At 62.9% G+C, this 49,308-nt stretch carries 47 protein-coding genes and 1 pseudogene; 26 read left to right on the forward strand and 22 right to left on the reverse strand.

Annotated features, from left to right (window positions below):
• Both NKJ46_RS28610 and NKJ46_RS28615 read right to left on the reverse strand, forming a co-directional pair.
• A partial coding sequence (locus NKJ46_RS28610; protein WP_352669600.1) for a hypothetical protein occupies window positions 1-289 on the reverse strand: 289 nt, incomplete at its 3' end.
• A gap of 53 nt (window positions 290-342) precedes the next feature.
• Window positions 343-555 (reverse strand): cold-shock protein, encoded by a 213-nt coding sequence (locus NKJ46_RS28615; RefSeq protein WP_023678332.1) that lies wholly within the window; start codon window positions 553-555, stop codon window positions 343-345.
• A gap of 300 nt (window positions 556-855) precedes the next feature.
• Here NKJ46_RS28615 and NKJ46_RS28620 point away from each other — a divergent pair, with 300 nt between their 5' ends.
• Window positions 856-1,182 (forward strand): hypothetical protein, encoded by a 327-nt coding sequence (locus NKJ46_RS28620; RefSeq protein ID WP_352669603.1) that lies wholly within the window; start codon window positions 856-858, stop codon window positions 1,180-1,182.
• A 51-nt stretch (window positions 1,183-1,233) separates the two neighbouring features.
• Here NKJ46_RS28620 and NKJ46_RS28625 read toward each other — a convergent pair whose 3' ends face one another.
• Entirely contained in the window at window positions 1,234-1,803 is a 570-nt protein-coding gene (locus tag NKJ46_RS28625; RefSeq protein WP_352669605.1) for a methylated-DNA--[protein]-cysteine S-methyltransferase, read from the reverse strand.
• A 207-nt stretch (window positions 1,804-2,010) separates the two neighbouring features.
• Between NKJ46_RS28625 and NKJ46_RS28630 the strand changes: the two genes are divergently transcribed.
• The 4 genes from NKJ46_RS28630 (at window position 2,011) to NKJ46_RS28645 (ending at window position 4,460) form a co-directional block, all read left to right on the forward strand.
• Entirely contained in the window at window positions 2,011-2,787 is a 777-nt protein-coding gene (locus tag NKJ46_RS28630) for a transglycosylase SLT domain-containing protein (protein WP_352669607.1), read from the forward strand.
• Window positions 2,780-3,268 (forward strand): GNAT family N-acetyltransferase, encoded by a 489-nt coding sequence (locus tag NKJ46_RS28635; RefSeq protein WP_352669610.1) that lies wholly within the window; start codon window positions 2,780-2,782, stop codon window positions 3,266-3,268. Before NKJ46_RS28630 ends, NKJ46_RS28635 begins: the two co-directional genes overlap by 8 nt.
• A gap of 343 nt (window positions 3,269-3,611) precedes the next feature.
• Window positions 3,612-3,995, forward strand: coding sequence for a DUF6152 family protein (locus NKJ46_RS28640; protein WP_352669612.1), 384 nt, complete (start codon window positions 3,612-3,614; stop codon window positions 3,993-3,995).
• Entirely contained in the window at window positions 3,996-4,460 is a 465-nt protein-coding gene (locus tag NKJ46_RS28645) for a DUF6644 family protein (protein WP_352669615.1), read from the forward strand. It begins immediately after the preceding gene.
• A gap of 189 nt (window positions 4,461-4,649) precedes the next feature.
• Here NKJ46_RS28645 and NKJ46_RS28655 read toward each other — a convergent pair whose 3' ends face one another.
• The 3 genes from NKJ46_RS28655 to NKJ46_RS28665 all read right to left on the reverse strand — a co-directional run bounded on the left by NKJ46_RS28655 (window position 4,650) and on the right by NKJ46_RS28665 (window position 10,830).
• On the reverse strand, window positions 4,650-6,065 hold the full coding sequence (locus NKJ46_RS28655) for an AAA family ATPase (protein WP_352669681.1): 1,416 nt from the start codon (window positions 6,063-6,065) through the stop codon (window positions 4,650-4,652).
• Between the two features lie 129 nt (window positions 6,066-6,194).
• Window positions 6,195-9,698 carry a carbamoyl-phosphate synthase large subunit gene (gene carB, locus NKJ46_RS28660; RefSeq protein ID WP_352669618.1) on the reverse strand — a complete coding sequence of 1,168 codons (3,504 nt, stop codon included), beginning with the start codon at window positions 9,696-9,698 and terminating at the stop codon, window positions 6,195-6,197.
• A gap of 250 nt (window positions 9,699-9,948) precedes the next feature.
• Window positions 9,949-10,830: an SH3 domain-containing protein gene (locus tag NKJ46_RS28665; RefSeq protein ID WP_352669620.1), complete on the reverse strand. Its 882-nt coding sequence runs from the start codon at window positions 10,828-10,830 to the stop codon at window positions 9,949-9,951.
• A gap of 263 nt (window positions 10,831-11,093) precedes the next feature.
• Between NKJ46_RS28665 and NKJ46_RS28670 the strand changes: the two genes are divergently transcribed.
• Window positions 11,094-13,520, forward strand: a complete 2,427-nt coding sequence (locus NKJ46_RS28670; protein WP_352669622.1) for a DNA/RNA non-specific endonuclease — start codon at window positions 11,094-11,096, stop codon at window positions 13,518-13,520.
• 62 nt (window positions 13,521-13,582) lie between these two features.
• Here the strand turns inward: NKJ46_RS28670 and NKJ46_RS28675 are convergent, their stop codons facing one another.
• Both NKJ46_RS28675 and NKJ46_RS28680 read right to left on the reverse strand, forming a co-directional pair.
• Window positions 13,583-14,329 (reverse strand): metallophosphoesterase family protein, encoded by a 747-nt coding sequence (locus tag NKJ46_RS28675; RefSeq protein ID WP_352669623.1) that lies wholly within the window; start codon window positions 14,327-14,329, stop codon window positions 13,583-13,585.
• A gap of 251 nt (window positions 14,330-14,580) precedes the next feature.
• Complete coding sequence (locus NKJ46_RS28680; protein WP_352669625.1) at window positions 14,581-14,937, reverse strand: ArsR/SmtB family transcription factor; 357 nt, start codon at window positions 14,935-14,937, stop codon at window positions 14,581-14,583.
• A 193-nt stretch (window positions 14,938-15,130) separates the two neighbouring features.
• Here NKJ46_RS28680 and NKJ46_RS28685 point away from each other — a divergent pair, with 193 nt between their 5' ends.
• Window positions 15,131-16,309, forward strand: coding sequence for an MFS transporter (locus tag NKJ46_RS28685; protein WP_352669627.1), 1,179 nt, complete (start codon window positions 15,131-15,133; stop codon window positions 16,307-16,309).
• Between the two features lie 37 nt (window positions 16,310-16,346).
• Here the strand turns inward: NKJ46_RS28685 and NKJ46_RS28690 are convergent, their stop codons facing one another.
• A complete protein-coding gene (locus NKJ46_RS28690; protein WP_352669629.1) occupies window positions 16,347-16,805 on the reverse strand; it encodes a MarR family winged helix-turn-helix transcriptional regulator in 459 nt (152 codons plus the stop codon).
• 196 nt (window positions 16,806-17,001) lie between these two features.
• Here NKJ46_RS28690 and NKJ46_RS28695 point away from each other — a divergent pair, with 196 nt between their 5' ends.
• Window positions 17,002-17,793 carry an SDR family NAD(P)-dependent oxidoreductase gene (locus NKJ46_RS28695; protein WP_352669631.1) on the forward strand — a complete coding sequence of 264 codons (792 nt, stop codon included), beginning with the start codon at window positions 17,002-17,004 and terminating at the stop codon, window positions 17,791-17,793.
• Between the two features lie 11 nt (window positions 17,794-17,804).
• Here the strand turns inward: NKJ46_RS28695 and NKJ46_RS28700 are convergent, their stop codons facing one another.
• Window positions 17,805-18,404 (reverse strand): LysE family translocator, encoded by a 600-nt coding sequence (locus NKJ46_RS28700; RefSeq protein WP_352669634.1) that lies wholly within the window; start codon window positions 18,402-18,404, stop codon window positions 17,805-17,807.
• A 92-nt stretch (window positions 18,405-18,496) separates the two neighbouring features.
• Here NKJ46_RS28700 and NKJ46_RS28705 point away from each other — a divergent pair, with 92 nt between their 5' ends.
• On the forward strand, window positions 18,497-19,366 hold the full coding sequence (locus tag NKJ46_RS28705; protein ID WP_352669637.1) for a LysR substrate-binding domain-containing protein: 870 nt from the start codon (window positions 18,497-18,499) through the stop codon (window positions 19,364-19,366).
• A 53-nt stretch (window positions 19,367-19,419) separates the two neighbouring features.
• Here NKJ46_RS28705 and NKJ46_RS28710 read toward each other — a convergent pair whose 3' ends face one another.
• Together NKJ46_RS28710 and NKJ46_RS28715 are read right to left on the reverse strand one after the other, a co-directional pair.
• Complete coding sequence (locus NKJ46_RS28710; protein ID WP_352669638.1) at window positions 19,420-20,073, reverse strand: dihydrofolate reductase family protein; 654 nt, start codon at window positions 20,071-20,073, stop codon at window positions 19,420-19,422.
• 153 nt (window positions 20,074-20,226) lie between these two features.
• Complete coding sequence (locus NKJ46_RS28715; RefSeq protein WP_352669684.1) at window positions 20,227-21,594, reverse strand: Nramp family divalent metal transporter; 1,368 nt, start codon at window positions 21,592-21,594, stop codon at window positions 20,227-20,229.
• 236 nt (window positions 21,595-21,830) lie between these two features.
• Here NKJ46_RS28715 and mntR point away from each other — a divergent pair, with 236 nt between their 5' ends.
• The 3 genes from mntR (at window position 21,831) to NKJ46_RS28730 (ending at window position 24,845) form a co-directional block, all read left to right on the forward strand.
• Window positions 21,831-22,286, forward strand: a complete 456-nt coding sequence (gene mntR, locus NKJ46_RS28720) for a manganese-binding transcriptional regulator MntR (RefSeq protein ID WP_352669641.1) — start codon at window positions 21,831-21,833, stop codon at window positions 22,284-22,286.
• A gap of 223 nt (window positions 22,287-22,509) precedes the next feature.
• Entirely contained in the window at window positions 22,510-23,427 is a 918-nt protein-coding gene (ypfJ, locus tag NKJ46_RS28725; RefSeq protein WP_352669643.1) for a KPN_02809 family neutral zinc metallopeptidase, read from the forward strand.
• A 149-nt stretch (window positions 23,428-23,576) separates the two neighbouring features.
• The gene (locus tag NKJ46_RS28730; RefSeq protein WP_352669646.1) at window positions 23,577-24,845 is read left to right on the forward strand and encodes a TCR/Tet family MFS transporter; all 1,269 of its coding nucleotides are present in this window, start codon (window positions 23,577-23,579) and stop codon (window positions 24,843-24,845) included.
• Window positions 24,846-24,900: 55 nt separating this feature from the next.
• Here the strand turns inward: NKJ46_RS28730 and carA are convergent, their stop codons facing one another.
• The gene (carA, locus tag NKJ46_RS28735) at window positions 24,901-26,118 is read right to left on the reverse strand and encodes a glutamine-hydrolyzing carbamoyl-phosphate synthase small subunit (RefSeq protein ID WP_352669649.1); all 1,218 of its coding nucleotides are present in this window, start codon (window positions 26,116-26,118) and stop codon (window positions 24,901-24,903) included.
• A gap of 320 nt (window positions 26,119-26,438) precedes the next feature.
• On the opposite strand from carA, the gene NKJ46_RS28740 reads away from it, so the two are divergent.
• Complete coding sequence (locus tag NKJ46_RS28740) at window positions 26,439-26,888, forward strand: GatB/YqeY domain-containing protein (RefSeq protein WP_023678304.1); 450 nt, start codon at window positions 26,439-26,441, stop codon at window positions 26,886-26,888.
• Between the two features lie 52 nt (window positions 26,889-26,940).
• Complete coding sequence (locus NKJ46_RS28745; RefSeq protein ID WP_352669652.1) at window positions 26,941-27,498, forward strand: GNAT family N-acetyltransferase; 558 nt, start codon at window positions 26,941-26,943, stop codon at window positions 27,496-27,498.
• Between the two features lie 2 nt (window positions 27,499-27,500).
• Here NKJ46_RS28745 and NKJ46_RS28750 read toward each other — a convergent pair whose 3' ends face one another.
• The 3 genes from NKJ46_RS28750 to NKJ46_RS28760 all read right to left on the reverse strand — a co-directional run bounded on the left by NKJ46_RS28750 (window position 27,501) and on the right by NKJ46_RS28760 (window position 30,820).
• Window positions 27,501-28,682, reverse strand: coding sequence for an MFS transporter (locus NKJ46_RS28750; RefSeq protein WP_352669654.1), 1,182 nt, complete (start codon window positions 28,680-28,682; stop codon window positions 27,501-27,503).
• A gap of 128 nt (window positions 28,683-28,810) precedes the next feature.
• Window positions 28,811-29,020, reverse strand: a complete 210-nt coding sequence (locus tag NKJ46_RS28755; protein WP_292658743.1) for a DUF2061 domain-containing protein — start codon at window positions 29,018-29,020, stop codon at window positions 28,811-28,813.
• A gap of 135 nt (window positions 29,021-29,155) precedes the next feature.
• The gene (locus NKJ46_RS28760; RefSeq protein WP_352669657.1) at window positions 29,156-30,820 is read right to left on the reverse strand and encodes a Na/Pi cotransporter family protein; all 1,665 of its coding nucleotides are present in this window, start codon (window positions 30,818-30,820) and stop codon (window positions 29,156-29,158) included.
• A gap of 378 nt (window positions 30,821-31,198) precedes the next feature.
• Here NKJ46_RS28760 and NKJ46_RS28765 point away from each other — a divergent pair, with 378 nt between their 5' ends.
• The 5 genes from NKJ46_RS28765 to NKJ46_RS28785 all read left to right on the forward strand — a co-directional run bounded on the left by NKJ46_RS28765 (window position 31,199) and on the right by NKJ46_RS28785 (window position 37,071).
• Complete coding sequence (locus NKJ46_RS28765) at window positions 31,199-31,588, forward strand: RcnB family protein (RefSeq protein WP_352669659.1); 390 nt, start codon at window positions 31,199-31,201, stop codon at window positions 31,586-31,588.
• Between the two features lie 158 nt (window positions 31,589-31,746).
• Entirely contained in the window at window positions 31,747-33,693 is a 1,947-nt protein-coding gene (gene dnaG / locus NKJ46_RS28770) for a DNA primase (protein ID WP_352669661.1), read from the forward strand.
• Between the two features lie 374 nt (window positions 33,694-34,067).
• Entirely contained in the window at window positions 34,068-36,089 is a 2,022-nt protein-coding gene (gene rpoD / locus NKJ46_RS28775; protein ID WP_352466688.1) for an RNA polymerase sigma factor RpoD, read from the forward strand.
• Window positions 36,090-36,295: 206 nt separating this feature from the next.
• Window positions 36,296-36,589 carry a GYD domain-containing protein gene (locus NKJ46_RS28780; RefSeq protein ID WP_352669663.1) on the forward strand — a complete coding sequence of 98 codons (294 nt, stop codon included), beginning with the start codon at window positions 36,296-36,298 and terminating at the stop codon, window positions 36,587-36,589.
• 101 nt (window positions 36,590-36,690) lie between these two features.
• The gene (locus NKJ46_RS28785) at window positions 36,691-37,071 is read left to right on the forward strand and encodes a thiol-disulfide oxidoreductase DCC family protein (RefSeq protein WP_352669666.1); all 381 of its coding nucleotides are present in this window, start codon (window positions 36,691-36,693) and stop codon (window positions 37,069-37,071) included.
• Window positions 37,072-37,129: 58 nt separating this feature from the next.
• On the opposite strand, the gene NKJ46_RS28790 is transcribed toward NKJ46_RS28785, so the two are convergent.
• Window positions 37,130-37,360 carry a DUF2798 domain-containing protein gene (locus tag NKJ46_RS28790; protein ID WP_352669686.1) on the reverse strand — a complete coding sequence of 77 codons (231 nt, stop codon included), beginning with the start codon at window positions 37,358-37,360 and terminating at the stop codon, window positions 37,130-37,132.
• A gap of 301 nt (window positions 37,361-37,661) precedes the next feature.
• Between NKJ46_RS28790 and NKJ46_RS28795 the strand changes: the two genes are divergently transcribed.
• Together NKJ46_RS28795 and NKJ46_RS28800 are read left to right on the forward strand one after the other, a co-directional pair.
• On the forward strand, window positions 37,662-38,342 hold the full coding sequence (locus NKJ46_RS28795; protein WP_352669669.1) for a PadR family transcriptional regulator: 681 nt from the start codon (window positions 37,662-37,664) through the stop codon (window positions 38,340-38,342).
• A gap of 113 nt (window positions 38,343-38,455) precedes the next feature.
• A complete protein-coding gene (locus NKJ46_RS28800) occupies window positions 38,456-38,746 on the forward strand; it encodes an HlyU family transcriptional regulator (protein WP_023678291.1) in 291 nt (96 codons plus the stop codon).
• A gap of 8 nt (window positions 38,747-38,754) precedes the next feature.
• Here NKJ46_RS28800 and NKJ46_RS28805 read toward each other — a convergent pair whose 3' ends face one another.
• The 3 genes from NKJ46_RS28805 to NKJ46_RS28815 all read right to left on the reverse strand — a co-directional run bounded on the left by NKJ46_RS28805 (window position 38,755) and on the right by NKJ46_RS28815 (window position 43,485).
• Window positions 38,755-41,331: a polynucleotide kinase-phosphatase gene (locus tag NKJ46_RS28805; RefSeq protein WP_352669672.1), complete on the reverse strand. Its 2,577-nt coding sequence runs from the start codon at window positions 41,329-41,331 to the stop codon at window positions 38,755-38,757.
• A complete protein-coding gene (locus NKJ46_RS28810; RefSeq protein WP_352669689.1) occupies window positions 41,328-42,710 on the reverse strand; it encodes a 3' terminal RNA ribose 2'-O-methyltransferase Hen1 in 1,383 nt (460 codons plus the stop codon). Before NKJ46_RS28810 ends, NKJ46_RS28805 begins: the two co-directional genes overlap by 4 nt.
• A 130-nt stretch (window positions 42,711-42,840) precedes the next feature.
• On the reverse strand, window positions 42,841-43,485 hold the full coding sequence (locus NKJ46_RS28815) for an FMN-dependent NADH-azoreductase (RefSeq protein ID WP_352669673.1): 645 nt from the start codon (window positions 43,483-43,485) through the stop codon (window positions 42,841-42,843).
• Window positions 43,486-43,595: 110 nt separating this feature from the next.
• On the opposite strand from NKJ46_RS28815, the pseudogene NKJ46_RS28820 reads away from it, so the two are divergent.
• Window positions 43,596-44,551 (forward strand): annotated as a pseudogene (locus NKJ46_RS28820) (LysR family transcriptional regulator).
• On the opposite strand, the gene NKJ46_RS28825 reads toward NKJ46_RS28820, so the two are convergent.
• The gene (locus NKJ46_RS28825) at window positions 44,484-45,110 is read right to left on the reverse strand and encodes a TetR/AcrR family transcriptional regulator (protein WP_352669674.1); all 627 of its coding nucleotides are present in this window, start codon (window positions 45,108-45,110) and stop codon (window positions 44,484-44,486) included. The pseudogene NKJ46_RS28820 and the gene NKJ46_RS28825 sit on opposite strands and share 68 nt — an antisense overlap.
• A gap of 66 nt (window positions 45,111-45,176) precedes the next feature.
• Between NKJ46_RS28825 and NKJ46_RS28830 the strand changes: the two genes are divergently transcribed.
• Entirely contained in the window at window positions 45,177-45,602 is a 426-nt protein-coding gene (locus tag NKJ46_RS28830) for a VOC family protein (RefSeq protein WP_352669675.1), read from the forward strand.
• Here NKJ46_RS28830 and NKJ46_RS28835 read toward each other — a convergent pair.
• Entirely contained in the window at window positions 45,599-46,549 is a 951-nt protein-coding gene (locus tag NKJ46_RS28835; protein ID WP_352669676.1) for a S1C family serine protease, read from the reverse strand. The two genes, NKJ46_RS28830 and NKJ46_RS28835, sit on opposite strands and share 4 nt — an antisense overlap.
• A 169-nt stretch (window positions 46,550-46,718) precedes the next feature.
• Here NKJ46_RS28835 and NKJ46_RS28840 point away from each other — a divergent pair, with 169 nt between their 5' ends.
• The 3 genes from NKJ46_RS28840 (at window position 46,719) to NKJ46_RS28850 (ending at window position 49,214) form a co-directional block, all read left to right on the forward strand.
• Complete coding sequence (locus NKJ46_RS28840) at window positions 46,719-47,588, forward strand: S1C family serine protease (RefSeq protein ID WP_292658775.1); 870 nt, start codon at window positions 46,719-46,721, stop codon at window positions 47,586-47,588.
• 7 nt (window positions 47,589-47,595) lie between these two features.
• On the forward strand, window positions 47,596-48,231 hold the full coding sequence (locus NKJ46_RS28845) for a helix-turn-helix transcriptional regulator (protein ID WP_352669677.1): 636 nt from the start codon (window positions 47,596-47,598) through the stop codon (window positions 48,229-48,231).
• Between the two features lie 116 nt (window positions 48,232-48,347).
• Entirely contained in the window at window positions 48,348-49,214 is an 867-nt protein-coding gene (locus NKJ46_RS28850; protein ID WP_352669678.1) for an SDR family oxidoreductase, read from the forward strand.
• Window positions 49,215-49,308: the final 94 nt, after the last annotated feature.

The following is a 49,308-nucleotide window of genomic DNA, read 5'->3' on the forward strand; positions in this document are numbered from 1 at the left end:
CATTCAACCCTCCTTCGGCTTTTCCGGCCGAAATAGAATCGAGCTTCGCCGCAAAGCGCAACCCAGATGTGTGAATGCGATAGGTATAGAGACGGGGAGAAGGACGCTGTATCTGCGGTTTCGCCAATCGTCGGTCAAAATCCAGACAGCAAAAAGGCGGGACAAAATCCCGCCTTCCCATGCTTGGTAGCCTGATCGGGAGCGCTTTGGCCGGGCCGGCAGCAATCTGCTGCTTCGGCTTGTCGGGGTCTTCCGCTCCGGCGCGCTTCTCGCGCGACCGCCAGTACATCCGTGACTTGCCGCGCGCCCCGGGCTATAGCCCGGCGCGCGCCATTCGCAAAATCAGGCTGCCTTGCTCAGAGATCCAGCGGACGACTTGCCAGTGCGGCGGTCCTGCTCGATCTCGAAGTTGATCTTCTGGCCTTCGACCAGGGTCGACAGTCCAGCACGCTCGACTGCGGAGATGTGGACGAAAACGTCCGCGCCGCCGCTGTCAGGCTGAATGAAGCCGAAACCCTTGGTGGAATTAAACCACTTGACCGTACCTGTTGCCATTTCGATAGTCCTTTACGTTTGCTTTAGTTTGACTGGACCGAAACCCAGCCGGTTTGTATCGAGATTTTGGAGATAGAACGTCAGCAAACGCGAATATCGCGAGGCCCGGATCGATCGGCCGAAATATCAATGGACGGCATATAATATGCTTTCGTGCAAAAAACAAGACAGGGCGGAAAATGGCGCGGCGGCAACGCTGCCCAACGGCCGCCCCAATCGCGTGAGAGCGTCGTTGTTGCGCGCCTGACGCGGGAGGACCGCGCCGGCTTCGGGCGCGACCGGGTTTTGGGGAGAGGGGCCATGAGAATCGTTCTGCTTGCCGCTTGCCTGACGCTGGTGGCCGCCGAGGCGCAGGCGGTCTCGCGCTACGACCCGACCCGCATGAGCTGCGGCAAGGTGCAGGCGACGATTGCGCGCGAGGGTGCGGTCATCCTGCGCTACAGATCGGCGCGCGTGCCGGGGCTGGCGCTCTACGACCGCTACGTGCGGAGCCAGCAATTCTGCGACATTGGCGAAGTCAGGGCGCGGGCCTCGGTGCCGAGCGCCGATACGAATTCCTGCACCGTCTACAAATGCAAGCGGGTGGAGATCGACCGCCGCTTCCGCCGGCGCCTGCTTCCGGATTAGGAGTTGAGACGACGGGCCGGGATGTCGGCATCACCTGAACATCGATAAACCCTAGAACCCGAACGACACCTGCGCCGGCGGCGGCGGGCCGACGCGCACGCCTTCCATGGCCAGCATCTTTTCCTTGGTAGCCGAGCCGCCGGGGGCGGAAAAGCCGCCGATCTTGCCGCCGGCGGCAAGGATGCGGTGACAGGGGATGACCAGCGGCACCGGGTTGGCGCCGAGTGCGGCGCCCGTCTCACGCGCCAGCCCGGCATGGCCGGCGCGTTTGGCCAGTTCGCCATAGGTGGTGGTTTCGCCGAAGCCGAGCTTTCGCGCCGCGTCATAGATCGCCAGGCGGAACTCGTCGACGCCGCTGAGATCGACCGGTACGTTGGAGAAATCGATGTCCTCGCCGGCGGCATAGGCCTTGATCGAGGTGGTCAGCTCGGTAACCCATTGCGGCTCGGGCTGTGCTGCCTGGTCGGCGGCGGCATGGCGCAACAGCCGGCGCTCCACCGCGTCGCGATTGCGCTGCGGCAGGCAGAGCCGGGTCAGTCCGGCATCACTCCAGGCGATGCCCATGAAGCCGAGCACGGTTTCGAAGACCGCGTGGCCGGTGGTGGCATGAGAGGCGTCCATGGCGTGCTCCTTTCCGGAATCCTTCGAAGTACAAATCCAGAACAATATCGCATTTCCCGGCCCGGCTCGCCACCCGAAAACCACCGTCTACCGCGGATTGCCCGGGGAAAGATGCTGGTGTAAGGACTTCTTAACACCCGACGAACCGGACCCGAGCGCCGCTTGCCAGCAAAATTCCTCTTTCCCGTCCTAGCGGCGGTGTTGGCCGTGGCTGCTCTCAGTGGTTGCACCTCGACTTCGCCGGTGACCCCGGCGCCGGCCTTCACCGAAAACACGGCCAACACCGATGCCGGCTTCACGCTGGCGCTGCCCGACACGGTTTCGGTGCTGCCGGAGCCGTCCGGCGTCGCCCAGGTGGCGGCGCTGCCGATCGAGCCGGCCGCCGCCTTTGCCGGGCCGACGCCGCTGGCGGCAACTACCCCCGCCGTCATGACCGCCAATGCCCAGCCAGTCGCCCCGACACCCGCTGTCGCCATGCCGGTCACCGAACAGACCGCAGCCATGCCCGGCGTTCAGCCGGTTTCCTACACGGTGCCGCAAAACCCGGCCGTTCTGGCCGCGACCGACCCCACCGAGGGCCAGTCGAATGCCGGCGCCCGCAGCGAGATCGAGCGGCTGATCGAGAAATATTCCGCGCTTTACCAGGTGCCGGTCGATCTGGTGCGCAGCGTCGTCAACCGCGAGAGCACCTTCAACCCGAAAGCCTACAATCACGGCCATTGGGGGTTGATGCAGATCAAGCACGCGACGGCGCGTGGCATGGGCTATGACGGACCGGCGAGCGGCCTGTTCGACGCCGAGACCAATTTGAAATATGCGGTGAAATATCTGCGCGGCGCCTGGCTGGTGTCGGGCGGCAACCCCAAGCGCGCCGACCGGCTCTACCAGAGCGGCTATTACTATGACGCCAAGCGCAAGGGGATGCTGGGCGAAACCGGCCTCGGCAGCGACAGCCTGCGCCGCCGCATGCAGCCCGATGCCTGAGCCGCGCCCACCGGCGCCAAACGACATCCGCCTGCGCAAGATCCTCGACGACACGCTTCTGGCGCCGCGCTGGCCGGAAGGTTTTTTCATGCGCGCCTTCGAAGCCGCCGATGCACTCGCCTTGCATGCGCTGTTGACGGCGGTGTTCGACGACGGCGCCGACGGGCCGTTCGACCAATGGTGGCCGCGCATTTCGGGCGACGCGGAATTCGACCCGGCTTTGTGTTTCCTGGTCATCGACCGCAAGGGCCGGCTGGCGGGTGCGGCGCTCTGCTGGACGCGGGCTTTCGTCAAGGACCTTGCGGTCCACCCCGAGGCGCGCGGCAAGGGCATCGCCGAAGCGCTGATGCGGCACGCGTTCGCGGCGTTTCATGCAAGGGGCTCGGCGCATGTCGACCTCAAGACCAATACTGTCGAGAACGCGGCTGCGGTGCGGCTTTATCAGCGGCTGGGGATGATCGAGGTGGATTGGGCGGGGTGAGGGGCGGCGATCGCCTCGGTAAGTGCGGCGATGCTCAGCGGAGGCTGCGACGCTCGAAGGTAACGGCATGGATCCTAGGGTCTCCGCGACGTCGCTTCGCTCCTGCTCCGCCCTAGGATGACGAAGGGACGTGGCATAAGGCCAATCGCGGACGTTGGAGATTGGCTGGAAACCTCCCCTCGCTTCGTCATCCCAGGGCGGAGCGAACGCGAAGCGGAGCGCAGACCCTAGGATCCATGCCGTTTCCATGGCTGTGGAGCGCTGCGACCCAAAAGGCCCTCATGTGGTTTGACGCTGCCGCGCGCTGACCTACCCTTTTATGCCCGAACCGAGGAGACGAGCGATGCTGTCACCTTTCAACCGGAGCGTCACGCTGGCAGCGGCGGTGATGCTTGTCGCCGCCACCGCGGCCTATGCCCATCATGGCTGGTCGTGGACGCAGGACGGGTTCTTCGAACTCAAGGGCAAGATCATAGCCATCTATGTCGGCAATCCGCATGCCACGCTGGATGTCGACGCCGAGGGCGAGGTGTGGCGGGTGGAGATGGCACCGCCCTCCCGCACCATTGCCGCCGGCTTCACCGAGGAGGTTGCCAAGGTCGGCGACGACGTGACGGCGATCGGCCATCGCTCGCGCGACGAGAGCGAAAAGCGCATGAAAGCAGTCCGCATCATCGTCGGCGGCAAGACCTATGACGTCTATCCCGACCGCGTGCCGCCGGCCTGAATGGACGGGCTTTTCGCCGGCATCGAGCAACTCGCTTTGGTGCGGGGACTGAAGGCCTCCTTCGTCGCCTACCCCATCGTCAATGCGCTGCACATCATGTCGATCGGCGCGCTGCTGACCAGCGTCTGGCTGATGGACCTCAGGGTCCTCGGCGCCTTCCGCGCGCTGCCGCAGGCGGCGTTCGTGGCGCTGCTGCGCCGCACCGCATTGGGCGCGTTCGCCGGTGCGCTTGTCACGGGGTCGCTGCTGTTTTCAGTCAGGGCGAGCGAATATGCGGCGATGCCGATCTTCCTCGCCAAGATGGGGCTTATCCTTCTCGCCGGCATCAACTTCCTCGTCTTCATACGCCGCGCAAAAGACGGTGACGAGCCGGCCGGTGGGACCGTCACCATCCTGGCTGTGCTCTCGCTGGTGCTGTGGACGTCGGTGCTGTTTGCGGGGCGGTTTATTGGTTTTCTGAACTGAGGCGAGCGTCGGCACTGGCGTTCGCAAGGTGCGGGATGGCGCGTCGCAGACCGAGGCGTCGCTGAAGGAGCTGAAATACTGCCTGGGTCAGCAGGCACCTCGCTGACGCGCAGCTTTGTGCCGGCGGCTCCATGGCCGATGGAGTTTGTTATCGAGATCGAGTGTGTGGCTGTGGCGTGAGGGGGTGGTTCACGCGGCTTGAGGCTGCTGAGCAAGACCCAAGATGAGGTCTCTCACTTTCTCGCCGAGATAGTCGGACAGGCTTCCCGGCGCGACTGGACCTTTGGCAGGTTTGCCATTGGCGAGTGCAGCGATCGCTCGTCCGACAAGAACTTCCCACGGCTTATTGGACATCAAACCCACCAAAATATTTCGGATGGACTTAAGATCGTGGACCTTTCGATCAAGGCCACCATCAACAAACTCCTGCATGGCTGCATAGTATTGATGGTCTTGGTTCACCTTTAACCAACTTCCGATGAGTGTTTCCAAACCTGGCCAAGTGACTCCTGTGCTAGCAAGCACTTCGTCGCTAAGCATTAGATTCTCTGCCGCTCGACACGAAAGTCGCATTCGAACCACGTGCCCAAAATCGTCAATTTCAGCGGGTTGGAGGTCCCTGTCTCGAAGTGAAAAAGCTTTCGCATTGTCATAAACAGCTTCGATCACGTTGTTCACTTCCGTTTCAAAATCCGCGAAGTGGGCTCCGCCATCGATGGCGCACGGATAGACCCGAATGCGACCATTAGAAGACCTAACGGCCTGCTGCCACACCCGCTCATCATCCTCTCCCTCGATCAGTAGGATCGGGGCTTCGTTGAAAACATTGGATAGGGGATGTGCGCCGAAGATTGGAAGGATACTGCGGTCAACATCCGACACCGGTTTGAATGAAAGTTTTGTATCCTTTCGCCTCATAAATGCGATGTTAACGTCGGCTCGTGAAGATAAACTTGACACCAGCGCAGTGCTATGAGTTGCTATGATTAATTTGACTGGCTTTGCTTTTACAATCTTTACCAAGAACTTAGCCAATCTGTCCTGAAGGTCTGGGTGAAGATGGGCGTCTGGTTCGTCGATAAACAGCAAATTAGCCTTGTCTTGCTGTGCCTCGGAGACGAAAGACAAAAATTCTATTCCGAGAGAAACCAGCTCAGATTCACCGCTACTCAAGCTCTCAGAGGTTATCGCCGCATCAGTCTCTTTGTCTTTGATCAAAAAGGCTTTAGATTTTTCGCGTTCGATTCGCACTCGATCGAGGAGGGTGTTTATTTGGTCGACCGTTGCATCGAACGTTCGGGGTGTATATCCAAGCTTTAGTTGGTCTTTCTCGATAGCTCTAAGCTCAAGTAATTCAAGCTGCCTGAATAAGTACGCGCTCTGTTGCCTAAAATTCTCAGACTGATTTTTCCGCCTATTATCGCTCATCCAATTCAAATTATTGATGATGGCTTGTTCAATTCCCGCTTCGTAAGAGACGAAGCCCCCTCTCTCCGGGCTTATGTATCTGGTATTTCCAATTGTTCCGATAGATTTCACATGCTGTTCGACATTCTTAAGCAGGAAGCTCTTTCCGCACCCATTTTTTCCTAAAATAATGTTGATATTTGAGAGGTTCTCAAGGGAAAACCCGAAGTTCCATTAATATTCATTTTCGATCTCAATCCGGATAGTCAATTCTATGGATGGCTAGAAAACGATATCAATTCTCTCCGATATTTTATGATACAACGCTCAAGAAAAATACTCCTGCAGCGGCCGAACCTCTAAACTCCCCGCCTTCAGCGCCGCAATCGCCTCAGCCACCGCAGCCGCGCCCGACAGCGTCGTGTAATACGGCACCTTCTGCATCAGCGTCGCCCGGCGCAGCGATTTGGAGTCCGACACCGCCTTCTGGCCGTCCGTGGTGTTGAAGACGATCTGCACCTGGCGGTTGCGGATGGCGTCCTCGATGTGTGGGCGGCCTTCCAGCACCTTGTTGATTTTCTCAGCGGCGACGCCGTTTTCGGCGAGGAAGCGGGCGGTGCCCGAGGTGGCGAGCACCTTGAAGCCCTGGCCGGCGAGGCGCTTGACCGCCGGCAATATGCCTTTCTTGTCTTCGTCGCGCACCGAGACGAACAGGGTGCCGGAGCGCGGCAGGTCGACGCCGGCGCCTAGCTGGCTCTTGGCGAAGGCGAGCGCGAAGTCGCGGTCGAGGCCCATGACCTCGCCGGTCGAGCGCATTTCCGGTCCGAGCAATATGTCGACGCCGGGGAAGCGGGCGAAGGGGAACACCGCTTCCTTGACCGCGATGTGGCCGGGATTGCGCGGGTCCGGCATGGCGCCGTAATGGGCGAAGGCGTCTTCCAGGCTCTCGCCGGCCATGATGCGGGCAGCAATCTTTGCAATCGGACGCCCGATGGTCTTGGCGACAAAGGGCACAGTGCGTGATGCGCGCGGGTTGACCTCCAGCACATAGACCGTGCCGTCCTTGATCGCATATTGCACGTTCATCAGGCCGCCGACATTGAGCGCGCGGGCAAGGGCGGCCGTCTGGCGCTCGAGCTCGTCGACAAGCTCCGAAGGCAGCGAGTGCACCGGCAGCGAGCAGGCCGAGTCGCCCGAATGGATGCCGGCTTCCTCGATGTGTTCCAGGATGCCGGAGACGTAGGTCGACCTGCCGTCGCAGAGGCAATCGACGTCAACCTCGATGGCGCCTGACAGATAGGTGTCGAACAGAAGCGGGTTCTTGCCCAAGAGCGTGTTGATCTGGCCGGTCTTGTCGTTGGGGTATTTCTGCTTGATGTCCTCCGGTACCAGGCCGGGCACGGTGTCGAGCAAATAGGATTGCAGCATGCTCTCGTCGTGGATGATCTGCATGGCGCGGCCGCCGAGCACATAGGACGGGCGCACGACCAGCGGGAAGCCGAGCTCGCCGGCGACGAGGCGGGCCTGCTCGACCGAATAGGCGATGCCGTTCTTCGGCTGGCTGAGGCCGAGCTTGTGCAAAAGCTTCTGGAAGCGGTCGCGGTCCTCGGCCAGATCGATCATGTCGGGCGAGGTGCCGAGGATCGGGATGCCGGCCTTCTCCAGCGCATCCGCCAGCTTCAGCGGCGTCTGGCCGCCGAACTGGACGATGACGCCGACCAGTTCGCCGGACGCCTGCTCGGCGCGCAGGATCTCCAGCACGTCCTCCGGCGTCAGCGGCTCGAAATAGAGCCGGTCGGAGGTGTCGTAGTCGGTCGACACGGTCTCCGGGTTGCAGTTGACCATGATCGCCTCGAAGCCGGCGTCACGCAGCGCAAAGGCGGCATGGCAGCAGCAATAGTCGAACTCGATGCCCTGGCCGATGCGGTTGGGGCCGCCGCCGAGGATGACGACCTTTTTGCGCGAGGAGACCTGCGCCTCGTTGGCTAGCGCACCGGCAAACGGCACCTCATAGGTCGAGTACATGTAGGCGGTAGGCGAGGCGAACTCGGCGGCGCACGTGTCGATGCGCTTGTAGACGGGATGAACGTCGAGCTTGTCGCGTATCTTCTGGATCTCTTCGACATCCTTCCTGACCAGCGACGCGAGGCGCGCGTCCGAAAAACCCATCGCCTTCAGCATGCGCAGATTGGCGGCGTCCTCCGGGATACCGTGCTCGCGGATGCGATCCTCCATGGCGAGGATGCCGGCGATCTGCTCGAGGAACCACGGGTCGATCTTGCACATGGCGTGCACGTCTTCCAGCGAGGTGCCCATACGGATCGCTTGCGCCACCATGCGCAGCCGGTCGGGCGTTGGCGTGCCCAGAGCGGCGCGGATAGCGTTGCGGTCATCGACATGGCTGGCCGGCGCGTTCCCGTGGCCGATGCCGGGGATCTCGATCTCGTCCAGACCGGTCAGGCCGGTCTCCAGCCCGCGTAGCGCCTTCTGCAGCGACTCCTGGAAGGTGCGGCCGATGGCCATGACCTCGCCGACCGACTTCATCGAGGTGGTCAGCACCGGCTCGGCGCCGGGGAATTTCTCGAAGGCGAAGCGCGGGATTTTGGTCACGACATAGTCGATGCTCGGCTCGAACGAGGCCGGCGTGGCGCCGCCGGTGATGTCGTTCTCGAGCTCGTCCAGCGTGTAGCCGACGGCGAGCTTGGCGGCGATCTTGGCGATCGGAAAACCGGTCGCCTTGGAGGCCAGCGCCGACGAGCGCGAGACGCGCGGGTTCATCTCGATCACCACCAGGCGGCCGTCGGCCGGGTTGACGGCGAACTGCACGTTGGAGCCGCCGGTCTCGACGCCGATCTCGCGCAGCACCGCGATCGAGGCGTTGCGCATCATCTGGTATTCTTTGTCGGTCAGCGTCAGGGCAGGGGCGACGGTGATCGAGTCTCCCGTATGCACGCCCATCGGGTCTATGTTTTCGATCGAGCAGATGATGATGCAGTTGTCGGCCTTGTCGCGGACGACCTCCATCTCGTACTCCTTCCAGCCGAGCACGCTCTCCTCGATCAGCACTTCGGTGGTCGGCGAGGCGTCGAGGCCGGACTGGACGATCTCGTAGAATTCGGCGCGGTTATAGGCGATGCCGCCGCCGGTGCCGCCCATGGTGAAGGAGGGGCGGATAATGGCGGGCAGGCCGACATGGTCGAGCGCTTGTGCTGCGATCGCCATGCCATGGCTGATATAGCGCTGCTTGCGGTCGCCTTCGCCGAGGTTCCAGCGCGTCTCCAGCGCGTCGAGCGCGGCGTCGAGATTTTCGGGCTTCTCGGCCTTCAGCGCGGCGCGCTCGGCTTCATGCGTCTTGCGGTCGGCGTTCTTGATGTCGGTGGCGTTGGCCAGCATCGACTTCGGCGTTTCCAGGCCGATCTTGTTCATCGCCTCGCGAAACAGCGCGCGGTCCTCGGCCTTGTCGATGGCGTGCGCGTCGGCGCCGATCATCTCTACTTGATAGCGGTCGAGCACGCCCATGCGGCGCAGCGACAAAGCGGTGTTGAGCGCGGTCTGCCCGCCCATCGTCGGCAGCAGCGCGTCCGGCCGCTCCTTGGCGATGATCTTGGCGACAACTTCGGGCGTGATCGGCTCGATGTAGGTGGCGTCGGCCAGTTCCGGGTCGGTCATGATGGTGGCCGGGTTGGAATTGACCAGGATGACGCGAAAGCCCTCTTCCTTCAGTGCCTTGCAGGCCTGGGTGCCGGAATAGTCGAACTCGCAGGCCTGGCCGATGACGATGGGGCCGGCCCCGATGATCAGGATCGACTTGATGTCGGTGCGTCTTGGCATGTCGAGGTCCGTTCGGCGGGCGGCTTGCACAAAAAGCCGGACGGGATGACCCGGCCGGTTGTGCTCGCGATTCTGGTATCAGGCTAGGAGGGCCTTATAGGGAAGAGTTTTGCCGGATGTAACCCCGAAAATGAGGCAGTAGGGCAGTAGGGCAGTAGGGCAGTAGGGCAGTAGGGCAGTAGGGCAGTAGGGCAGTAGGGCAGTAGGGCAGTAGGGCAGAGGTTCGAGCGCCCTTTTAAAACATACTGCCCTACTGCCCTACTGCCTTATTCCCTAACCCAGCCAACTGATCCGTAATCTCGAAGCGCTCGGAAGCACCGATACGGATTATGTTGAGGCTGCCCTCGCGGGTGAAGCGGAATTCGCCAGGTGCGTCCGCACCGGCCGGCTTGCCGGCCTTGAAGCTGATGATGCGCGTGCCACCATCGGGCCAGGTCACGGTCACGTCGGTCTTGTCGCCGGTGCGCACGACATTTGCCTTGCAGTTGGTCATCGGCTGGCCGAGATAGCGCGCGCAAGGGATGGCGTTGCCAGCACCTGGGACCGGTGTCCCCGGCGGCTGCAGCCGTGCAACGGTCTGTGCGTCGGGCGGAGGCGCCGCGTTGGCCGCGCCGAAATTCTGGACGGGACCCACTGTTGCGGGCGGCGATCCATCAACCTGTCCAGTCGAGGGGTTTCCACCGACCAGGGCCAGGCGGTAAGCATCCTCGATCGCCGCCCTGCCGATCGCATCAGCGGAGTTCAGCGTCGTTTCGGGACCGCCGGTTGCGCCGAGGCGCGTTGTCAGATCGGGCAGCGGTTGAGGCGCAGGGCTCTCCGCACTGGCCGCCACCTGGGGTGTCACTTGCTGGGGATTAATGGGGTCGAGATAGCGCGCCGGAGCCCATCCGCTCAGCTTGGGGTCGTCAATGTCTTCGACTTTGCACCACTTGTGGCCGCTGACGTCGCCGCAGCCGAGATTCTTCACGCTCGAACCACTCGGCAGCCGTGCCTCGATCTTGCCCATGGCCGATGCCGTGGCGCGCACGTTGAGGAGGTCATCCGGAGCGAGACCCGTCACAATCGAGATGATGGGCTCCTGCTCCTGACCGTTGGCCGGCAACTCCGCCAGCATCAGCGGAGCGGCAACCATCGCAAGCAGCGTCGTCGGGAGTGTTACTGTGCGCCTAATCATCTGCCATGGGCGGTAGGTTCAATTGCCGAAGGCGCGGCCAGGCACGAAAGCACCGTCGCACGCCAGCCGGTTTTTATAGGCGACGAGGCGGCGCTGTGTAAGCCCGAAAAGGGGCCGCGTGTTGAATCGCGACCGGGCCACTTCCGCGAACTAACAGCCGGCAAAATATTGCACATTTCATGTAAATATGCACTCTCTCAAGTAAGGTTGAGGAGGGCAATATGGTCGACCTTGAAATATTCGCGCAAGTGGAAAACATAGTTCGCCAGCGTATCAAGAAAACGCGCCCCGAAATTGAGGCTTCACTTGGTCACATTGCCAACGGCAATCCGCTGGCCGCCGAACAGACCCTCTCCAGGCGCCTCGACAGGTTGCAGGTAAAGGCGTCGCTCAGCCGCACCGAAGCGGAGATGATATCGGCTGCGATAGACATGAGGTCTGCCGGGGAGAGAAAGGCCGCCGCCAAGCAGCCAGGACCGGAAGCAATTCTCGGCCCAACGCTCGATTTCATCGGGGTCGCATTTCTGGAGCGTGGGCGCCGTGTGGCCGATGCGGTCGGCCGCGTTGCCTTTCTCAACGGCAATCCACAAGGATCGGGTTTTCTGGTCGGGCCAAGGCTGTTCCTCACAAACAACCATGTGATTTCGTCGCCGGCGGATTCCCGGCGCTTCCAGGTCCAGTTCGATTATGAGCAGGACGGTGCGAATGCCGTGCGTACGCCGACGACGTTCCTGTTCGATCCTGAATCCTGTTTCGTGACCGATAGCATAGAAGGTCTGGACTATACGCTGATCGGGGTCGGCGAGCGGCGTTCCGGTCCAAAGGAACTGGGGGAGTTCGGTTTTATCTCGCTGTCGGATGCGCGCGACAAGCATATGCTTGGCGAAATCGCCAACATCGTTCAGCATCCCGATGGCCGCTTCAAGGAACTGGTGCTGCGTGAAAACCGGCTGGTGGCCCGCGACGAAACGGTTCAAGTGCTGCACTATGTCGCCGACACCGAACAGGGTTCGTCCGGTTCACCGGTCTTCAACAATGAATGGGAGCCTATTGCCCTGCACCATTGGGCCGGGCCGTTCCACGAGGTGACGGGCATAGGTGGCTATGCGCTTGCGCGCGAGATCAACGAAGGCATACGGATCAGCGCCATCGTTGACGATCTCAGCACTAGAAAGTCCAGGCTGCCGGGCTCCTCGGCATCGGCGGTTTCGCAAGCTCTGGCGATTTGGGCCGGCACGCCGCGCATGATGGACGAGACAGTTCGGCTGAACGCCGACATTCGCGAAGATGTGCTGGACAAGCCGGTGCAGCGACCGGAACCGGACGGCAATCCGCCGGCGACGAGACACAATGCCGATGGCTCGGTCACCTGGACTTTTCCCGTCGAGATAAATGTCCGGGCGCCGCTGATCGACGGCGACGGAGGCGATGCAAGACGGAACGCCGGCAAAGGCCCGGCAAGCGAACCCGCGAAGGTAGCCATCGCCGAGGCAGCGGGTTGGAAAACAGAGGATTTCGACGATCGCGGAGGGTATGAGCCCGGCTTCATACCGGGCTTTGTCCTGCCAATGCCGACGGTTGCCAATTCACCCTACCGGTTGGCCAAAAACCTTCTTGCCAAACCGGGCGAGGACCCACACGAATTGCACTATCATCATTTTTCGATCTTGATGAACGCCGATCGCAGGCTTGCCTTCGTCACCGCCTGCAATATCGATGGATCCCGCACCAAGGCGGTCAATCGCGAGGACAAGACGGTCATCGACCACCCGTCGCTTGTCGAATTGGGGGTGGAGTCGATTTCCGGTGCGGAAGCCAGCGATGCTTTCCGGCCCGATCGCCGCATCGACCTTGGCGAGCAGATGACCCAGGAATTCTATTCGAGCCAGAATGTGCCTGGATTTCCCGTCGCAAAATCCAAGGAACGAATCGCTCGAATGTTCCAGAAGGGTCATATTACGCTTCGCGGCGACCCCGCATGGGGCGTGGATCAGGAGGCGGTCGCGGCAGAACGCGACACGTTCTTTTATACCAATGCTGCGCCGCAAGTCGGCTTCTTCAATCAGGGAAGCTCGCTTAACCATCCCGGCTCCAAGGGGAAGCTGAGATGGCGCGCGGTGGAAACCTATGTGCTGCGCAACGCCTATACGACGCGAGGCCGGGTCACGGTGTTTGCCGGGCCAGTGTTCCGCGAGGACGATCCTCCTTACCGCTTCGAAAGCCATGTTCCGCTGAAGTTCTGGAAGATCGCGCTGTGGTCCGATCAAGCTGGCCTGCGCGCCATCGCGCTGCTGGCGGACCAGAAGCCGGTTTTGGAAGTGATGCCTGAAGCGTTCGGCGAGCGTGCCGAGGCATTCGATGACCCGCTTGAAATTGCCAGGGTATCGGAGTTTCTTTCGACGGTGGCCGAGATTGAAGAGCTGACCGGCCTGAACTTTGGCCAGCAGGTGCGCGACGCCGACATTCGGGCCGGTTCCGAATCGGTTCCAGCACAGACTTTCAACCCAACGCAACTGGCGCCAAAGCCGTCACGGCCAAAGGCTTCATCGCCCAAGACTTCGGCGACCAAGACTTCGACGCCCAAGACTTCGGCGGCCAGCGCCCGACGTCCTGCCAAGCAATCGAAGCGATCGGCGTCTGACAACTGAAGATTGGACCGGTCGCGGCCGCTTGGAGCGCGGTCATCCGTTCGGCCGGGTATGATCGCGGTTCAGCCCGGCATGAAGCCGGTGCGCAGCGCGTGGGCCCATTCGGGCCGCGCCGCCTGCTCGGCCTGACGCGCCGCCGCCTCGTGGTCATAGTCGACAGCAATGGCCTCGAAGCGATCGGGGTGCAAGTCGACGAGGCCGTAGCGGGCGTGCGGCGAGCCTTGCTCGGAGACATGCGCCGGTGTCGTATCGTCGTGATAGGCCGGGCAGCCGATGCTGCCCGGGTTGAAGATGACCGGGCCGCCGGGAATGCGGACCAGTTCGCTGCGGTGGCTGTGGCCGCAAAGCATGATGCGGCAGGCGGGATCGATCGCGCCAAGCCGCCGCTCGATGGCGGCCAGCGGCGCGCGCACCAGTCGGCCGTCGACAATCGCGTCAGTCAGGTATTTTTCGTCGTGGTCGGGCCGGGCGTGGAAGGCGATCACGCCGGGCGCCACATCGAGCGTGAGGGGCAGCGCGAACAGCGCCTCGCGTTGGCCTGCCGTCAGCCGTTCCTGCGCGTAGCGGTCGGACGGCCACATGGTCTCGTCGGCGGTGTCGCGGGCAACGCGGCGGTCGTGATTGCCGCGCACCGTCGGCAGCTCGAGCGCCTCGAGCCGCTCCATGGTCTCGCGCGGCCAGAGCGGGCCGGAAACGCAATCGCCGAGATTGACGATGATGTCGGCACCGCCGCGTCGCCGCAGATCGTTGAGCACGGCGTCGAGCGCCAGGACATTGCCGTGGATGTCGGCGAGGACGGCAATGCGCATGGCAGGCTCCGTGGCTGAGGCAGCGTTTCCTCGCCCCCGCGAAGCGGGGGAGAGGTGGCCGCGAAGCGGCCGGAGTGGGGCCTTTCGCGCGCGGCGCACTGAAAAGTGGAACTTCCTTGAAGGGGGAAGGGGCGTCAAGGCCCCCACTCCGTCTCGGCTTCGCCGAGCCACCTCTCCCCCACTCCGTGAGGGAGAGGAACCCAAGTTCTGCGAGGGCACTTCTCGCCTTGGCTGTTAAGGTAGCGTAGTATTCAGGCTGATATTTCGATCTCGTGGCCGCCGACCGCCGGCAACGATGCGTCGTCGCCGGCCGCGGCAATCACGCTGTCGAGCAGGCCCGGGAAGCGGCGGTCGAGATCGTCACGGCGCAGCGTGATCAATCGACTGGTGCCAACCGCCTCGGTGCGGGTAACGCCGGCCTCGCGCAGCTTGGCCAAATGGTAGCTCAGATTGGTCTTCGAGCAGAGGTCGAGGAACCGGCTGCAATTCAGCGGCACCCCCTCCTTGCTCGCGAGATAGCGCACGATGGCCAACCGCGTCGGGTCGCCGAGCACGGCAAGCACGTTCGGCAGGCTGATCTGGTCGGCGGTGGGATGGGGCAAGGTCATGCCCAGGAATTAAGCACATTCGGGGCCGATTTCAACGCATCTCCTCTCGTGGCTGATGGACACATAGTTTCGCCCTGTCGCCCCGTCCTGACACCGGGCTGTCAGGATGGTTCGGCTATTTTGCAGCGGCTTTATTGACATCATGCCCTGTTATGTCCAATTGTTCAATAACCTTTGAACTAAGGAAATTGCTATGGATAAGCGCCTCATCTGGCTTGCGCTCGGATCGTTCACGATTTCGACCGAAGGTTTCGTCATCTCCAGCCTTTTGCCCGACATTGCAAAGGATGCCGCCATCTCCGTTCCGCTCGCCGGCACGCTGATCACCGCGTTTGCGCTCGCCTATGCGATCGGCACGCCGATCCTGGCAACGCTGACCGGCGAATGGGATCGTCGCCGCGTCATCCTGTGGACGCTGGTGTTCTTCGTGTTGGGCAACGTCGCCGCGGCGCTGAGCTCCTCCTTCGAATTGCTGTTGATCGCGCGCATCGTCATGGCGCTGTCGTCAGGCTTGTTCGCCGCGACCGCACAGGGGACGGCCGTTGCGCTTGTCGACGATCATCACCGCGCCCGCGCCATTGCCGTGGTCGTCGGCGGCACTACGGTTGCGGTCGCGGTCGGCGCGCCGCTCGGCGCGCTTGTTGCGACCGTCGCCGGCTGGCGCGGCACCTTCTTTGCCATTGCCGGCCTTGGCGCGCTCGCCGGCGCCATCCTGTGGTACCGGCTGCCGCGCGGCATCGTCGGCACCAGGCTGCCGCTCCGTATGCGACTGGCAGCGGCACTTCGCCCCGGCGTCATGCCTATCCTGGTGACGACCATCCTGGCACTGATCGGCGCCTTCACCGTCTTTGCCTTTGTCGCGCCGCTCGCCATCGAAGGCGGCGGACTGAACCCGATCGCGCTTCCCGGAATGCTGCTCGCCTTCGGCGTTGGCGCGGTCATCGGCAACATCGGCGGCGGCCAGGCAGCCGACCGATTCGGCGCGACACGCACCGTCTGCTGGTCGCTGGCGCTGAGTGCCGCCATGCTGGTCACATTTTCGCTGATCCCGATGTTCCTGCCGCGCGAGATCGCCGGGCCGGCGCTGATGGCCATGATGGTGCCATGGGGCATCGTCGGCTGGGCGTTCCCGCCGGCGCAGGCCAGCCGTATCATCAAGCTGGCGCCCGATGCCGCGCCCATCGTGCTGTCGCTGAACGCTTCGGCACTCTATCTCGGCGTCGCACTGGGGCCGGTGGTTGGCGCCGCGGTGCTGCGCTACGGCGCACCGGCCGACCTCGGCGTGGTCGCGGCGGCATTCCCGATCATTGGTCTGGGCGTGGTGCTGGCAGGCCACCTGGCGGCGCGTCCGGTGGCGATGCCGGCCGAATAAGGCTGTCAGTGGAGCTTGGCTGCCGGCCGCCGATAGTTCAAGTCGCGGCCGGCGGTGCGTCAAAATCCAGCGCGGCGATTTCGTCCAGCGCCGCTCGCAGGCTTGCCGCCTGCTCCTTTCCAAACATCTCCTCGAAGCGCTGCTGGGCGACGTGCCACAGCTTCATGGCTTCTTCGAGCTTGGTCCGGCCCTGCGGTGTCAGCCTGACGCGCTTGATGCGGCGGTCGGCAGGGTCGGCGAAGGTCTCGACATAACCGTCGCGGATCAGCGGCTTCAGCGTATGACCGAGGGCCGACAGGTCCATGACGAGGGCCGCAGCGATGGCACCCATCGCCGGTTCGTTGCCGACGTGGATTTGATAGAGCAGGCCCTGCTGCGTGGCCTTAATGCCGGAGGGCGCGAGCACATCGTCATAGAATTGGCCGAGTTTCCGCGTCGCACGGCGCAGCATGGCGTTGTTGCAAAGCAGCAGGCCGGGCAAGGTGGTTTGGGACATTGGCGGATTTCCGGTGAAGGGACCGGAAGGGACCCTCGATGCAAACCAGAAATAGTCCCTGCTCCACGGATTGACAAGATGATGGTATATGCCTACATTCCAATAGTGGCATATACCATTAATTGATCTGCCGGTCGAAGCAGGGATGTTGCCCTGCGGCACTGGCATTTGGAATCGAACCAGAAGGAACAAGACAATGAGCAATCAGGACAAAGGCACGGCGGTCGTCACCGGCGCCTCTTCCGGCATCGGCGCGGTCTACGCGGACCGGCTCGCCGGCCAAGGTTATGATCTGGTGCTGGTGGCGCGGCGCGCCGACCGGCTGGAGGAATTGGCCGGCAAGCTGCGCGCCGAATACGGCCGCAAGGTCAACGTGATCAGCGCCGATCTCGCCGACGACGGCGATCTGCGACGGGTCGAGCAGGCGATATCAACCGACGACAGTGTGACGCTGCTTGTCAACAATGCCGGCCTTGGCGGTGCGCAGGTGGTGGCAACGGCCGACGCCGATGTGGCCGAGCGCATGATCAAGGTCAATGTCGTCGCCTTGACGCGCTTGACCCGGGCGGCCTTGCCGGGACTGCTGGCGCGCAACCGCGGCGCCATCGTCAACATCGCCTCGGTGCTGGCCTTCGACACCTCGTTCGGCGGCATCTACAGCGGCACCAAGGCCTATGTCGTCAACTTCACCGAGGCCCTGCAGCGGGAAGTCGCCGATAGCAAGGTCGCCATACAGGTGGTGCTGCCGGGGGCTACGCGGACAGAATTCTGGGAAGTTGCCGGAAGCGATATTGCCAACCTGCCGGCAGAGATCGTCATGACTGCCGACGATCTGGTCGATGCAGCGCTTGCCGGCCTGGCCAAGGGCGAAACCGTCACCGCGCCCGGGCTCTCCGATCCGGCTGGGTTGGAAACCTATCTTGGTGCGCGGCAAGGTTTCTTCGGCAGCCTGCTGGCCGGCAAGCCGGCGGCACGCTACGCTGCCTGAATTAACTGGTCTTACGCTGTCCGCCACATCGGAATGATCGAGGCGGCCAGCAGCAGGCCAAGCACGGCGTTGAGCATGCGCCACTGGCGCTCGGTTCGCAGCAACCGGGCGAGCAGCGTGCCCGCCACGCACCACGCCGCCAGCGATAGGGCCGCTGCAAGACCGAAGACCGTGCCGAGCAGCAAGGCGAGCTGCAGCGGCCCGTTGGCGAGCGCGGCAAAGGATGCCGCCGCTCCCAGCCCCATGGCCCAGCCCTTTGGGTTCATCCATTGCAGGCCGGCGCCGCCGAAAAAGCTGCTCGGCTTTGCCATGGCCACGTCCAGATTGGGCGGACCGCTGCGGCCGATCTTGAGGGCAAGCCACACCAGATAGAGGGTACCGGCCATTTTCATTGCCAGTTGCAGCGAAGGAGCGGCGGCCAGCAGACCAGCCAGCCCAGCAGCACCTGCCGCAGCCACCGTGGCCAGGCCGGCCGCACTCCCGGCCATCAGCGGGATAGAGCGGCGAAAGCCGAACTGCGCGCCGGACGCCGTCGACAAGGTCGTGGCCATGCCAGGCGTTGAGGTTGAGACCAGCGCGAATACGACGAGGGGAAGGACGGTTTCAAACATGCTGCTTCCTTTGAAGCCTGCACGGTAGGCTGTTTGGCTCATCAGTAAATGCAATGTTTGCTATGATCTGCATTAGCAAATATAATGGTCAGATGCTCCGCAACCTCGACACTGCCCTGGTTCGAACCTTCGTCACCGTTGCCGACAAGGCCAGCATGACGGCGGCGGCCAACGCGCTGCATTTGACGCAAGGTGCCGTCAGCCAGCAGATCAAGCGCTTGGAAGAGGTTCTCGGCTGCAGCCTGTTCGACCGCGATCGGCGCGGATTGCGATTGACCCGCTCCGGCGAGCGATTGTTCGGCAAGGGCAAGCGCCTGCTTTCCCTCAATGACGAGATCCTGGCGGAGATGGCGGGCGATGCGGTTGCCGGTCAGGTGCGGCTCGGAGTGCCGTACGACCTTGTCGGCACCTTGCTTGCGCCGGTGCTGAAGGCCTATGCCGAGGCCTATCCGCAGGTCGAGATCTCGCTTGTCTGTGCTTCGTCACCGGAGTTGGCCGCAGCCTTGGCGACCGGCACGATAGAGCTCGCGGTGATCGAGGAGCCGATCGGTCGGTCGGCCGGCGAATGCCTTGTTGTCGACCGGCTGGTCTGGGTCGGCGCCAAAGGCGGCGCCGCCCGCCGCAAGCGGCCCTTGCCGGTTTCGATGGTCGCCGAGACCTGCGCGTTCCGCCCGGTGGTGCTGGAGGCGCTTAACGAGCATGGGCTGGAATGGCGCACCGTGTTCGAAAACGGCAGCATCGATGCGACGACGGCGACGGTGCGTTCGGACTTGGCCGTCACCACCTGGTTGGCGTCGACCGTGCCTGCCGACCTCGACATTTTGGCCAATGATCCGGAGCTACCGTCATTGCCGAATTTTTCGATCAATCTGCATTTGCCGAAGCACAGCGTCGCGCCGGCTGCACTGGCATTCGCGGGCCACCTCCGCGACGGGTTGGCACGCCCACGAGAGGCGGCTTAAAAAACAGCAAAAGGACGGCTAGTGTTCAGCCGTCCTTGATCGCCCCGCCGCGTCTATTTCCAGTTCTTGCGCCGCTCGATCTCGGCTTCGGACGGCTGCTCCGTGGCAAAGGACCCGGTCTTGATCTCGCCGGAGCGTTTATAGCTCGCCATCAGGACGCCAGTGGTCGATGTCCGCGAACGGGTCAGCTTGAAGGCGGCGGGTATCGTGCCGCTGCCGAACAGTTTTTTGCCCTTGCCCAGCACCAGCGGGAAGATCAGCAAGCTGATCTCGTCGATCAGGTCATTGGCGAGCAAGGTCTGGATCAGCTCGCTCGATCCCTGAATGAGCAGGTCGGGGCCGTCCTCCTGCTTCATCCGGCGCAACGTCGCCACGACGTCGCTGCCGAGCGGCTGGCTATTTTGCCAGGACAGCGAATCTGGCCTGTGCGTCGCCACATATTTGGTGACGGCGTTGAAGCTGTCGGCGATCGGGTCATTCTTCTGATAGGGCCAATGGGCGGCGAAGATGTCGTAGGTCTTGCGGCCGAGAAGCAGCGCGAACGGTTTTGAAAACGTCTCGCCCATGGCGGCGCCCATCACATCGTCCCAGTAGTGAAACGTCCAGCCGCCGAATTTGAAGCCGCCGACAGGGTCCTCTTGCGGGCCGCCGGGCGCCTGCATGACGCCGTCGAGGCTGACGAATGTTGCGGCGATGATCTTCCTCATTGGAGCTCCCTTTCCCTGATCCGTGCCGTCATGGCCGGACTTCGAGCCAAGGACGGGCAGGCAGACATTTGTCCGACAGCGGTCGGCAAATTTCCAGGGCTGGAAAGGGGATGACTGCCGACCTTGTTGCGTCGGCTTGGAGCAGAGAAACGCTCAGCCCAGACCGACGACCGTATCGTAGAGCAGCTTGAAGTTGAGCACCAGGATGAGCGCGGCGACCACCCAGGCCAGCACGGCAACGGCGCGGGAAATGGCGAAATTACCCATCTTGCGCTTGTCCGAGACGAACTGCACCAGCGGTACGACAGCGAAGGGAAGCTGCATCGACAGGATTACCTGGCTGAAGACCAGCAACTGGCCGGTTCCCCTCTCGCCATAGAGCGCAGTGACCACCACCACCGGGACGATGGCGATGCCGCGCGTCAGCAGGCGGCGCGCCCATTGCGGGATGCGCAGACGCAGGAACCCTTCCATCACGATCTGGCCGGCGAGCGTCGCCGTCACCGTCGAGTTCAGGCCGGAGGCAAGCAGCGCTACGGCAAACAGGATGGAAGCGATGCCGAGGCCAAGCAGCGGCGACAGAAGCTCGAAGGCCTGGCCGATCTCGGCAACGTCATGATGACCGGTGCCGTGGAACGCCACCGCCGACACGATCAGGATGGAGGCATTGACGAACAGCGCCAGTATCAGCGCGATGGTCGAGTCGGTCGTCGCCCATTTGATGGCGTCGCGCTTGCCGCGATCGGTGCGCTCATAGGCGCGGGTCTGCACGATCGAGGAGTGCAGATAGAGATTGTGCGGCATCACCGTGGCGCCGATGATGCCGATGGCGATGTAAAGCATGGCCGGATTGGTGACGATCTCGGACGACGGCACGAACATCGCATGCAGGATCGAGCCGACCGGCGGCGCGGCGGCAAAGATCTGGATGGCGAAGCAGCCGAAGATGATGATCAAAAGCGCTATGATGAAGGCCTCGAGGAAACGGAAGCCCTTGTTCATCAGCAACAGCAGCAGGAAGGCATCGAGCGCGGTGATGATGGCGCCGCCGATCAGCGGAATCCCGAACAGCAGTTGCAAGGCAATCGCCGTGCCAATGACCTCGGCCAGGTCGCAGGCGATGATGGCCAATTCGCAAGCGACCCAAAGCATGAAATTGACCGGTCGCGGATAATAGGCGCGGCACGCCTGCGCAAGGTCGCGGCCGGTGGCGATGCCTAGCCGGGCGGCGAGCGCCTGCAGCAGGATCGCCATCAGGTTCGACAACATGATGATGAACAGCAGCGTGTAACCGAACTGGGCCCCGCCGGCGAGGTCGGTCGCCCAATTGCCCGGATCCATGTAGCCGACCGAAACCATGTAGCCCGGCCCCATGAAGGCGAACAGCCGGCGAAGCCAGATCCCCGAGTGCGGCACCGCGATCGTGGCGTTGACTTCGCGAAGGCTGGGCTGCTCGCCGTCCTCCGGGCGGGCAAATCGCCACATGGACCGGGGGGCTGAGGTGGCTTCGGCTTCCGACATGAACTGGCTTTCCACTGGAGCGATCGACATTCTCTCCTTATGTATGCCACGGCTGAACATTATGCAATATGCTATATTTCATTGTCTGAGCTTTTTCGTGTAGCCGCTTGGCCGTGAGGCCGGCACGGCAGTGAACGCCGGTTGCGCCGACCACCGAATGGAAATAAACGGCCAGAACCAATAGGGTTCTGTGCTATGACTGCAATGCCGATTCAAACTGCCGGGAGGAGCGCGTATTGGCGCTGAAGAAAAGACCGGTTCCTCGCGAAAAGCCGCTGCCTGAAGCAGAAATTCACTCGGAAGGCTTCCGGCAGACGCGTGAAGCGCGCCGCAGCGCGCTGGTCGAGGATTATGTCGAGCTCATAGCCGACCTGATCGAGGACGGCAACGAGGCGCGCCAGGTCGACATCGCGGCACGGCTCGGCGTCGCCCAGCCGACGGTAGCGAAAATGCTGACGCGGCTGTGCGCCGACGGGCTGGTTTCCCGGAAACCCTATCGCGGCGTGTTCCTGACCGATGCCGGCCGCAAGGTTGCGGAAGAGAGCCGCATTCGCCACCAGACGGTCGAGGCCTTCCTGCGCTCGCTCGGCGTCAGCGCCGAGACGGCGCGCATCGACGCCGAAGGCATCGAGCACCATGTCAGCGCCGAGACGCTCGAAGCCTTTCGCAAGGCAATAATCGCAGCCCGCTGAAAAGCACGGCCAACGCATCTCGTCGCGCCACTCGCTTCTCACGGGTAGGGTGAACGGCACAGACCTTGCGATGTCTCGGCCAGAGCAAACAAGCGTCAGCAAGCATTGCTTGTTCGCACGAAAAATACTGTGACTTGGCGTAACCGTTGAGATAATTGTTGTCGTGTCCGATCGAACCGCGACACGGCCCGATCGGCCGGAAACTTGCATCACGGGTGTTGCCATGCTCTGGAAGGGCCGTCGTCAGAGTGACAATGTCGAGGACGAGCGCGGCCAGAGCGGCGGGCTTGGTGGCGGGCCGGGGCAGTTTCGCATCCCGATCGGCGGTCGCGCCGGCGGCGGCGGCATGTCGGGCATCATCATCGTAGGGTTGATTTTCCTGGCAGGGTGGTATTTCGGCTTCGACCCGAGCCAGATCCTCGATAACAGCGGCTTGCAGCCCGGCGGCGGCGAGATCACCGACAATAGCGGCGAGCAAGGCGGCGGTACCGGTGCGCCGGCATCCGACGAGATGAAGCAGTTCGTGTCGACCGTGCTGGCCGAAACCGAGGATACCTGGACCGGTATTTTCCAGTCCGAGGGCCTGACCTATCAGGATCCAAAACTGGTCCTGTTCAGCGGCCGGATTCGCTCTGCCTGCGGTTCTGCCTCGTCGGCGGCCGGGCCGTTCTACTGTCCCAACGATCGCAAGGTCTATCTCGACACCACCTTCTTCCAGCAGCTCGATCAGCAGTTCGGCGCGTCCGGCGATTTTGCACAGGCCTATGTGATCGCGCATGAGGTCGGCCATCACGTGCAGAACCTCGTCGGCATCCTGCCCAAATTCAACCAGATGCGGCAGAATATGAGCGAAGCCGACGCCAACCACATGTCGGTGCAGGTCGAGCTGCAGGCCGACTGCTTTGCCGGCATCTGGGCACATTTCACCGGTCAGAAGGGCATCTTGGAACAGGGCGACATGGCGGAGGCACTGAACGCCGCCAAGCAGATCGGCGACGACACGTTGCAGAAGAAGATGCAGGGCTACGTCGTGCCGGAAAGCTTCAACCATGGCACGTCGCAGCAGCGGCAGACCTGGCTGGCGCGAGGCTTCCAGAACGGCAAGCTTTCGGACTGCGACACGTTCAACAACCCGATCTGAGCTGACGGTTTCTCGTAATCCGAGAGACTGGATCGCAGTCAGGGGATGTCAGGATGAAAACACTCTGCCCGTTCCCTCATTGTTCCCAGCGATGTGCTCGCCTATAAGGTGTGTTCCCGTTCGCTCGGGCGGCCCGAGGAGATACCATCATGATAGACCCCAAAACCGCCAGGCGGGGCCTTGCGCTTGTTTTCACCACCCTGCTGCTCGACATCATCGGCTTCGGCATCATTATGCCGGTGCTGCCGGCCTATCTCAGGGAATTGACCGGCGTCGGCATCAGTGAGGCGGCCATCGAGGGCGGCTGGCTGTTTTTCGTCTATGCGGCGATGCAGTTCGTTTTCGCACCAGTGATGGGCGGGTTGAGCGACCGGTTCGGACGGCGGCCTATCCTGCTTGCCTCGGTGCTGACGTTCGCTATCGACAATCTGATCTGCGCTATCGCCTGGTCCTATCCGATGCTGTTCATCGGCCGCGTGCTGGCCGGCGTTTCTGGCGCCAGCTATTCCACGACATCGGCGTTTATCGCCGACATCTCGACCGACGAAAACCGTGCGAAGAATTTCGGGCTGCTCGGCATCGCTTTCGGTGTCGGCTTCGTCATCGGGCCGGTTCTGGGCGGGTTGCTCGGCACGTTCGGGCCACGTGTGCCGTTCTATTTCGCTGCCGGGCTTGCTTTCGCAAACTTTCTGATCGCGCTGTTTCTGTTGCCGGAAACGCTTGATAACAAGCACCGTCGCCGCTTCGAGTGGAAACGCGCGAACCCGGTCGGCACGCTCGTCCAGATGCGCAACTACGAAGGTATCGGCTGGATTGGACTTGTCTTCTTTCTGATGACGCTTGGGCACATGATGTATCCCGCCGTCTGGTCGTTCGTCTCCAGTTATCGCTATGGCTGGAGCGAACAACAGATCGGCTTCTCGCTCGGCGCCTTCGGCCTGTGCGGGGCGATCGTCATGGCGACAGTCCTGCCGCGTGTGATCCCTAAACTTGGCGAGTGGAAGACGGCGGTAATCGGTCTGGCATTTACCGCACTCAGCGCCTTCGGCTACGCCTTCGCGTCACAAGGCTGGATGATCTACGCGGTGATCGTCGTCGGATGTCTCGAGGCGTTGGCCGACCCGCCGCTCAGAAGCCTGGCGGCCGCCAAGGTGCCACCTTCCGCCCAGGGCGAACTCCAGGGCGCGATGACCTCGATCTTCTCGATCACCTCGATCATCACACCGCTGCTTTATACGGCGATCTTTTCCTGGTTCACGGGGTCGAGCGCGCCCGTAGTTTTCGGCGGTGCCCCGTATCTGCTCGGCGCGATTTTCCTCACGCTGGCGCTCGTCGTCTTCGTCACCAGGGTGGCCAAGCCGACGCCGAAGGAAGTCAAACGCATGCACGCGCAGGAAGCGGTGACCGACGGGGCTTGATCGGCGCCGGGAGCCCGGCCGGCGCCGTCAGTCAAATCCGTTGGTTACGCATGCGCTAGACACGCTCGGCCAGTGCCGGCTCGCCGCGCTTTTCGCGGATGAGATTGACGAAGCGGCGAAACAGATAGTGCGAATCCTGCGGGCCGGGCGAGGCTTCGGGATGATGCTGGACCGAGAAGACTGGCCTGCCGGTGAGCGCAATGCCGCAATTCGAACCGTCGAACAACGAGACATGCGTTTCCTCGACACCGCTCGGCAACGAGTCGGCGTCGACGGCAAAGCCATGGTTCATCGAGACGATCTCGACCTTGCCGGTGGTGTGGTCCTTGACGGGATGATTGGCGCCGTGGTGGCCCTGATGCATTTTTGCGGTCTTGCCGCCCAGCGCCAGCGCCAGCATCTGGTGGCCGAGGCAGATGCCGAACAGCGGGATTTCGGTCTTCAACAGATCCTGGATGACCGGAACGGCGTAGTCACCGGTGGCTTCCGGATCGCCTGGGCCGTTGGATAGAAAAATGCCGTCGGGCCGCATCGCTAGGATCTCCTCGGCGCCGGTTTTTGCCGGCACCACGGTGACCTTGGCGCCGAGGCCGGCCAGCAGGCGCAATATATTGCGTTTGACGCCGTAGTCGACGGCAACGACGTGCATCGACGGATCGGCCTGTTCGCCAAAGCCCTCGTTCCAGACCCAGGGCGTCTCGCGCCAGACCGAGGACTGGCCGGAGGTGACCTCCTTGGCGAGATCAAGCCCGATGAGCCCCGACCATGCGGCGGCGCGGCGCTTGAGGTCATCGACGTCGAAGATACCGTCGGGCGCGTGCGCGATGACGGCGTTGGGCATACCCTTTTCGCGGATCAGCGCGGTCAGCGCCCGCGTGTCGATGCCTGAAAGTGCGACGATGCCGCGCTTCTTCAGCCACTGGTCGAGACCGGTTCCGGCGCGGTAATTCGACGGGTTGGTGACATCGGCCTTGAACACGGCGCCGACGGCACCGGCGCGGGCCAGCGGATTGAGGTCCTCGATGTCTTCGTCATTGGTGCCGATATTGCCGATATGCGGGAAGGTGAAGGTGACGATCTGGCCGGCATAGGACGGGTCGGTGAGTATCTCCTGATAGCCGGTCAGCGCAGTGTTGAAGCAGACCTCGGCGACGGCGGAGCCGGCGGCGCCCAGACCGCGACCCTCGATGACGGTGCCGTCGGCCAGCACCAGCAGGGCTGTCGGCCTCTCGGTGGCCCAAGGGGGGGTCGATGCGGCGGTCATCGTTGCCATGGCGGCACTCCTAAAGGCTGCGCCCCTCAATCGGCGCAACAAAAGGCGCGAAGCGGCAATCTCACAGCCTCGGCGCGCTAACTTTTCACTTGTGCATGTCGTTGCCCAAAACCGCTACGCACTTTTGGGCGACGTGCACTAGAATTCAATTCATGCAAGGCCCAGTACATAGGGGAAGGCGCCAAGGCGGTCAATGATGCCGCACCGTGCGAGCCTGGATTTATTTCGTCGAATAATATCAGCGGTTTGCCGGACGCTATCGAGTTTGCCTTGAGCTATCGGCATGACTATTGTCCGCCGCATTCGAAGGAGAAAGCACCATGCGAGGAAAAATCGCCGAATCCCTGAAGAGCGCGATGAAGGCGCAGGACAAGCGCCGGCTGCCGACATTGCGGCTGATCCAGGCGGCCATTCATGATCGCGATATCGCCAATCGCGGCGCCGGCAAGGAGCCGGCCAGCGACGACGAAATCCTGCAGATCCTTGCCAAGATGGTGAAGCAACGCGAGGAATCGGCCAAGGCCTTCGATGACGGCAAGCGACCGGAGCTTGCAGCGCAGGAGCGCGACGAGATGGCCATCATTCGCGACTTCCTGCCGACGCAACTGGGCCAGGCCGAGACGGAAAGCGCCGTCCGTTCCGCCATCGCCGAGACCGGCGCCAGCGGTGTCAAGGACATGGGCAAGGTGATGGCGGCGCTCAAGGAGAAATATGCCGGGCAGATGGATTTTTCCAAGGCGAGCGGCATCGTCAAGAGCCTGCTTCAGTAAGCTGCGGAAGGGCCTTGCCGTCGCGCCCGCAATCCGGCAAAAGCTCGCGCCCGTGATCGAACTCGTCAAACCGGCGTTTGAACACCTGCCGTCCTACAAGGCGGCCCTCGAGCGCGGCTGGTCGCCGGACAATGTGCGGCTGCTCGACGCGACGCGCGAGCAGCTTGCGGCTATAGAAAAGGATCCAGCGACTTTCCTTGCCGATCTCGACGATCCTGATGGCAAGGGACCGCCGATCACCTTGCCGGACGGTTCGACGGTGCCGCGGCTGCCCGGATTCCGGCGCTGGATCTGGGACGAGGAAGTCGCAGGCTCGATCGGCTTGCGCTGGCAACCCGGCACCGCGGCGCTGCCGTCGCACGTGCTCGGTCACATCGGCTATGCGGTGGTGCCGTGGAAACGGGGACGCGGCTATGCGACCGAGGCGCTGCGGCTGATGCTGGTGGAGGCGAGGGCGGTTGGCCTGCCCTTCGTCGAAATCACCTGCAAGCCACACAATGTGCCCTCGCAGAAGGTCGTTCTGGCCAATGGCGGCCGGCTCGTCGGGCATTTCTTCGAGGATGCTTCCTACGGCGGTGCGGAAAGCCTGCGCTACCGGATTGATCTATAGCCCTATTCGGCGGCAGCCGGCAGCGGCGGCGCAGCCCGGCTTCGCCATTCCCAGACATGCGAAGCAAGCGCAACCGCGACCGCGACCAGCATGGCGATCGCGCCAACCACCGGCAGGCTACGATAGCCATAGCCGGCATTGAGCATGGCTGCGCCAAGCGATGCGGCGAGTGCGATGCCGACATTGAAGCCCGACGGAATGAGTGACGAGGCGAGGTTGGAGGCGTCCGCGGTCCAGGTCAGGATGCGGGTCTGGATCGGCGTGCCGATGGCAAAGTTGAGGCCGCCCCAGACGAAGATCGCTATCACCATCGGCAGCGGGTAAGGGCTGACAGCGTAGATCAAGGCGAGCATTGCCGCTTGCAGGAAAAGCATGGCGATAAGCGACGGCATCAGCTTCCAGTCGGCGAGCCGCCCGCCGACGAAGACGCCGATCGTTGCGCCGACCCCATTGAGCAGGAGCACCCAAGGTACCCATTTCTCGTCGAGGCCGGTGATCTCGAGCAGCGTCGGCGTGATGTAGGTGAACAGGCCGAACTGGCCGATCATCAGCATCAGCATAATAATGAGCGAGGTCCAGACCTGCTGGCGTGCGAGCACGCGGACCTCGCTGCCAAGGCTCGCTGACGGGCTCGACGATCCCGTCTTGCGCGGCAGCAAGGCGCCGATTGCCGCGAAGGCCACCACGCCGAGAGCGCACATCACCCAGAATGTCGCGCGCCATCCCCAGATGTTGCCGATTGCCGTGCCGGCCGGAACGCCGATGACATTCGATACGGTGAGGCCGGACAGGATCAGCGCCACCGCCATGCCGCGCTGGTCTTCGCGCACGAGGCCGACGGCCACCACCATGGCAACGCCGAAATAGGCGCCATGCGCCACGGCCACGGCTATCCGCAACAGCAGCATCGAGGCGAAGTCGGGCGCCAGCGCGCAGGCGGCCTGGCCGATGGTGAAGGCTGCAGTCAGTCCAAGCAGCAGGGCCTTGCGGGAGAACCTTTTGGTGGCGAGCGCCAGCAGCGGGCCGCCGACTGCAATGCCGCCGGCATAGCCGGAAACGAGATAACCGGCGGTCGGGATCGCGACGCCAAGGCCACCGGCCACCTGCGGCAGCACGCCGGCGATGACGAATTCGGTGGTGCCGAAGGCGAAGGCGGCAATGAACAGGGCAATGAGGGGGAGCATGGCGGAAAGGCGATCCTCGGATAAGGTCGCCTCAAACCACGGATGAGGGCAGCGGGCAATCCAGAAATTGTCGACGCCGCTTTAGCTTTTCTTGATCGCCGGTCAGGCGCCCGCCGCTAAGACAAGAGCTAGGCGGCTGCCTTCCTCCCGTAAGGAATTTTCAGCCACGCCCGTTCGTGAAGATAGTAGAGCAGCGACTTGGTGACGACCTCGGTCAGGCCGATGGCCGCGGCGAGCTTGATGCTTCCGGTCACGACGAGCGAAATGATCATCGTGTCGATGGTACCGGTGATGCGCCAGGAAAGCGCTTTGGCGAAGCTGCGCGAATGGGTGTCCATCGACTTTCCTCCCGGTAGATATTGGACGACCCTTTAGCCGACAGACGGGAAGCGGCGCAAAGATAATTTTTGCGCCTTGGCCCACAGCAATTTTCATAGGCGATGTTCTGAAGCTACCCGGCCTGTGGATGCAATCTATCCAGCCTTCAGCCGCGAACCGGTGAGCAGGCCGCGCTCTTCAAGCACGGGATAGGCCATCGAGGCGAGCAGCGAGTTAATCTGCTTGAGGTCGCGAATGGTGTCGAGATGGATGGAACTGGTCTCGACACTCTTGGCGGTGCCGTCGCGCAGCCGCACGAAATGGCTCTGGCTGGTTTCCTTCTCGCGGTCGCGCAGCCGGTCCTTTTCCAGCACCAACTGGCGAGCGGTCTCCGGATCGCGGGACACCAGCACGTTGAAGGCTAGCCTGGCATTGGCAAGCACCAGGGCATGGAAGGCGCAAAGCTCGCGCCAGCCTTCCGGCGTGAACTCCAGTCCGCGCTCGAATTTCTTCTTCACGTGGACCAGCATGTTGCGCACGATGATGTCGCCGACCTGCTCCAGCTTGACGCAGGCGCCGATCAACTCCTGGCAACGCAGGGCCTCGTCCTCGCTCAGCGGGTTCTTGGTGACCTTGGCGAGATAGAGCTTGATCGCCGCGTGCTTCCTGTCGACACGGTCGTCGAGTGCGGCCAGCGCGCCGATCTTGTCGGCATCGGCGCTCTCATAGAGCTCGATGATCCGTTTCAGCATGATCTCGACCGTCTCGCAGACCCGTACCACCTCGCGGGTGGCGTTGGCCAATGCCTGGCTGGGCACGTCGAGCGCACTTTCGTTGAGCGCCGAAAGCTCGACGACGTCGAGCGCATTGGCGGGCTGCGGCTTGGTGCCCAACGCCACGGTTCTTTCCGAGGCGCGATAGACCAGGCTCGCCAGCGGCAGGCCGGCGATCAGGATCAGGATGTTGAAGACGATGTGGGCATTGACGATCTGCTCCGGCACGGTGCTGCCCAAGAAGGCGACCGGCGGCTTGAACGTCAGGAACAGGATCAGCATGATCAGCGAACCCATGCCGCGCATCAGGAGATTGCCGATCGGAACGATACGAACGCCGGGTTCTGCGTTGCGGGTTAGAAGCGGCGCGATGATCGAAGAGCCGAGATTGACGCCGAGCACCAGCACGATACCGAGTTCGGGCGGGATGAAGCCGCGGCCGGCCAGCGTCACCATCAGCAGCACCGCGGCGATCGAGGAATGGAACAGCCAGGTGACCAACGCCGCCAGAAGATAGGCGGTGACCGGATCGCCGGAGAAGTAGTCGACGATGAGCGGCATCAGCGTGCTCTGGCGCAGCGGCTCCGATGCCTGGCCGATCATCTCCAGCGACAGAAGCAGCAGGCCGATGCCGACCAGGATGCGGCCGAACTGGCGCCAGTCGCGCCGCTCGGTGGCCATGAACATGACGGTGCCGGCGACCAGGCAGACCGGCACCAGCAGCGACAGATCGAAGGTAAGCAGCTTGACCACGAGCGCCGAGCCGATCTCGGCGCCGCGCACCGCAAGCTGGCCCGACATGCCGCTGACAATGCCGGAGCCGGCGAATGAGCCGACCAGCAAGGTGACGGCGGTCGAGCTTTGCAGTGCGACCGCCAGGCCGCAGCCGGCCAGAACCGCCATGAACGGATTGCGCATGGTGGCGCGCAGCTTGTGGCGCAGCACATCGCCATAGGCGCGCTCGACGCCGGTCTTCACCAGACGGGTGGCAAACAGCATTAGTGCCACCGCACCGGCAAGGTGCAGCAAAACGACGGAGCCACTCATGCCAGGCCCCGCAACGCGACAGGTGCCAGCGACGCGGGCGCGGTGAAGTCAAAGGGGCAAAGGTGGGCGCGAATCGTGGACATTGCAGAGGTTGATGTTACTCCGATTTATTTTAGCCGAATAATAAATTTTGCCCGGCTTGGACGAGTGTTGCCACGCGACGGGGCGTGTCGGAAATGGATGGCTGACAAAATGGTTGCATTGCCGGCTGGGCTGCGGAGGGTCACGCAGCCCAGGCGGAGTGATCGCTTTAAAGGTAGTACTCAATTAGGCGGCCTAAATATAAGTAATCATTACGAAAACGTAATCTGTGTGTTCAGTTTCGGTTCATCCTTCCGGCTCTATTCCGTAGGCATCGACAACCAAGGAGTACCCGCCATGAAACGCATCGTTCTTTCCGCCATTGCCTTCTCGATGCTGGCTGCAACCACCTTGCAGGGCCAGGCTGCACCTCTGAACACACCAAACGCGCCGCAGTCGAACTACAGCCAGGTCGACTGGCAAAAGCCCGGCAGGCATGTCGAGGTGAACAAGCATGTCGACGTGAACAAGCGCGTCATAGTGAAGAAGAAGGTCGTGGTGAAGCGCAGCCATTGGCGCAACGGCCAGAGATATTCGAGCTGGAAACGTCACCAGCCGATCCGCGACTATCGCCACTATGGCCTGCGCCGTCCGGGTCCCGGCCAGGAATGGATACGGGTCGGCAACGACTATCTGCTGGTGAGCGTTCTCTCCGGGCTGATCTTCGGCGCCATCGCCGCGCAGTGAGCCCGGAACGGCTGACGGGCGCTGCGCCGGCTTAGATCGAGAAGGCGGCCCGCGGGCCGCCTTCTCTTTTTGGCCTGTGAAAACCGGGTATGGTCGCCATTAGGAGTCGTCGGACTTCGCCCGTGTGATTATATGGAGGCCAAACGAGCTGTCCCCCAATGCGCTTTCCGCCTGCTTTCCTTGACGAGATCCGCGACCGCGTACCGATTTCTTCAGTGATCGGCCAGCGCGTCGCGTGGGACAGGAAGAAGACCAACGCGCCGCGAGGCGATTATTGGGCGTGCTGTCCGTTCCATGGCGAGAAGAGCCCATCCTTCCATTGCGAGGACAAGAAGGGCCGCTATCACTGTTTCGGCTGCTCAGTTTCGGGCGATCATTTCAAGTTCTTGACCGAACTCGATGGGATGAGCTTTCCAGAGGCAGTCGAGAAGATCGCCGACATGGCCGGCGTGCCGATGCCGGTTCGCGATGCCCAGGAGGAGCGGCGCGAAAAGGAACGCGCCAGCCTGACCGATGTCATGGAGATGGCGACGGTGTTCTTCCAGGAGCGGCTGCAGGGACCGGAAGGGGCAAAGGCCCGCGCCTACCTGCGCGACCGGGGGCTGACACCGGCGACGCAGCAGTCCTTCCGCCTCGGCTATGCCGCGGACAGCCGCAACACGCTGAAGGAGCACCTTGCCGCCAAGGGTGTCCCCAAGACCGACATCGAGGCGTGCGGGCTGGTGCGCCATGGCGACGACGTCCCGGTTTCCTACGATTGGTTCCGCGACCGCATCATGTTCCCGATCCCGGATTCCAGGGGCAAGATCATCGCCTTCGGGGGGCGGGCGCTGGCGCCGGATGCGCTGGCCAAATACATGAACTCGCCCGATACGGAGCTCTTCCACAAGGGCAACGTGCTCTACAATTTCGCCCGCGCTCGCAAAGCGCTGGCCAAGGGCGGCACCGTCATTGCCGTCGAAGGCTACATGGATGTGATCGCGCTGGCGCAGGCCGGCTTCGAGAATGTCGTGGCGCCGCTCGGCACTGCGCTGACCGAAAACCAGCTCGAACTTCTATGGCGCATGGCCGGCGAGCCGGTGCTGTGCTTCGACGGCGACCACGCCGGGTTGAAGGCAGCGTGGCGCGCCGCCGACATGGCGCTGCCGACGGTCCAGGCTGGCCGCTCCGTGCGCTTCGCCCTGCTACCGGAGGGCAAGGATCCCGACGATCTGGTCAAGGGTGATGGACCGGATGCGTTCCGGGCCGTGCTTTCCGAGGCACGGCCGCTGGCCGACCTCTTGTGGATGCGCGAGACCGCCGGCGGCATCTTCGACACGCCGGAACGGCGGGCGGAGCTCGAAAAGACACTGCGCGAACTGACCAGCCGCATCCGCGACGAGAGCCTTCGCTATCACTACCAACAGGAAATGCGCGAGCGGGTACAGAGCTTCTTCGGGGCCCAGCGCGGACGCCAGGGACGTCAGGACGGACGGCCAGGTGAGCGCTTCCCGGGCAGGGTCTCCGCACCGGGCGGACAGTTTGCGCGCGGCGGCAATGCCGGTGGGCGCACCGCGATCACCGAAAGCCTCGGCCGCTCGGCGCTGGTCAAACGCGGTAGCGAGGGCATGTCGGTGCGCGAGGCGACGATCATTGCGGCCCTCGTCAACCATCCCGTGCTGATCGACGAGAATTTCGCCCATGTCGAGTTCCTCGATCTCGCCAACTCCGATCTGAAGCGGCTGCATGCGTCCATCCTCGACGCCATGGCGCATGATATGGCAAACGACCGCAACGCAGTGATCGCGACGATCGAGCGGGCTGGCTGCGGTGAGATATGGCAGCGCGCGGTGGCGCTGATCAAACGTGCGCGGCAATGGCCGGCCCTGGAAACGGCAGCACTCGACGATGCTCGCGATGCGTTCAGCCAAGCTCTCCACTTGCAGCGCAGCGCGCGCACCTTACATAAGGAGCTGAAGCAGGCGGAAGCAGCGCTCGCCAGCGATCCCACGGACGAAAATTACCGGCACCTGGTCGAAATCCAGGCGCAATTTCGTGATGTGCAGGCAACGGAAGCGCTGATCGAAGGGTTTGGCGTATCGTCGGGCAGAGCTGGGCGCGTTTAGATCGAAGCCTCCAGAAGACTGAAATGTAAGGACGTGCTTGCGCGTTGAATCAAGCGTGCGGTGCTCTAAGTCGGGTAATTGATTCGCTTTTTTCATGCGAATCATGCGAGAGGCGCTTGACCTTCCGACAGAATGGCGGAATCAGGTCGATTCGAAACGTTAACCCGCCCCGGCATCGACGGGAATGCAGCGATGTAAGGTACTGATCACTGGACAGGCAGTCAGCTTGCCACAGATATCAGGGTTAATCTGGACTTAACGAGAGATGCAGTTACTGGCCCGGTAAAGCGCGTTCTGGAAGGAGCGCATCCAATTTGACCGGACCGGCAGCTTACGCGGCTTTGATACTCAGCCGCTTGGAGAAAATAAAGACTATGGCGACAAAAGAAAAGGAAGAAGTCGAGACCGAACGCGAGGCCGCGACTGATGGCCCTCTGCTCGACCTTTCCGACGATGCTGTCAAGAAGATGATCAAGGCCGCCAAGAAGCGCGGCTATGTCACCATGGACGAGCTGAATTCGGTGCTGCCCTCGGAGGAAGTGACTTCCGAGCAGATCGAGGACACGATGGCCATGCTTTCCGACATGGGCATCAATGTGGTCGAGGACGACGAGCAGGGCGAGGAGCCCGAAGCCGCCGATACCGCCGCTGATGCCGAGGAAGATGCCAACGAGCTGGCCGAGCAGACCGGCACCGCCGTCGCCGCCACCACGACCAAGAAAGAGCCGACCGACCGCACCGACGATCCGGTCCGCATGTATCTGCGCGAGATGGGCTCGGTCGAGCTTCTGTCGCGCGAGGGCGAAATCGCGATCGCCAAGCGCATCGAGGCCGGCCGCGAGACGATGATCGCGGGCCTGTGCGAAAGCCCGCTGACTTTCCAGGCCATCATCATCTGGCGTGACGAGCTCAACGAATCGAAGATCCTGCTGCGCGAGATCATCGACCTCGAGGCGACCTATGCCGGGCCGGAGGCCAAGCAGGCGCCGGTTGTCGAGCGTATCGAGGAAGCCAAGACCGAGGAAAAGTCGCGCCGTTCGCGCGAGGACGAGGACGACATCACCAATGTCGGCGGCGACACCCGTGGCCTGGTGGACGACGACGAAGAAGACGATGACGAGGCGAGCCTGTCGCTGGCGGCGATGGAAGCGGAACTGCGCCCGCAGGTGATGGAGACGCTCGACGTCATTGCCGACACCTACAAGAAACTGCGCAAGCTGCAGGACCAGCAGGTCGAGAACCGGCTGGCCGCCGCCGGCACGCTGTCGCCCAGCCAGGACCGCCGGCTGAAGGAGCTGAAGGACCAGCTGATCAAGGCGGTGAAGTCGCTGTCCTTGAACACGGCGCGCATCGAGGCGCTGGTCGAGCAGCTCTACGACATCAACAAGCGCCTGGTGCAGAACGAAGGCAAGCTGCTCAGGCTGGCCGAAAGCTATGGCGTGCGCCGCGAGGAATTCCTCAGGGAATATCAGGGCTCGGAGCTCGATCCGAACTGGACCCGCTCGATCGGCAATTTGACCTCGCGCGGCTGGAAGGAATTCACCAAGAACGAGAAGGACGCCATCCGCGACCTGCGCGCCGAGATCCAGAACCTCGCCACCGAGACGGCGATTTCGATCCAGGAATTCCGCAAGATCGTCAACCAGGTACAGAAGGGCGAGCGCGAAGCCGCAATCGCCAAGAAGGAAATGGTCGAGGCCAATCTGCGCCTCGTCATCTCCATCGCCAAGAAATACACCAATCGCGGCCTGCAGTTCCTCGACCTGATCCAGGAAGGCAATATCGGCCTGATGAAGGCGGTCGACAAATTCGAATACCGCCGCGGCTACAAGTTCTCGACGTACGCGACATGGTGGATCCGGCAGGCGATCACCCGTTCGATCGCCGACCAGGCGCGCACCATCCGCATTCCGGTGCACATGATCGAAACGATCAACAAGATCGTGCGCACCTCGCGCCAGATGCTGCATGAGATCGGCCGTGAGCCGACGCCGGAAGAACTGGCGGAAAAGCTCGCCATGCCGCTGGAAAAAGTGCGCAAGGTGCTGAAGATCGCCAAGGAGCCGATCTCGCTCGAAACGCCGGTCGGCGACGAGGAGGATTCGCATCTCGGCGATTTCATCGAGGACAAGATGGCGATCCTGCCGATCGACGCAGCGATCCAGGCCAATTTGCGCGAGACGACGACGCGCGTATTGGCCTCGCTGACGCCGCGCGAAGAGCGCGTGCTCAGAATGCGCTTCGGCATCGGCATGAACACCGACCACACGCTTGAAGAGGTCGGCCAGCAGTTCTCGGTCACCCGCGAGCGCATCCGTCAGATCGAAGCCAAGGCGCTGCGCAAGCTCAAGCACCCGAGCCGCTCGCGCAAGCTGCGCAGCTTCCTGGACAGTTGAGGCCGGTGACGGATAAGCAGTTCAAAGGGCGCCGGTGGCGCCCTTTTCCGTTTTGGCATAGGCGATCACGATTGGACGCGCCGCTCTTGCGGGTCGTGCCCTACGAGAGGATAATTCCGCGACGGACGCATTCTCTGGGCGACAAACCCGGATGCCCGCCCCGGCGGTTGGACGCCGTGCTCCGCGGCACCGGAGGGAGGTGTGCCATGACAACTTACATCGTGCTGATCAACTGGACGGACCAAGGCGCCAAAAACGTGCGCGAGTCGCCGAAGCGGCTCGATGCCGCCAAGAAGCTGCTGGGAGACATGGGCGGGTCCTTCAAGGCATTTTATCTCACCATGGGGGATTGCGACATGGTGGCCGTGCTCGAAGCGCCCGACGATGCCGTCCTGGCTCGCTTCTCGCTGATGCTGGCGGCGGGCGGAAACGTCAGGACGCGGACTCTCAAGGCTTTCCCGGAGGATGCCTATCGCGAGATCATCACCTCGCTCGGGTAAGTTGCGCTCCAGGCCTGGCTGGCCATTTCGCGGGTTTCGTGTTGCGTTGCGGCGCAATGGCGTTTGCCGGATAGTCGGTGCGCGTCCCTCTGGTTCGAAACATGAGCAAGCCGCTGCTGACCGTCTGGTATAATACGCGCTGTCCGGTCTGTGATGCCGGTATCAGCCGGCAGAAGCGGCGGCTGATCGAGGCAGTCAAGGCCGGGCGGATCGAATTTCGCGACATCAATGCCGAACCGACGGCGCTGGCCCGCTACGGCATAAGGCTGGAGGATATCCGGCGCCGGCTGCATGCGACCGACGCCGGTGGCAAATTGCTGGTCGGCGCCGATGTTGCCGTTGCGGTGTGGCTGATAACGCCGGGCGAGGGCTGGTTGGCGACGCTGTTCGGCAATCCTGCCGCACTGCCTTTGACGCGCTATGCCTATGATCGTTTCGCCGATCTGCTCTACGCCTGGAATCGGCGTGAAGGCCGCTGGTAACGGTGCACGTTCACTTGGCAAAGGCCCGGAGATTGTTTCCGGGCCTTCGCATGGGCCGCTATTGAGCCGCCGGCTCGCAAAGCCAGCCAACGATGTGGCGCACCGCCGGCAGCACCAGCAGCAGCGTCGGAAATGCCACCAGCCAGGACAGGGCCCAGGCCGTCAGCCATGTGGCCGGCAGATCGGGCTGGAAGCCAAGGCTTTTCAGCGTCGAGATAAACGACACGATGAACGTCATTAGCAACGACAGCACCAGCGGGCTGACGATGGCGGCATAGTGCGCTGGCAGCTTTCTGCGCGAGGTTTTTCACAATCATCTGGGATTTTCCCTGAAGCATCCGGTCCGTCGCCTGGCATCCATTCGCCGGTCTTCGGCGTAACTGCCCGGAACGACCGGGGGTGGATGCGTTGCTTCACGTCAGACGCTTACGGAGTGGTGTTCGGCCCTCACGCGCTTCCTAGCCGCGCTTGCCGGCGAAAATCAATCCTGCCGGGCGCTATTTCCAGATACATCGTAAGATATATCTTGACTGGGTCGCTGTGGATGTCTAATTGAGATATATCTTAAGACATAACTCAAGGAGCAGACGATGCACAAAGGCAATCATTTCGGGCGTCATCGTTTCGGCGAACACGCCGAGCGCGTTTTCATGCATATGGCCGGCAAGTTCGGCGGACGCGGCGGCTTCAGACCGTTCGGGAATGGCATGAGAGGCGGCGGACGCGGCGGGCCGGGCGACATGTTCCGCGCCGGGCGCATGCTGGCCGACGGCGACCTCAAGCTGATCACGCTGTCGCTGCTGGCCGAGGCGCCGCGGCACGGCTACGACATCATCAAGGCGCTGGAGGAGCGCACCAGCGGCTTCTACAGCCCGAGCCCCGGCGTGGTCTACCCGACGCTGACCTTCCTGGAAGAGGCCGGCTATGCCGTTTCTGCGGCGGAAGGCAACAAGAAGGTGTTTTCGATCACCGAGGCAGGGCAGGCGCACCTCAACGAAAATCGCGAGATGATCGACCACGTGCTCGACCATCTCGAGCGCTTCGGCCGCAAGATGGCTAAGGCGCGCGACTGGTTCGGCTGGAACGATGACGGCGACGGTGGCCGGCGCGGCCGCGGCCGCTCGGAAAAGCGCGACGAGTTTCGCGCCGTGCGCCACCGGCTGCGCGCCGCGCTCGGCGAAATCGTCGATGCACCTGAAGCAAAGCAGACCGAGGCAATCAGCATATTGGAAGCTGCCGCAGAGGCCTTGGAAGCGTTGTCGCGCGACTGACCTCTGGCCGCCATGCCAGTTGCGGCCCTTGCCCGCTCGGCCAAGGACCGGTACTGAAAATCATCCTGCACCGCGCTATGTGGTGCAGGATGATTGCCGTTGGAGGATACCCCATGTCTTTTCTGAAGCGTCTTTTTGGCGGAGGCAACGAAGCCGCCGAGCCAAAGACAGCGGCACCGGCAAAGCAGATCGAGCACAAGGGATTTTTGATCAGCGCCACGCCCTACAAGGCGGAGGGCCAGTACCAGACCTGCGGCGTGGTTTCAAAGGAGATCGACGGCGTGATGAAGGAGCACAAATTCATCCGCGCCGACCGCTTCGCCGGGCTTGATGACGCTGTCGACATCTCGATCAAAAAGGGCATCCAGCTGGTCGATGAGCAAGGCGAGAAGATCTTCGGGTAGATCGGCTACTACAGCCTTGGGTCGATTGGCTCGCTTTCCAACGCCAGCACGCCGAAGACACACTCGTGAACCCGGCGAAGCGGCTGCCTGGCGACAAATCGCGTTAGCGCTTCGTGACCAAGCGCGAATTCTCTGAGCGCCAGGCTGCGCTTGCCGGCCAGGCCGCGTTCTCGGAGGCGGACGAGATTGTCGGGCGCATCATATTCGGGACCATAGATGATGCGCAAATATTCCGGGCCGCGGACCTTCAGCGCCGGCTGGATGAGCCCCTTCTTGCCACGGCTGACGAAGTCGCGTGGTTTGACCACCATGCCTTCGCCGCCCGAGCCAGTCAGCGCCTCCCACCAGGCGACGGCCTCGGCACACGCGCTGCCGTTGGCCAGATCAACCATACGCCATCGAGTCGGCGTGACCACGCCGCCACGGGCAGCCAGACGGTCCGCGAGCGACATGTGCCAGACATGGTCCTGGTCGAACCAGACACGGCCCTCGCTGGCCAGCAGGTGGAAAGGCGCGGCCTTAAGGTCCTCGACGCCCGAAACTGGCCATACGTAGGGCGCCCAGGCGGTGGCGTATTTGGCTGCGCGGGCGGCACGGTCTTCAAGGCGTGCGTTCAGGCCGGCTGCATCGACGCCGCGCGCCATCGCACGGGCCAGCGCCTCACGGCTGGCTTTGAATCCGGCGGCAGAAGATATCGCCACCGGCGCATATTGGCTTTCGATCAGACTGCCGGCCTTGGCTGACCAAGGCATTATCTCGGCGTCCAGCAGCAGCCAGTCGCTGTTCAATTGCTTCCACAGGTCCGCCGCGTCGACCTCAGTGCGAAGACGGGCGAGCAGGTCCTCCGTCATGGCACTGTCGTTGAAAAAGGAGCGTCCGGTGCGGGTCCAGATTGCGCCGGTTTCGTCGCCCGGGATTCCGAAGCGGCTGCGTGCCGCCTGCGCGTTCCGGCAGAGCGCGATCAGTGCCCGGGAACCCATGTGCTTCTCCTCGCACACGACCTGGGCAACGCCACGCTCGCGGAAATAAGCGAAGGCATCCTCCGGACGTTCCAGCCAGCCGTCCTGGCTGCTGGTCTCGGACGGCGACATGGTCGGCGGCAGATAGACCAGCCATTGCGGCGAGAGCGCGAAGCGGCTCATCACCTCCAGTGCCGCCGACGCGTTCTCCTCGGCCACGACAATCCGGCCCCTCAGTCCGGTCTCGATCCAACGGCGACCGGAGACGTCCTGATAATCGAGCACGCCGTCGGCGTCGGCCTGCGCCGATTTGTCCTGACCGAGCCCGCCCAGCGGACGTATCGGCTCCGACCAGGTCTGGATTGCCGGCACCTCGACCAGTTCGCGTTCCGGCCAGCGCAAGGCCGTCAGCTTGCCGCCGAATACGCATCCGGTGTCGATGCACAGGGTGTTGTTGACCCATTCAGCCGATAGCGTGGGCGTATGTCCATAGATAATGGCCGTCTTGCCACGATAGGCCGCGGCCCAGTCGGCGCGGACGGGCAGCCCGAACTCGTCGGTCTCGCCTGTGGTCTCGCCATACAGAGCGAACTCGCGCACGGCGCCGGAACCGCGTCCGATCATCTCTTCCTTGAGGCCGGCATGGGCGACAGCGAGGCCTCCGCCATCGAGCCAGACATGGCTGCGCAGGCCGTCCAGAAAGGCGGGCAGCGCCTCGCGCAAGCCTCGGTCCTGTGCACTTAGCTGGTCGATAGTCTGCTGGAGGCCGTGGGCGACCGTGACCTTGCGGCCTTCTAGCCAGCGGCTGAGTTTGCGTTCATGGTTGCCCTGGACACAGTAAGCCGTTCCAGCCGCGACCATGCTCATGGCGATGCGCAGTACGTCGGGCGAGTTGGGGCCGCGATCGACGAGGTCGCCGACAAAGACGATCTTGCGGCCCTCTGGTGGAACCACGGTGACCGTTCGGTCGCCCTGATGCTCGGACCAGGCGATGCTGTAGCCCAATCGAGCGAGCAGGATATGAAGCTCATCTGAACAGCCGTGGATGTCGCCAATGATGTCGAACGGGCCATGGTCGTCGCGCTTGTCGGTCCACAGCGGCTGTCGCGACACCTCGGCAGCGTCGATGCCGGCCTCGCTGGTAAGCTTCCAGACCTGGCGGAAGCCCTCGCGTTGCAGGCCGCCAAGACCCTTGCGGATCTCGGTTGTCATGCGCTGGACGACCCCGGCGCCAAACGGCCGGTCGGCTCGCACCGCATTGCGGGCGACGCACACCTCGACGCCTGGATCGAGGACCACGGCGACGGGCAAAGCGTGCCACTTGCGCGCCAGCTCAATCCAGGCCTTGCGGTCGGCGGCTCGCACATTGGTGGCGTCGATGACGGCTAGTCTGCGGTGTTTAAGCCGTTTGTCGGCTATTTCGCGAACCAGATCGAAGGCATCCGCAGAGACGTCCTGGTCGGTTTCGTCGTCGGAGATCAGCGCCCGGCACTGGTCTGAGGAAATAATCTCGGTCGTCAGGAAATGCTTGGCGGCGAAAGTCGACTTGCCCGATCCGGTCGAGCCGATCAGCACGACGAGGGCGAAGTCAGGAATGGTGAGGTTGGTCTTGTCGGGTTCTCTCATCGAGTGAACACCGCCATCTGTGTGGGGGCGCCGAGGGTCGGGTCCTCGGCTCCGATACCGCTGAAGGTGGCCGAATAGCCATAGATCTCGCCGATTTTGGCCGCCCAGGCTTGGAACTGAGCCCGGCTCCATTCGAAACGGTGATCGGGATGGCGAAATGCGCCAGGGACCAGTCTTGGAAACAGAGCGTTGTAGTCCGCATTCGGAGTGGTCACGATGACGGATTTGGGCGCCGTCTCACCGAAAACGATGCGTTCGACCAGGGGCAGCCTGTCCTCGTCGAGATGCTCGATGACCTCGACCAGAACGGCGACATCGGCTGCGGCCCAGCGGCTGTCCCGGTAGGTCAGCGATCCATGCAGCAGCGTGACCCGGCCCTCGGGCGGCCCGCCGAATTCGTTCAGCTTGAGACGCTTTGCAGCCCATTCCAGTTCGCGTACCGCCGGATCCAGCCCGAACAGCTTATGAACCCATCGCTCGCGCACAAGCCGATCGAGCAGCTTGCCTTCGCCGCATCCCAAGTCCGCAACCGAGGCTGCTCCCGTCGTCCGGATGGCCTGGACCACAGCTTCCATGCGCAGATCGTTGAGCCGGATCGGCGTCTCCAGCGCTTCCTCGGGCGTAACGCGCCGCTCGGCAGGTTCTGCCTCGCCGGCCGTCTCGGGAGCCAGCCGCTCCAGGGCGATGCGGGCCAAAGCCCTGCGATTGCCAAGATAGCGCCGCACGATCAGGTCTTTGGCCGGATGGTTTTCCAGCCAGCCCTCTCCCTTGGACAGCAGCTTGTCGATCTCTGCTTCGCCGACCCAGTAATGCTTGGCATCGTCCATCACCGGGATCAGCACATAGAGGTGATTCAACAAGGCGCTGAGCCGGCCCGTGCCGGTCAGCTTCAGATGGCCATATCGGGGCTCGCCTGCAGCACCCCCGATTCCTTCGATTGGCGTCAGATCGACTGTCCAGCCCAAGGATTCGAACAAACTTCGAACCAGAACCTCACCGCCGCGCATTGGCAGTGGCGTAACCACGGCTTCCAGCGGCAGTTCGCTGTCGGCTAGTTCCTGGCGCTCCTTCGATATACCGGTCGTCGCCGTCCGCAGCATTTTGTTCAGCGCCACCGACAGGAAGGATGATGCAGCGTAAGGCCGGTCGTTCACATATTGGTCGAGCAAGCCTTCCGCCAGGCCCTTCCCCCGCACCAGCCCCACCGGGTCGACGTCGAGCAGGAGTGCAGCCTCGCAACGGTCTTCGTTTGCCTCGGGATAGAACAGCCAAGCCTTGCCGAAAGACAGGTCGGTCTCGTGCAGACGATCCGGATGCTTGTGCAGCAAGAAACCGAGATCGGTGGCCGGACGGTGCGTTGTGGCAACAGACAGGAACATCCGCGACCGATAGCGCAGACAAGCGGAATAACCAATGGCGGTTGTGTGGCCCACCACAGGCTGTCGCTAACGAGAAACAAGGACAGGCGCCGGGCGCCTGCCCTTGTACAATTCAGACGCTGCTGACGCTTTACGCCGCGATGGCGACACGCTCGGCATTACCGGTCGCGGCCACAATGGCGTCGACCTTGGCCGAGGCCTTGGCCAGCGCTGCTCCCACCGCATCGGCGCCCATCCCGACTCCTTCAATGCGGATGACCTCGACATCGGTCATGCCGAGGAAGCCGAGCACGCTGCGCAGGTAGGGAATGGCGTGATCGAACTGCACGGCCGCACCTTCGGAATAGATGCCGCCCGAAGCCAGCACGACATAGACCTTTTTGCCGGTGACGAGGCCCTTAGGGCCGTTCTCGCCATAGGCAAAGCTCCTGCCGGAACGGGCAATGTGATCGACCCAGGACTTCAGCGTCGAGGAGATGTTGAAGTTGATGAAGCCGGTGGCGAGAATCACCGTATCGGCGGCGAACAGTTCATCCAGCACGACATCGGAAACGCCAACGACTTCAGCCTGGCGCGAGGTGCGCGCTTCGGCCGGCGTGTAGATGCCGGTCGCATAATCGGCATCGATGTGCGGCAACGGATTGGCGACGAGGTCGCGCACGACAAGCGTGTTCGACGGATCGGCGGCAACAAGCTTTTCAGCGAATTCAGTAGCAATACGGGTCGAGTGTGAGGCAGCGCCGCGCGGGCTCGATGTGACAAGAAGGATAGACATAATGGGGTCTCCAGGGTTGGATCAAAATCTCCCGGCAAATATGTGTGCGCAGACCCATTTGAAAAACTGGTATATTTTGTATATTATCCATCTAAATTGTGGATTGAACGATGCAACCGAACCCGACGCTTGACCAACTGCAGATCCTGGTTGCGGTGGCCGAGACCGGCAGCTTCTCGGCCGCCGGGCGCAAATTGAACCGCGCGCAATCGGTGATCAGCTACGCCATCGCCAACCTCGAAGCGCAGCTCGGGCTGAAGCTGTTCGAGCGCGAGGGCACGCGTGAACCGCAACTGACCGATGTCGGCAAGGCGACGTTGGAAGATGCGCGACGCATGGTCGGCGTGCTGCAACGCATCCGCTCGCGTGTCGACGGATACCGGCAGGGATTGGAGGCGGAAGTTACGCTGTCGGTCGATGTGACGCTACCGTCGCCGGTGCTGGTTCGGGTGCTAAAGGCATTCGAGGCGCAGTTCCCGGCAGTGGCGCTGCGTCTGCATATCGGCTCGCTTGGCCTGATCCTCGATCATGTTGTCGGCGGACAGGCCGATCTCGGCATCGGGGGCTTCTGGGTGAGACGGACGTGAATCTGCTTCGCATCGGCTTCATCTCCCTGGTGCCAGCCGCAGCGCCTGATCACCCGCTCGCGCTGCTGCCGGGACCAGTGGCACTAGAGGATGTCCGCGAACATATCCAACTGGTCGTCTCGGATCAGTCCGAGCGTACGCGCGGGCGTGACTATGGCGTCTTCGCCTACCGCACCTGGCGGCTGACGGATGTGCGCACCAAGCACGTGCTGATGCGCGAGGGGCTGGGCTGGGGCGGGCTGCCGCGATGGCTGATTGCCGATGATCTGGCGAACGGCCGGCTTGTCGAACTCGATCTCGAGCCTTACAGCGAAGTCCGCTCGCCGCTCTATGCCATGCACCGCGCCGATCGTAGCCCGAAACCGGCGGCCGCCTGGCTGATCGACCAGTTCAAGCGCCAGCTCGGCTGCTTCAACGAGTTCGAGCCGGGTGAGATGCCTGCGGAGGAGCCGGAGACAGGCCGTCGATCAGCGCCATGAGAACGGCGCGATAGTCCTCGATCGATGCTCCAGCTTCAATGGCGAGTGCTGCGCGGTCGAAGGCGGCGGCGAGCAAAGCGGTCAGTGCTTCTACAGGCAGTCTCGTCATGGAATGCGAGCGCATCGCGGCAACAAGGCCCTCGCGCAGCGAACGATTGCCATGGCGGTTGTCAATCGCATCCATGGCGGCGCGGCCGAGCACGGCCGGGCCATCAAGCAGCAAGAGCCGCGTGCGGCCAGGGGCACGCATGGCGGCAAGATAGGCATCCGAGCCGGCAATCAGCGCATCGCGGGCAAATAGCGAAGGCGGCGACGCGCGTTCGATCTCTTCCGAGACGGCTTGCGCCTCCTGTTCGACCACAGCGGCAAACAATGCCTGCTTGTCGGCAAAGTGATGATAGAGCGCGCCGCGCGTGACGCCGGCAGCGGCGACGATCTCTGGTGTGCCGGTCTCGGCATAGGATTTGTCGGTGAACAGTTTGCGAGCCGCGGCGATGAGCTCGGCGCGCGTCGCCGCGGTGCGATCACGGTTGGAGCGACGAGCAGATCCCTGTTGCATACATTCAGCCTGTATGTTAATGCCATTTACATGCAGACTGTATGTTATTCGCCGGGAGAAGGAAAGATGAGGACGACGAGCTATTATCCGGTGCTGATGACGAGCGACGTTGCCGGCACGGCAGCCTTTTATGTTGCGCATTTCGGCTTCAAGCCGCTGTTTGAGGCCGACTGGTACGTACATCTGCGCTCAGCCGAAGACCGCCGCGTCAACCTCGGCATCGTCCGGGGCGATCATGAGACGATCCCGGAGGAAGGGCGGGGCCGCACATCTGGCCTGCTGATCAACTTCGAGGTCAGGGATCCGGATGCCGTCTATGAGCGGATCATCGCCGCCGGCCTGCCGATCCTGCGAACGCTGCGCGACGAACCCTTCGGCCAGCGTCATTTCATCACCAGGGATCCCAACGGCGTGCTGATCGACGTGATCAGGCCGATCCCGCCTAGCCCAGAATTCCTGGCGCAATATGCGCAGGGTGCTGCGGCGGGCTAACTTGCCCGCGCCAACGGCATTACCGTGACCTGAGTAATGCCGGAGCGGCGCACCACCGTGCATAGTGTCTCGCGGCCGATGCGCTCGGCGTCGAGCATGCGCACCAGATCGTCGACGCCGGTGACCGGGCGGCCGTCGATGGCGGCAATAATATCGCCTTCCCTGAGGCCGGCTTTGTCCGCCGGGCTGTTCTTCTCGACACTGCGCAGGCGCACCGCCGTGCTGCTCGATACTTGCGACAAAAGGGCTGCGCGGCGCGGCAGGTTGGTGGTATCGGCGGAAACGCCGATGAAGGCACGGCGCACGCGGCCGAAGCGGATGATTTCCGAGATGACGAAATTGGCCGTGTTGGAGGCAACCGCGAAGGCGATGCCTTGCGCACCGTGGATCATCGCGGTGTTAACGCCGATCACCTCGCCGGCCGAAGACACCAGCGGTCCGCCGGAATTGCCGGGGTTGAGCGCGGCGTCGGTCTGAATGACGTCGTCGATCAGCCGGCCGGTGGCGGCACGCATCGAGCGGCCGAGCGCTGAGACAACGCCGGTGGTGACGGTCCATTCGAAGCCGAGCGGGTTGCCGATGGCAATTGCAATCTGGCCGCGCCTCAACCGCTTGGAATCGCCAAGCGGCGCAACGTCGGCAAAGTTGCCGTCGGCGCGCACCAGCGCAATGTCGGTGTCGGGATCGCGGCCGAGCACGCGGCCTTCCCTGGAGGCGCCGTCCGGCATTGATACGCGCACGCTGCGCGCATCGCCGACGACGTGGAAGTTGGTGACGACCAGCCCGTCCGGCGCGATGACGAAGCCTGAGCCATGGCCGCCCGGGCCACCGACGCGCTCGATGCGGCAGACGGCGGGCCCGATACGGTCGACGGCGTCGGCGACCGTCGCCGAATAGGCGTCGAGAAGGCCATCGTCATATTGCAATTGCTGGGCGGGCAGGGCCATCTGAGGGCTCCGTTTTGAACAAGATGAACAATGCCTATATGTGCGGAGCGGCCAGACCGGCCGCGACCTGACCAGATGGCCAGTCAAACGCCCAACTAGCCGTCAGGCGAGTATCCGCCAACGCCCTGCCGGGCGATATCTGGGTCACGAAGAACCCAGGAGATAAATCATGAGCGATTTCAATCTGAGCACGTTTTCCGACGCCATTGCCGACATCGCGGCAGCCGCGGCCCCAGCGACGGCCAGCTTCGCGACGCATCACCGGACGTCAACTGCTTTCCACTGGCGGGACGGCTATTTCGTCACTGCCGAGGAGGCGGTCGAGGCCGGCGAGGAGATCGAGCTGACGTTTTCTTCGGGCGAAGCCGTCAAGTCCGAACTGGTCGGCCGCGACCCGTCCACCGGAACGGCCGTTTTGAAGCCGGCCGGCGCGCCGAGCGTGCCGTCGCTGGTAAAGGCGGATGCGGTGCGGCCGGGCAACCTGGCGGTCGTGGCGGGCAATAGCGACGGCACCTCGCTCGCTACCTTCGGCACGGTCGGCGAGGTCGGCCCGGCCTGGCGTTCAATGCGCGGCGGCACGATCGACCGGCGCATCAACCTTGCCGTCAATGCCGGCGGCCGTTTCGAGGGCGGCCCTGTGCTCGACGCCAAGGGCGGACTGATCGGCATGCTGCTGTTCGGGCCGCGCCGGCGGGCGCTGGTCATGCCTTACGAAACGATCGAACGGGCAGTCACGACGCTGCGCGAGAAGGGTCATGTGGCGCGCGGCTATCTTGGCGCCGGCCTGCATCCGGTCCGCAATGGTGATACACAGGGCGCCATGGTGATGAGCCTGGACGATAACGGGCCGGCGAAAGCAGCCGGTCTCAGCCTCGGCGACATCATCGTATCGTGGAACGCAGAGACGGTGCATGGCCCGCGCGAGCTGATCCGCAAGCTCGGGCCGGACAGCGCCGGTGCCTTGGTGACACTCGGCGTGGTGCGCGGCGGCGAGAACCGTGAGGTTTCCCTGACCATCGGTGAAAAGCCACTGAGCTGAGGGATAGATGGTAAGCGGTGAGGTCGCTGGCAGACGGCTGACGGTGCTGATCGCGCTCGGTGACGCCGAGCGCGCGCGAAGTCTGTCCGCCGTTCTCGCCGCGACCGATGATCTGCGGCCGGTTCTGGCGGGCGAAGCCGACGGGCGTGACGCGGCGGATGTCGCCATCGTCGATGATCATGGGGCGCAAGGCGGGCTCGTCGACGCGGCGATGCCTCGCGTGTTGCTATCGTCGCGAGCGGCCCGCGAACGGCCGGCCGATACAGTGTTTGCCGTGCTGCCCGTGCAAGCGGACGAATTGCTGATCGCCGCCGCCGCGCGGCTGGCGGCTGCGGGCTACCGGATTTCGCGTGACAGCCATGCTCTATCCGATCGGCATCACGATTTGACCTTCCACGACAGCGGCCGGTTCGAGGAGGAACCGGCCGACGAGCAGATCGTCCGGCCGATGCTTTCGCCGCGCGAAGGCGAGGTGCTGGCGCTGCTGGCCGAAGGCGCGCCCAACAAGGTCATCGCGCGGCGGCTGAACATCTCCGTGCACACGGCGAAGTTCCACGTCGCGGCGATCCTGACGAAGCTCGGTGCCGCCAACCGCACCGATGCGATTGCCATCGCCATGCGGCAGGGTCTGGTGCTGGTCTAGCTCTGATTGCCTCAAGGCCGACGCAGCGTAACCCGCATCCGGTGGGTTTGGCCTTGCGCGGCGCTTCTCGGCCGCGCAAGGATCGTCTCTTTTTGATGTTGCAGGGAGGCGCAAGGATGTCGCTCAAGGGAAAGACGCTTTTCATCTCCGGCGGGTCGCGCGGCATCGGCCTGGCGATTGCGTTGCGCGCCGCGCGCGACGGCGCCAATGTGACGATCGCGGCCAAGACCGCCGAGCCACATCCGAAGCTGCCCGGGACGATCTACACGGCGGCGCAGGAGATCGAGCAGGCCGGCGGCAAGGCGCTGCCGGTGCTGTGCGACATTCGGGATGAAGCACAGGTCGCCGAAGCCGTCGCCAAGACCGTGGAGAGGTTCGGCGGCATCGACATCTGCATCAACAACGCCAGTGCCATCCAACTCGCCGGCACGCTGGAGACTGATATGAAGCGCTACGATCTGATGCACCAGATCAATACGCGCGGCACTTTTCTCGTCTCCAAAATGTGCATTCCGCACTTGAGGTTGGCGGAAAATCCTCACATCCTGAATCTGGCGCCGCCGCTCGACATGAAGGCCAAGTGGTTCAAGAACCATGTCGCCTACACGATGGCGAAGTTCGGCATGTCGATGTGCACGCTGGGCATGAGCGCCGAGTTCGCCAGGGAAGGCATCGCGGTCAATTCGCTATGGCCGATCTCAACCATCGACACGGCGGCGGTGCGCAACCTCCTGGGCGGAGCGACGGTGGCGGCGATGAGCCGTTCGCCCGACATCATGGCCGATGCCGCACACGCTATCCTGGTCAGGCCCTCGCGCGAGGCAACCGGCAATTTCTACATCGACGAAGAAGTGCTGCGTGCGGAGGGCGTCAGCGATTTCTCGGCCTATGCGCCGGGCGCGACTGGCCCGCTCGCCGGCGACTTTTTTGTGCCGGACGAGGTGTTCGGCCGGACAGATACCAAAATCAAAGGTATCTACTGACCGAAAGTATCTAGCTAGTTTCCGTCCACAAACGTCAAACTGTTGATTTTATTGCCTAAATCGTGACTTTGCGCGGGCAAGGCCCGGCGGTTTC

The organism is Mesorhizobium sp. M0166, assembly GCF_040322255.1.
Classification (GTDB): Bacteria; Pseudomonadota; Alphaproteobacteria; order Rhizobiales; family Rhizobiaceae; genus Mesorhizobium.

Excerpts from the sequence above, each read along its gene's own strand:
- carB (WP_352669618.1), bottom strand. The coding sequence starts at position 9,698 with ATGCCAAGACGCACCGACATCAAGTCGATCCTGATCATCGGGGCCGGC.
- NKJ46_RS28785 (WP_352669666.1), top strand. The coding sequence starts at position 36,691 with ATGAGCAAGCCGCTGCTGACCGTCTGGTATAATACGCGCTGTCCGGTC.
- NKJ46_RS28625 (WP_352669605.1), bottom strand. The coding sequence starts at position 1,803 with ATGGACGCCTCTCATGCCACCACCGGCCACGCGGTCTTCGAAACCGTG.
- NKJ46_RS28780 (WP_352669663.1), top strand. The coding sequence starts at position 36,296 with ATGACAACTTACATCGTGCTGATCAACTGGACGGACCAAGGCGCCAAA.
- carA (WP_352669649.1), bottom strand. The coding sequence starts at position 26,118 with ATGGCAACGATGACCGCCGCATCGACCCCCCCTTGGGCCACCGAGAGG.
- NKJ46_RS28695 (WP_352669631.1), top strand. The coding sequence starts at position 17,002 with ATGAGCAATCAGGACAAAGGCACGGCGGTCGTCACCGGCGCCTCTTCC.
- NKJ46_RS28830 (WP_352669675.1), top strand. The coding sequence starts at position 45,177 with ATGAGGACGACGAGCTATTATCCGGTGCTGATGACGAGCGACGTTGCC.
- NKJ46_RS28715 (WP_352669684.1), bottom strand. The coding sequence starts at position 21,594 with ATGTCGGAAGCCGAAGCCACCTCAGCCCCCCGGTCCATGTGGCGATTT.
- ypfJ (WP_352669643.1), top strand. The coding sequence starts at position 22,510 with ATGCTCTGGAAGGGCCGTCGTCAGAGTGACAATGTCGAGGACGAGCGC.
- NKJ46_RS28740 (WP_023678304.1), top strand. The coding sequence starts at position 26,439 with ATGCGAGGAAAAATCGCCGAATCCCTGAAGAGCGCGATGAAGGCGCAG.
- NKJ46_RS28615 (WP_023678332.1), bottom strand. The coding sequence starts at position 555 with ATGGCAACAGGTACGGTCAAGTGGTTTAATTCCACCAAGGGTTTCGGC.
- NKJ46_RS28810 (WP_352669689.1), bottom strand. The coding sequence starts at position 42,710 with ATGTTCCTGTCTGTTGCCACAACGCACCGTCCGGCCACCGATCTCGGT.
- NKJ46_RS28645 (WP_352669615.1), top strand. The coding sequence starts at position 3,996 with ATGGACGGGCTTTTCGCCGGCATCGAGCAACTCGCTTTGGTGCGGGGA.
- NKJ46_RS28680 (WP_352669625.1), bottom strand. The coding sequence starts at position 14,937 with ATGACCTTGCCCCATCCCACCGCCGACCAGATCAGCCTGCCGAACGTG.
- NKJ46_RS28675 (WP_352669623.1), bottom strand. The coding sequence starts at position 14,329 with ATGCGCATTGCCGTCCTCGCCGACATCCACGGCAATGTCCTGGCGCTC.
- NKJ46_RS28850 (WP_352669678.1), top strand. The coding sequence starts at position 48,348 with ATGTCGCTCAAGGGAAAGACGCTTTTCATCTCCGGCGGGTCGCGCGGC.
- NKJ46_RS28635 (WP_352669610.1), top strand. The coding sequence starts at position 2,780 with ATGCCTGAGCCGCGCCCACCGGCGCCAAACGACATCCGCCTGCGCAAG.
- NKJ46_RS28825 (WP_352669674.1), bottom strand. The coding sequence starts at position 45,110 with ATGCAACAGGGATCTGCTCGTCGCTCCAACCGTGATCGCACCGCGGCG.
- NKJ46_RS28815 (WP_352669673.1), bottom strand. The coding sequence starts at position 43,485 with ATGTCTATCCTTCTTGTCACATCGAGCCCGCGCGGCGCTGCCTCACAC.
- NKJ46_RS28750 (WP_352669654.1), bottom strand. The coding sequence starts at position 28,682 with ATGCTCCCCCTCATTGCCCTGTTCATTGCCGCCTTCGCCTTCGGCACC.
- NKJ46_RS28805 (WP_352669672.1), bottom strand. The coding sequence starts at position 41,331 with ATGAGAGAACCCGACAAGACCAACCTCACCATTCCTGACTTCGCCCTC.
- NKJ46_RS28670 (WP_352669622.1), top strand. The coding sequence starts at position 11,094 with ATGGTCGACCTTGAAATATTCGCGCAAGTGGAAAACATAGTTCGCCAG.
- NKJ46_RS28730 (WP_352669646.1), top strand. The coding sequence starts at position 23,577 with ATGATAGACCCCAAAACCGCCAGGCGGGGCCTTGCGCTTGTTTTCACC.
- NKJ46_RS28795 (WP_352669669.1), top strand. The coding sequence starts at position 37,662 with ATGCACAAAGGCAATCATTTCGGGCGTCATCGTTTCGGCGAACACGCC.
- rpoD (WP_352466688.1), top strand. The coding sequence starts at position 34,068 with ATGGCGACAAAAGAAAAGGAAGAAGTCGAGACCGAACGCGAGGCCGCG.
- NKJ46_RS28800 (WP_023678291.1), top strand. The coding sequence starts at position 38,456 with ATGTCTTTTCTGAAGCGTCTTTTTGGCGGAGGCAACGAAGCCGCCGAG.
- NKJ46_RS28845 (WP_352669677.1), top strand. The coding sequence starts at position 47,596 with ATGGTAAGCGGTGAGGTCGCTGGCAGACGGCTGACGGTGCTGATCGCG.
- NKJ46_RS28840 (WP_292658775.1), top strand. The coding sequence starts at position 46,719 with ATGAGCGATTTCAATCTGAGCACGTTTTCCGACGCCATTGCCGACATC.
- NKJ46_RS28710 (WP_352669638.1), bottom strand. The coding sequence starts at position 20,073 with ATGAGGAAGATCATCGCCGCAACATTCGTCAGCCTCGACGGCGTCATG.
- NKJ46_RS28835 (WP_352669676.1), bottom strand. The coding sequence starts at position 46,549 with ATGGCCCTGCCCGCCCAGCAATTGCAATATGACGATGGCCTTCTCGAC.
- NKJ46_RS28755 (WP_292658743.1), bottom strand. The coding sequence starts at position 29,020 with ATGGACACCCATTCGCGCAGCTTCGCCAAAGCGCTTTCCTGGCGCATC.
- NKJ46_RS28685 (WP_352669627.1), top strand. The coding sequence starts at position 15,131 with ATGGATAAGCGCCTCATCTGGCTTGCGCTCGGATCGTTCACGATTTCG.
- NKJ46_RS28620 (WP_352669603.1), top strand. The coding sequence starts at position 856 with ATGAGAATCGTTCTGCTTGCCGCTTGCCTGACGCTGGTGGCCGCCGAG.
- NKJ46_RS28665 (WP_352669620.1), bottom strand. The coding sequence starts at position 10,830 with ATGGTTGCCGCTCCGCTGATGCTGGCGGAGTTGCCGGCCAACGGTCAG.
- NKJ46_RS28700 (WP_352669634.1), bottom strand. The coding sequence starts at position 18,404 with ATGTTTGAAACCGTCCTTCCCCTCGTCGTATTCGCGCTGGTCTCAACC.
- NKJ46_RS28760 (WP_352669657.1), bottom strand. The coding sequence starts at position 30,820 with ATGAGTGGCTCCGTCGTTTTGCTGCACCTTGCCGGTGCGGTGGCACTA.
- NKJ46_RS28705 (WP_352669637.1), top strand. The coding sequence starts at position 18,497 with ATGCTCCGCAACCTCGACACTGCCCTGGTTCGAACCTTCGTCACCGTT.
- NKJ46_RS28765 (WP_352669659.1), top strand. The coding sequence starts at position 31,199 with ATGAAACGCATCGTTCTTTCCGCCATTGCCTTCTCGATGCTGGCTGCA.
- NKJ46_RS28690 (WP_352669629.1), bottom strand. The coding sequence starts at position 16,805 with ATGTCCCAAACCACCTTGCCCGGCCTGCTGCTTTGCAACAACGCCATG.
- NKJ46_RS28640 (WP_352669612.1), top strand. The coding sequence starts at position 3,612 with ATGCTGTCACCTTTCAACCGGAGCGTCACGCTGGCAGCGGCGGTGATG.
- dnaG (WP_352669661.1), top strand. The coding sequence starts at position 31,747 with ATGCGCTTTCCGCCTGCTTTCCTTGACGAGATCCGCGACCGCGTACCG.